This window comes from Streptomyces sp. NPDC001056 (genome assembly GCF_053598955.1).
Window position 1 is genome coordinate 56,599 of the sequence record NZ_JBSFLI010000008.1, and the last position, 56,046, is coordinate 112,644.

Below are 56,046 nucleotides of genomic sequence, written 5' to 3' on the forward strand. Positions count from 1 at the left end.
CCCCTCGGCCCCGTGCGGCGCCTGGTCGTCGGCCTGAGGGACACCGAGGCCCGCCGCCGCACCGAGCGCAGCCACGCCGAGCTGATCGCCACCGTCGCCCATGAACTGCGCTCCCCGCTGACCTCCGTCAAAGGGTTCACGGCCACCCTGCTCGCCAAATGGGAACGCTTCACCGACGACCAGAAGCGGCTGATGCTGGAGACCGTCGACGCCGACGCCGACCGGGTCACCCGGCTCATCGCCGAGCTGCTGGACATCTCCCGGATCGACTCGGGGCGCCTGGAGGTGCGCAGGCAGCCCGTCGACATAGGGGCCGCCGTCTCCCGCCACATCCAGGCGTACGTCGCCGCGGGCCAGAGCGCCGGACGCTTCCTGCTGCGCATCGAGCAGCCGCTGCCCGACCTGTGGGCCGACCCCGACAAGATCGACCAGGTGCTCAGCAACCTGCTGGAAAATGCCGTGCGGCACGGCGACGGAACCGTCACCATTGACATCACACCCACGGTGTCCCCCCGCGAGGGCGAGGAGGCCGGCACGTCGGTCACGGTGAGCGACGAGGGGCCCGGCATCCCGGAGGAGTCCATGAACCGCGTCTTCACCCGCTTCTGGCGGGGCAGCAAGCGCGGTGGCACCGGACTCGGGCTGTACATCGTCAAGGGAATCGTCGAGGCCCACGGCGGCACCATCACGGTCGGCCGCGCCCGCGGCGGCGGCGCCGAGTTCCGATTTACGTTGCCCGTGTGCGCCCCGGCGTATCTCGCCTAGCGGCCCACGGGCTCTTCGTCACGCTCCACCCCGTTAGACTCGGCCTTTGGCACCTTTGTGTCCTTGACGCGGCCCTCGCGAGTCGGTGACGGGCACCATCCGCCTGGGGGCACCTCCCAGCATGAGCTGGGGGACAATCGGAAGTACGGGAAGAGATGTCGGCACCCAATAAGTCGTACGACCCTGTCGAGGTCGAGGCGTTGAAACCGGAAGAGATCGAGCGCATGCGGGACAAGGCGCTCGCCGCCTTCGCCGCCGCGGACTCCCTCGACGCGCTCCACGAGGCCAAGGTCGCCCACACCGGCCCTGCGTCCCCGCTGTCCCTCGCCAACCGCGAGATCGGCGCCCTGCCCCCGCACGCCAAGGCCGAGGCCGGCAAGCGCGTCGGCATGGCCCGCGGCGCCGTCACCAAGGCGCTCGCCGCCCGCCAGACCGAGCTGGAGGCCGAGCGCGACGCCCGGGTGCTGGTCGAGGAGGACGTCGACGTCTCGCTGCCGTACGACCGCGTCCCCGCCGGTGCCCGCCACCCGCTGACCACGCTGTCGGAGCGCATCGAGGACATCTTCGTGGCCATGGGCTACGAGGTCGCCGAGGGCCCCCAGGCCGAGGCCGAGTGGTTCAACTTCGACGCCCTGAACATCGGCCCGGACCACCCGGCCCGCGGCGAGGCCGACACCTTCTTCGTGCAGGGCCCGGACGGCGGCGCCGAGTCGGGTGTGGTCATGCGCACCCACACCTCGCCCGTGCAGATCCGCTCGCTGCTCGGCCGTGAGCTGCCGGTCTACGTGATCTGCCCCGGCCGCGTCTACCGCACCGACGAGCTGGACGCCACGCACACGCCCGTCTTCCACCAGGTCGAACTGCTCGCCGTGGACGAGGGCCTGACCATGGCCGACCTCAAGGGCACCCTGGACCACATGGTCCAGTCGCTGTTCGGCGAGGGCATGAAGACCCGGCTGCGGCCGAACTTCTTCCCCTTCACCGAGCCGAGCGCCGAGATGGACATGCTCTGCTACGTGTGCAAGGGCGACTCCGTCGGCAACCCCGACCGCCCGTGCCGCACCTGCTCCAGCGAGGGCTGGATCGAGCTGGGCGGCTGCGGCATGGTCAACCCGCGGGTGCTCACCGCCTGCGGCGTCGACCCGGAGAAGTACAGCGGCTTCGCCTTCGGGTTCGGCATCGAGCGGATGCTGATGTTCCGCCACAACGTCGAAGACATGCGAGACATGGTCGAGGGTGACGTCCGGTTCACCCGGCCCTTCGGGATGGAGATCTGATGCGGGTCCCGCTTTCTTGGCTGCGGGAGTACGTCGACCTGCCGGCCACCGAGACCGGCCGTGACGTCCAGGCCAAGCTCATTTCGGCCGGTCTGGAGGTCGAGACCGTCGAACAGCTCGGCGCCGACCTCAAGGGCCCCCTGGTCGTCGGCCAGGTGCTGACCATCGAGGAGCTGGAGGGCTTCAAGAAGCCGATCCGCTTCTGCACGGTCGACGTCGGCCAGGCCAACGGCACCGGCGAGCCCCAGGAGATCGTCTGCGGCGCCCGCAACTTCGCGGTCGGCGACAAGGTCGTCGTGGTGCTCCCCGGCGCCACCCTGCCCGGTGGGTTCTCCATCGCCGCCCGCAAGACCTACGGCAAGGTCTCGCACGGCATGATCTGCTCCAGCGACGAGCTGGGCATGGGCGAGGACAACACCCACGGCATCATCGTGCTGCCGCCGGAGACCGAGGTCGGCAAGGACGCCATCGAGCTCCTGGAGCTGGTGGACGAGGTCCTGGACATCGCCGTCACCGCCAACCGCGGCGACTGCCTGTCCATCCGCGGCGTCGCCCGCGAGACCGCCATCGCCTACGGCCTGCCGCTGCGCGACCCCGCCCTGATCGACGTGCCGGCGCCGAACGCGTACGGCTACCCGGTCCGGGTCTCCGACCCGTTCGGCTGCGACCGCTTCACCGCGCGCACCGTCACCGGTCTGCGCCCCGAGGCCCGCTCCCCGCTCTGGCTCCAGCGGCGGATCCAGAAGGTCGGCATGCGCCCGATCTCGCTCGCCGTCGACGTCACGAACTACGTGATGATGGAGCTGGGCCAGCCGCTGCACGCCTACGACCGGGGGCTGGTCCAGGGCACGATCGGGGTGCGCCGCGCCGAGGAGGGCGAGAAGCTCGTCACCCTCGACGGCGTCGAGCGCAAGCTGCACGCCGAGGACCTGGTCATCACGGACGACCGGGGCCCGATCGGCCTGGCCGGCGTGATGGGCGGTGCCAACACCGAGATCGCCGACCACGGCGAGGACGCGGAGAACGCGACCACCGACGTGGTGATCGAGGCGGCCCACTTCGACGCGGTCTCCATCGCGCGCACGGCCCGCCGCCACAAGCTGATGTCCGAGGCCTCCCGCCGCTTCGAGCGCGGGGTGGACCCGGCGGCCGCGGCCGCCGCCGCGCAGCGCACCGTGGACCTGCTGGTGCTGCTCGCGGGCGGCACCGCCGAGGCGGGCGTCACCGAGGTCATCGCGCCCTCCGCGCCGCGCACCATCACCGTCCCGGCGGACCACCCGGACAAGGTCGCGGGCGTCGGCTACGGCCGTGAGACCGTCGTGCGCCGCCTCCAGGAGGTCGGCTGCGACGTCTACGGGCAGGACGAGCTGATCGTGACCGTGCCGTCCTGGCGGCCCGACCTCACCGACCCGAACGACCTGGCCGAAGAGGTCATCCGCCTGGAGGGCTACGAGAACCTGCCCTCCACGCTGCCCAAGCCCCCGGCGGGCCGCGGCCTGACCGGCCGCCAGCGGCTGCACCGCCGCATCGGCCGCGCGCTGGCCGGCGCCGGCTACGTCGAGGCGCTGAACTACCCGTTCGTCGGCGAGCAGGTCTTCGACCAGCTCGGCCTGGACGCCGGTGACCCGGCACGCCGGGTGGTGAAGCTGGTCAACCCGCTCAGCGACGAGGAGCCCGCGCTCCGTACCACGCTGCTGCCGGGCCTGCTGGGTGCGCTGCGCCGCAACAACGGCCGCGGCGGGCACGACCTGGCCCTGTTCGAGACCGGGCTGGTCTTCCACCCGCGCGAGCAGCGGCGTCCCGCCACGCATCTGCCGGTCGACCGCCGGCCCACCGACGAGGAGATCGCGGAGCTGAACGCCGCGCTGCCCGAGCAGCCGCGGCACGCCGCCGTCGTCCTCACGGGCGCCCGCGAGCAGGCCGGCTGGTGGGGCAAGGGCCGCCCGGCCGACTGGGCCGACGCGGTCGAGGCCGCGCGTACCGTGGCCCGCGAGGCCGGCGCCGACCTCGTCGTCCGCAAGGGCCAGTACGGCCCCTGGCACCCGGGCCGCTGCGCCGAGCTGGTCGTCGTGGCCGACGGCGGCGAGCGGGTCGTGGGCCACGCGGGCGAGCTGCACCCGCGCGTCGTGAAGGCGCTGGGCCTGCCGGAGCGCACCTGCGCGATGGAGCTGGACCTGGACGCCCTGGAGGAGGCCGGCGACGGCATCCCGATGGCGCCGAGCATCTCGTCCTTCCCGGTCGCCACGCAGGACGTCGCCCTCGTGGTCGACAAGCCGGTGCCGGCGGCCGAGGTCGAGGCCGCGCTGCGCGCCGGTGCCGGTGAACTCCTGGAGTCCATCCGGCTGTTCGACGTCTACGAGAACGCCGAGCAGCTGGGCGAGGGCCGCAAGTCGCTCGCCTACGCGCTGCGCTTCCGCGCCCCCGACCGGACGCTGACGGTGGACGAGGCGTCGGCGGCCCGGGACGCGGCCGTCGCCCTGGCGGGCGAGCGCACCGGAGCCGTACTGCGCGGCTGACCGCCGTATCACGAGGGCGCGCCCGGCCACGGACCTCCGTGGCCGGGCGCGCCTTCGCCTGGCACGCGGTGCGTCCGACCTCCCGTCACCTGCCGCATAAATGCACTCCCACCTGCGCTTTCTCACTCGTTCGAGTGGTCATCGGAGGTGATCCAGTCCTCCCGGCCCATGCCGTCGACAGAATCGGACCGGCCTTTCGGGGTCGGTCTGTCTGCTCTGTCAGGGACTCTCCATGGGGGACAGAGGCATGATCCGCATCAAGGCACGGGCACCCACCGTGCGAGCAGCGTCGCTTCCCATGCTCTGGGGAGCCCTGGCGGTCGCCTACAAGTTCGGCTGCCCGCTCTCCACGCAGGAGGGGCTCGGCGCCCGCATCGCCGGCAGTGTGGTGTTCTTCGCCGTGGGCACCGGGCTGATGGTCCATGTACGGCGCGCCCTGCTGCGGGAGCTGCGGCTCGCCCGGCGGGCGGCACGGGCCGCGCAGAGCGTCGTCCTGCGCCCGCTGCCACCGCGCCTCGACGGGCTCGGCGTCGCCGCCGCCCAGTTGTCCGCGGACCGGGGCGCGAGCGTCGGCGGCGACCTGTACGAGGCCGTGGCCACCGAGTACGGGGTGCGGGTGGTGATGGGGGACGTACGGGGGCACGGGCTGGCCGCCCTCGGGACCGTCGCCGCCCTCCTCGGCGGCTTCCGCGAGGCCGCCCATGACGAGGCCCGACTGGACGACGTGCTGCGCAGACTGGAGCGGACGCTCGCCCGGCACCTGAGGGAACGGGCCCGCGCGGAACACCCCTCGACCGGCGGCACCGCGGACCACGACAACCCCGTCGCCGAGGAGTTCGTCACCGTGCTGCTCCTGGAGATCGGCCGGGACGGCGCGCTGAGCGCCCTCAACTGCGGCCATCCCTGGCCCTACCGGCTCACCGGCACCGCCGTCGAGCCCCTCGCCCGCGTCGAACCGCTGCCCCCGCTGGGCCCGTTCCCGCTCCCGGCGGACCTCGCCCCGCGCCGCTGCGCGCCGTTGCGGCCCGCCGAGTCGCTGGTCCTGTTCACCGACGGCGCGCAGGACGCGCGGGACGCCCGGGGCCGGTTCTTCGCCCTGCCCGACGCGCTGCGCGCCGTCGTACGCGACCGACCCGCCTCGCCGCAGGGGGTGTTGCGCGACCTCTTCACCGCCCTGTTGCGGCACACGGGCGGCACCCCCGCCGACGACGTGGCCCTCCTGGTGCTGCGCGACGAGCGGGAGCCCACGCCGACGGCGCGGGAGGCCGCCGCCCGGCGGGCCACCACCACGCACGGCTGATGGTTCCCGCCGCACCACCGCCGGCAGCCCGGCGCTCGGCGGTTTACCCCATGCGGCCCGGGTCACCACGAGCGCGCCGAGCGAGGGCAGCGGCCGGCGCGCGTGTCCCAGCGAGACCAGAGGGAACCCGCCGATGGTCGCGTGGTGGGGTGTGCGATGGGCATACGCGGGCCCGGCGCGCACACGGTGTGCGAAACGGACGTGCCCGGCGCCGAGTCCGGCGCCGGGCACGTCCGTTGGTGGCCGAGGGTGATCAGCCGTGGGCGAAGAAGACGATCAGCCGTAGGTGTAGAACCCCGACCCGGTCTTGCGACCGAGCCGGCCCGCCTCGACCATGCGCTGGAGCAGCGGGGGAGCGGCGTACGGACTACGACGACGCTCCGTCGGCGAGCGCGGTTCGCGCCAGCCCGCGCAGCCAGGCGTGGGCGTGGTCGGTGTCGTAGCGCTGATGCCATGACAGGTATATCTGTGCCGACGGCAGTTCGAGCGGGAGGGGGAGCATGACCAGGCCGAGGTCGGCGACCGCTGAGCGCGTGGTGGCTTCGGGGACGCTGATCAGGAGATCGGAGCTGCGCGCGAACTCCAGCGCGGCCAGTTCCGTGGGCGCGGTCGCCACTACGCGGCGGGTGAGGCCGAGCTGCGCGAGGGCGTCGTCGAGGGCATTGCTGAGGTTCCCGCGTCGGGAGACGGTGACGTGGTCGGCGGCGGCGTACTGCTGGGCGGTGACGGTCCTGACGCGGGTGAGGGGGTGCCCCTGCCTCACGACGATGACGAGACGGGACTCGCCCATGTTCTCGGCACGGATGTCCGGTGCGCTCGGGCGGTTGGCGTTGGCCTCCAGGTCCACCTCGCCGCGCCGCAACTCGGGGGTGTCGATGTTCGATTCCGCGACGAAGCGCAATCGCACGCCCGGCGCCTCTTCACGCACGGCCGAGAGCAGTGCGGGGCCGCTCAAGGCGACCAGGGAATCATGCCAGCGGAGTGTGAAGGTGCGCTCCAGCGTTGCCAGATCGAGTTCACGGCTCGGTGCCAGCACCCCCTGGACCTGGTGCAGCAGCTCGTGTACCTGTTCCCGGACGTCGATCGCATACGGCGTCGGGGTCATCGTGCGGCCGGTGCGCACCAGGATCTGATCCCCGGTTGTGCGCCGGATTCGGGCCAGGCTCCGACTCATCGCGGGGGCGGTGACATGCATACGTGCGGCCGCCCCGGCCACACTTCCCTCCTCCAGTAGCGCGTCGAGCGCGGCCAGTAGGTTCAAATCCAATTGCATGTGAGTAATCCTAGTCGTGCTTCACGTGCATTTGAAGTTAATCAAGGGGCTCTATACCTTCGATGCCAGAGCGCTGAACAGAACGCGCAGTTCGGCCTGATGGGCCCCAACACCTACTACTCACAAGGGAGTTCCTCATGTCCGAAATACCTCGGACCACTGACGTCGCCGCCTCCGACGCCGACCTGCTCGGCCAGACCGCGATCGCCGTACGCGCGGCCGGTTCGGCACTGCGCGAGCGCTTCGGCGAAGTGGTCCGCTACCGGAGCCGCGAAGAGCTGATGAGTGCGCTCGCCGCCAACGACGACACCGTCCTCGACATCCTGCGCCCCCGCCTCACCCGCCTGCGCCCGGACGCCGGCTGGGTGGAAAACGAACTGGACGGTGGCGCGCTGCCGCCCGGCGAATGGTGGGTCGTGGACCCGGCCGAAGGCAACGTCAACCACCTGCACGCCCTGCCGGAGTGGGCGGTGACCGCCACCCTGGTGCGTGAGAACCAGCCCGTGCTCACCGCGGTTTACCTGCCGCTGACCGACGAGACCTACACCGCGCTCACCGGCGCGGGCGCCCACCTCGACGGCCGGCCGCTGCACGTTTCCCAGACCGAGGACCTCGGCCTGAGCATCGTGGCCACCAGCCAGGCGCGTCCGGACGAGGACGAAAAGGTCGTGCGGCGCGTCGGCTCCTCGATCACCGCGATGCTCTACGACGCGCTCGTCGTCCGCACCGCCGTGCCCGCGACCCTGCACCTGCTGAACGTGGCCGCCGGCCGGATCGACGCCTTCTGGCAGTTCGCCGGCGCCCGCGCGGATCTGCTGCCCGGGGCACTGCTCGTCACCGAGGCGGGCGGACGGATCTCCGACGCCGAGGGCCGCCCCTGGACCCCGCAGAGCGAGACCTTCCTGGCCGCCGCGCCAGGCGTCCACGCCGATGCCGTCGCGACCCTCTCCCGCTGACCGCGCACCACACCCGCACCCACGCAAGGAGCACATCACCATGACCACGATCGCAGTACTCGGAAACGGCCGCGTCGGCGGCAACCTGGCCACAGCCCTCACCCGGGCAGGGCATGAGGTGACCGTGGCGGACCGTGCGCCCGGCGCAGCCGCCGACGCCGCCCGGACAGCCCGGATCGTCATCAACGCCACTCCGGGAGCCGGCTCGCTGGACCGGCTCGTCGCCCTGCGCGAGGAACTGCGCGACAAGATCCTCGTTGACGTCTCCAACGCCACTGTCGACGGACCGGACGGACTGCCTGCCCACCTGGTCTACCCCGGCTCAAGCCTCGCCGAGCAACTTCAGGAAGCACTCCCCGAAACCCGCGTCGTCAAGACCCTCAACACCATGCTCTTCCCGGTGATGACCGCGCCGACCACGCTTACCCAGACACCGACCGCCTTCCTCTCCGGCGACGACCCGCAGGCCAAGCAGACCGTCCACGAACTGCTCACCGACCTCGGCTGGCAAAAGGCGTGGATCACCGATCTCGGCGGCATCCAGACCGCCCGCGCCACGGAGGCCGCAATACTGTTCGTACCGCAGGTGATCCGTTCCACCGGATTGGCGCCCTTCGCGATCTCGATCGCCCGCTGATCCGCACACAGCGCACCGCCCTCGGCGGGCGGTTTCCAGGACAACAGCGCAGCCAGGCCGGCGATTCAGCGCCGGACGGCGACCCGAGGCCCCACTCACCCGGGGCCGTCGGCCTCGCACCGAGGAATCGGCCCATCTCAAATTTCCAGATGGGGAACGCGGATGGGCGCACCGACAGCCGAACGGATCGGGACCTGACGGCATCTCGCCTTGCTGGAGGCGTCGGTACTCGGCCAGCACGAGGTCCTTGTGGATGCGCGGGCCGCCATGACGGTGTGGCTCTTTCCGACGGCAATGCCGCCGGCCGGCAACCGCGGCGGTCTCAAGGCCGATGCATCCGCACGGGTCGACATCGGTCACCCTTCCGTGCCCCTGCGATCACATGCCGACGCCAAGGGGGTGTGGGCGAGCACGCCGTCGAGACAGCCGGCGTCGTGCAGGATACGGCCGGGTCCGCCGGATGTGGGCTCGCATCGCCGACTCGGCAGCATCCGGGTCCCCGGTCCGCACGGCCTCGAGCACGTCGGTGAGCTCTTCGCAGCCGCGGCGCCGGTGTTCCGGCCCCTCGGCGACGACGCTCAGCGCGATCTGCATCTGACGGTGCGGCCCATGCGGAGGCAAGCTCGTCGGCCGACAGTGCGGGGATCTTGTCGGGCGACCCCGCTGATACGGTCAGCCGCGGCTCGAATATCCGGGGCTGGCGATCACGGCTCGCCCTCACCGATGGCATCCAGCGCGGCCCGCGTACGGCAGATATGGGTGCGCATGGCGGCCTCGGCGGCCGGTGAGCGTCGGATCCACGCCCACCGCCCACGCGACCGAAGACCTCACCAATGGCTGGACTTACCGATAGCCCGTCCGGGCGGGGCACAGGCCAAGTTCCTCGTGGAAGTCAACGCTGCGGAGGCGGAGCGGAAGTGATGCCGTAGACACCGCAACGGTAGAAGGGGCGCAGTGACTGTGACTCCCGGTCGTATGCGTGTGGTCGGCACTGCGCTCCTTCCGCAGTTGGCACAGCCCGGAACGCCGGCACGGGCACCACAAGACCCCCGGCGATCCACGATCGCCGGGGGAGTACGCCGGCAGCCGGCTGTCCACGCGCTGATTCTTTCGACCTGGTCATGGCCGGCCTCGGCGTCTGCCGGATCGACGACGCCTACTTCGCCTGCTCTGCCGAAGAGCAGCGGCTGGCGGCGAAGAACGCCGCCCGATGACAGCAGACCTCGACAGGCGCAGCCCCGTCGCGCTGCCGCCCCGGCGCGGGGTCACCCGCCAAGATCGCCGCTCGCAGTGTGCGATGGACGGCATCGGTCAATCGGTCCGGCCGGTCGGCCATCTCTGTCAGCGGCATCGCGACCTCGTCCTCCGGTGCCTCGGGACATTCAGCAGCTACCGATTACCGGTAATCAGTCACCAGTCGAGGGGTGACGATCGGCGATGGGGTATCCGGGCCCAGGCGGGGATCCGAGATCATCCAGGCGCCGAGCCTCGGGGTCGATTGGTCCTGACTATTCAGGTGTCGTTCTATGGAACACCCGCTACCTGGATGCCGCCGTCGTCCAGCTCCGCGCCGAGGGCCACGACATCAAGGACGAGGACGCGGCCTGCGTCTCCCCGCTCAAGGACCGGCACATCAACTTCCTGGGCCGGTACCTGTTCGACATCAAGGCCAGCGGGCCCGGTCAGGGCCCGCTGGCCTTCCGGGACCCGGACCCTGTCGAGGACGACGGGGATTGACGGAGGCGCACCCGGCCCGCTGGGTCACTGACGTTTTCTCAACGTTGATCATTTCCAAATTCCGTTGAGGACGAGAGCTGCGCGGGCGATGTCGCCGATCCTGCTGGGCTGATGGTGACGTACTGCAGGGAGCGCCAGCGCTGCTTGAGCTCGGCGACGGCGCGTTCTCCGAGTGCACGGATGCCTCTGATCAGGCTGTTCTTGGTTTGCGTGTCCGCGTGCAAGGCCCGCTCGGACCGGCCTTTCGGTCGTCGGACGGGAATGAGGATGCCGATTCCGGCGCCGATGTGGCCCTTGTCGGCCAGGGTGGGCAAGCCGTGGCTGCGGCTTTGTACAGGGCGGGTAGGGCGTGGATGCGGGCGGCGGTGATGTCGGGGGTGGAGCCGGGTTCGGCGTCGACCCACAGCGGAGTGCCGTCCGGGGCTGATAGGAACTGGACCTTGCCGCCGAATTTCTTGTGTTTCTGGCTGAACCACAGGTCGTTGCCGTTGTCGCGGACGCCGGCGAGGCGGTCGGATTCGATCAGGGTGCTGTCGAGGATCACGTGGGTCATGCCGTCGCGTCGGCAACGGTCCAGGACCTCGCGCAGGTCGGGGGCCTGGTCGGCAAAGACGTCGATGCCTTCGTGCAGGTTGCGGTAGCCGGTGGCCTGCGAGACGCCGGCATCGCGGGCCAGGCAGTGCACGCAGCCGCGCTCGCGGAACCAGCGAAGTACCAGGACCGCGTGCCGGAACGGCCCGAGCGCACGCAAGCGTCTCGGGGTGCCTCTCCGCCGTCGGTGGGCGGCCAGCAGACGGGCGAGGTACTCCACCACATGGCGCGGGACGTCGAGCGTGGCAACATGGGTGACCAACGTGAAGCCTCTGGTAGCTACGGACATGATCTTGTGTTGAGACCTGTCCTACCAGGGGCTTCACGGCTGCCCATGGCCGGGGCGTCGTGCGGCGAGGCCGGCTCAGAGCGCGATGAGACCTGCCATTGTCGGTTTGAACCCGCAGGCGTCGAAGTAGAACGACCGTAGGTCGTCCTCGAAGTCGACGTGAAGCCATTCGCATCCGGCTTCGCGGGCTTGCCGGGCGGCCTCGATGATGAGTTCGGCTCCGATCCCGGACCGGCGACGGCCCCCCGCGACCACAGTGTCGAGGATGAATGCGTGAACGCCGCCATCCCACACGACGTTGTCGAAGCCGCCCCGCCACTCATAGGTGATCGTCATGGCGCGAGCGTAGACCGCCACCCTTGCCCGATCCTCCTCCGCAGTCAGCATCGGAGGTGATCACCGCTGAGAAAACCTCACTGGTTACAGCGCCCTCTCATGGTCATGCCTGCGTGGGCAGGGTGAGAATTTCGGCTCCGTTGTCGGTGATGGCGATGGTGTGCTCGCTGTGCGCGGCGCGGCAGCCTGTCGCGCTGCGCAGCGTCCAACCGTCGGCGTCGGTGACGAGTGTGGCGGTGTCGGCCATGACCCAGGGCTCCAGGGCGAGCAGCAGTCCGGGGCGCAGCTTGTATCCGCGGCCGGGACGTCCGGTGTTCGCGACGTGTGGGTCCTGGTGCATGGTCGAGCCGATGCCGTGCCCTCCGAACTCGGTGTTGATCGGGTAGCCCGCCTTGCCGAGGACCGTGCCGATGGCGTGGGAGAGGTCGCCGATGCGCGCCCCAGGCTTGGCGGCGGCGATGCCGGCGGCGAGTGCACGCTCGGTCGTCTCGATCATCGCGACGCTCTCCGCTGGCCTGGCCTTGCCCACGAGAAAGCTGATCGCGGCGTCCGCTGCCACCCCGCCCCTGGCTACGGCGAGGTCGAGAGTCAGGAGATCCCCGTCTGCCAGCGTGTAGTTGTGAGGCCGCCCGTGGAGCACTCCGTCGTTGACGGCCGTGCAGATGTAGTGCCCGAACGGGCCGCGCCCGAAGGAAGGCGCGTAGTCGACGTAGCAGGACTGCGCTCCCTCCTCGGTGATCATCTCCTTGGCCCACTGGTCGATGTCCAGCAGGTTCGTTCCGACCGTGCTGCGCTGCTTCAGCGTGTGCAGGATGTTTCCGACCAGGGCGCCGGTGTCTCTCGCCCGCCCAAGCCGCGCGGAGTTCAGGATCTCAATCATGGGGGACCTCTCACGTGTGTCCAATAACTATCCCGGTCTAACTGTACCGGTATTAGAATGCGGTCATGGTCAGGTTGCCGCTCACCCCCGCCGAGGTAGAGCGCGGACAGCGCCTTGGCGCCCTGCTCCGCCGAGCCCGGGGCTGCCGCTCGATGCTGGACGTGGCGCTCGCTTCGCGCATCTCGCCGGAAACCTTGCGGAAGATCGAATCTGGCCGTGTGGCCACCCCCGCCTTCCCGACCATCGCAGCGATCGCCGACACCCTCGGCCTGTCTCTTGACGCCGTCTGGGCCGAGATTAGCCAGGCGGAGCGAACCGTCGAGGATCAGTCGGAACTGCCCGTCACACGGCATCCATCGCTGGCTTCTTGACACCCACTCCACATCAAGTACGCATGAGCCAGTGAGCTTGTCCGTGGCCTCGTCAAGATCACCGGCGCACAGCTACGGCGAACGGCGACGTGCACGAGGCTGGTCGGCGCGATCGCCGCCGTGGCCCCGGCGCCGAGGCCCTCGAAGCGACGCGTCTGGCCGAGGAGCTCATTGTCGAGAAGGTGTTTGAGGGGGGGGCTGGTCGGTACTCTCGGCACATCCGAAGTCTCGGCCGCGATCGGCGAAATCCTTCCCCGGTTGATCTTCGGCCTACCAGAGGAGGCCCGCTCGGTCCAAAGGGGCATCTTCATCGACTGAGCTTGTTCCGCTTTGACGGACACCATCGGTGTGGTGGTCAGGCGGCGAGTGCGGTCTCGATTCGGCGGGACTGCGATAGCCGAGGCTGCTGTGCAGACGGTGCAACTTGTACCAGCCCTCGATGGCGATTGCACCAGCAGCGTGTTCACCCAGTGGCTGCAGCGATTCCGCTTCCAGGCGGTCGTGCACTTCCCGGTGCCGCCGAAGAGTCGACGAGCAGACGACGGCGCGCGCCCGGTGGGGCAGTGAGATCGTCCCCGCCGCGAGAGGTCGACTTTCTGCGAGCTGGAAGCGCCGCTGGACAACACTGACCGCGAGGACGGGCGCGTCTTCCCCGAGCCGACCGGTCAGACCACGCGAGCTGCGGCGACACCGATTCCCGTACGAATATAGTTGCGGGTCATGGAGCTGCGCACGCTGCGCTATTTCGTGGCCGTCGCCGAGGAACGCCACTTCGGGCGGGCCGCTGCGCGGCTGCACATGAGCCAGCCGCCGCTGAGCCGCGCGATCAAGCGGCTGGAGGGGGATCTCGGCGTCATACTCCTGCACCGCAGCGCCACCGGCGTGGCGCTCACCCCGGTCGGCGCGACCCTGCTGGAGGAGGCCCGCACCCTGCTGCTCCAGGCCGACCAGATGCGCATGCGCGTGGCTGCCGTGGCCGGCTCCGCGGCCATCACCATCGGCATGCTGGCCGACACCGCCGACCCGGGCGCGACGCGGCTGGCCGCGGCGTATCGCCGAAAGCACCCGGACGTCGAGGTCCGCATCCGCGAGAGCGACCTGAGCGATCCGACCTGCGGGCTACGCGCCGGGCTGGTCGACGTCGCCCTGACGTGCGGGCCGTTCGACGAGACGGGACTTGCCGTACATGAATTGCGGGCGGATCCGGTAGGAGCGCTGCTGCGCGCCGACGACCCGCTGACCCACCGCGAAAGCCTGGAACTGGCCGACCTGGCCGACCGGCGCTGGTTCCGGTTCCCGGAGGGCACCGACCCGGCCTGGCAGTCGTACTGGAACGGCGGCGAGCCCCGCGAGGGTCCGGTGGTGCGGGCCGTCCAGGAATGCATACAGGCGGTGCTCTGGAACGGCACCGTCGGAATGACATTGATCGGGCACGGCCAGCCCGAGGAGTTGGCCGTGATACCGCTGATCGACATGCCGCCGAACCGCGTGGTGGCCGCATGGAACAAGGAGGACACCAACCCGCTGATCCGGTCGTTCGTCCAGATCGCAACGGCCGCGATCCGTGCCGGCGCGGCCCGGTCATCTGCGGCCCCCGGAGAACGGCAGCAGCGGGGCGAGGACGAAGACGGCCGCCATCACGCCGATGACCACGAGGTTCGCGACCGAGATCTGGATCACGCCTCAGTGCACGTAGTGCCCGGTCCCGTTCAGGTCGACCGGCGCGGCGAGCGCGTGGCCCGTCGGCATTCCCATGACCGCCGTCGTCCGACCTCCCGTTCTTCGCGGTGCCGCCGACGGCAAGCCAAGCGCCTCGTAGACCAGCGGGCACCCGGGCCGGACCGGCGGTGGGCCGAAAGGGGCAACGGGGAGCACGGTCACGGGGGCGCCGGCCGCCGTACCGGACGGTCAGCGCGTACCTCAGGTGACCAGGCCGTGGCGGTAGGCGTAGACGACGGCCTGGACGCGGTCGCGGAGGCTGAGTTTGCTGAGGATGCGTGACACGAACGTCTTGACGGTCTCCTGGCTGATCACGAGGGCCGCGGCGATCTCGCCGTTGGACAGACCGGCCGCGATCAGACGCAGGACCTCCAGCTCGCGGGGGGTCAGCGGGATGTCCTGCGGAGCCCCGCCCGCGGCGGGCCGGATCCGGGCCGCGTACCTGCCCACGAGCTGGCGCGTCACCTCGGGATCCAGCAGCGCCGCGCCCGAGGCCACCGTCCGGATGCCGTGCAGCAGCCGGTCCGGCGGCGCGTCCTTGAGCAGGAACCCGCTCGCCCCGGCGCGCAGCGCCTCGTAGACGTACTCGTCCAGGTTGAACGTGGTCACCACGAGCACCTTCACGGGATGTGTCACCCCGGCGCCGGCCAGCAGGCGGGTGGCCTCCAGGCCGTCGAGCACCGGCATGCGGATGTCCATCACCACGACGTCCGGGCGCAGTCTGCCGGCGAGGTCGACCGCGGCCCGCCCGTCCCCGCACTCGCCCACGACCTCCAGGTCGGGCTGGGCGTCGATGATCGTCACCAGCCCGGTGCGGATCAGCATCTGGTCGTCGCAGACCAGCACCCGGATCGGTACGGTCACGTCGTGCTCCTCGCCGGTATCCGCGCCTGTACGACGAAGCCGCCGCCCGGACTCCGGTCCGCGCTGAAGTCGCCGCCCAGGATGCCGACCCTCTCGCGCAGGCCCGCCAGGCCCCGCCCGCTGCCGCCCGGGGAGGCGGTCCCCGAGCCGGAGCCGTCCGTGCTGACCTCCACGGTGATCTCCCGTTCCCCGTGGCACACCTGGACCGAGGTCCGGCTGCCGTGGGCGTACTTGAGGGCGTTCGTCAGGGACTCCTGCACCACCCGGTAGGCCACCAGGTCGGCGCTGCCGGTCGACTCGGCCGGTGTGCCCTCCTCGGTGAACTCCACCGGCTGGCCGGCCCGGCGTGCCTGGTCCACGAGGGTGAGCAGCCTGCCGACCGACGGCGTCCTGGGCTCGGCCGTGTCCGCCGCCGTCCCGGTGCCGTGGTCGGGGTTGAGCAGGTCGAGCAGGTGCCGCAGGTCGGTGATGGCCCGCCGCCCGGTGTCCGTGACGGCGGTCAGTGCCTGGTCGAGCCGTTCGGGCGCGGCGGTCAGATAGCGTGCCGCCTCCGTCTGTACGACCATCGCCGTCACGTGGTGGGTGACGACGTCGTGCAGCTCGCGGGCGATCCGGGTGCGCTCGGCGGTCCGGGTGTCCTCCGCGACGCGGCGCCTGCGGTCCGCCTCGGCGGCCCGGGTGGAGCGCAGCCACGCCCCGGCGCCCCACGCCAGGACCAGCGCCAGGTAGAAGGTCACGAACTCCTCCGGCGACTCGCCCGTGCCGAGCCGGGAGAGCGCCACCGCCAGCGGCACGTACGCCACGGACAGGACGACCATGCAGGTCCGGCGGTGCCGTTCCAGGTGCGACCCGGCGGAAAGCAGCGCGATGGGCAGCGCGGTCGTGGCGAACGTGTGGTAGCCGCGCAGCTCGTCGACGGCGAACCCGCACGTCACCAGGGCGAGGGTGACGGCCGGCCAGCGCCGGCGCCCGCCCAGCGGAAGGCATTGCAGGAGGATCGCCACGACGGCCAGTGCGTCGGTGGGCCGGGTCGGCACGCCACCGATCACGGTGCCGTTGGCGTGCAGCGCCGGCACGATCGAGCCGATGAGGAACAGCAGCACCAGCGGGAGGTCCCGTACCGTGACGTCCAATCGGCGCCACACCTGGCCAGCCTGCTCAGGGGTCATCACCGGCCGATTGTAGCCAGCGCGTCGACGCGCTCGGCGCGCCGCCGGGGTACCAGGTTGCCGCGCCGGCGGGCCAGCCGCAGGAAGACGATCGTCGCCAGCACGCCGAACAGCATCGAGTACAGACTGGCCTCCGGGCCGAACTCGCCGCCCGTGATCAGGGTCGCGCCCGACGTCGAGGCGTCCAGCAGCCCGTGCGTGGCGCCGTTGCCGGAGACCTCGGTGCCGAAGATGCCGGACTCCGCGAAGTTCCAGCCGAAGTGCAGGCCGATCGGCAGCCACAGGCTGCGGCCGGCGGCGTACGCGGCGGCGAGCATGCCGCCGGCCTCGATCGCGATGGCGACGGCGCCCAGCAGGGTGGCGTGTTTGTTGAACAGATGCATCGCGCCGAACAGCACACCGGACAGTGCCAACGCCGCGTACGTGCCCAGGCGCCGCTCCACCAGCCGGAAGAGCAGGCCGCGGAACATCAGCTCCTCCGTCACGGCGGCGGCGGCCATGAAGCCGACCAGTCCGATCGGACCCGTCAGCGAGCCGAAGCCGTGGACGTCGTAGTCCCCGAGGAGGGCGATGTTCGCGATGACGCCCCCGAACAGCGCGACGCCGATGCCCGTCCCCCTGTACAGCGACCCCCGCGCGCCCTCCCGGGCCAGCTCCGTGACCGGACGCCCCTCGGTGCGGCCCACGACCCACCGGTACACGAACACCGCCAGCACCGCCGTCAGGCCGCCCAGCAGGAGCGAGAGCCACGGGTTGTCCTGCACCGCGCTGACGCTCTGACCACCGACCGCGCTGACCGCCACCACAGCCAGTATCTGCCACACCAGTTTCATGACGACTCCTCTTCCGAACCCGCGACCGGAGCGCCGCGGCTGCTCAGAACGCTATGGATCCGCGCCCCGGGAATCGTCACCTCACGGTGGACACCTGCACGTAGCTCCCACGGGGGACAACTCCAGTGCCGCACAGCTCTCTTCGCGCCTCGACGGGCATCCGGGTCTGCGACCTTCGAGACGGAGGTGACGCCGCACGTGCAACTGTTCGGGGGCCAGCGGGATGTCGATGCCCTGACCCGACCGTCGTGCCTCCCTCGCCACGCACGCCTCCCGTGCTGTCGCCGCCCTCGGCGCCGCCGGCCTGATCGCGCCGGCCGCGGCTCCCGCGAACAAGGGCACCGCCACCGCCGGGAAGGCGTAGGTCACCCACGCCGTCACCGGGGCCCTGGATGCGCACGGCTCAAGCAGGCCCTGAAGGGCCGCTGGCAGGCTGCGGTGCTGTCCGAATGCCGGTGCCGGCACCGCGCCATCGGTGGCAGTGGGTGTGGATCAGGCGGAGGTAGGCGGCGCTGTCCGGTGTGCTGCGGCCCGGGTCGGAGGTGATCGCGTTCTTGCGGACCGCTGGGTGACAACCTCCGAGAGGTAGTCGATGCCGTTCGGAACGGGCAGGAAGTCCACCCGGGCACCGTCCGCGCCTTCGCTTCCCTCGCTCGAAGACCCCCCCTCGGCTCATGCCCCACCGCTCACGGAATCGCCCCTCTGGCCGACGAAGCTGACCAGGGGGGGGACGACCATCCAGCACGGAGGCGGTTCGCGGCCGCAGAGGGGCTGCAACCCTCGGCCCAGGAGACTGCGCCGTCGCGCCCGGTCGGCGAGAACGCTCCAAACCAAAGGCTCTGGAGAACAGACCATGGCCTCCCCGCGTCAGTCGCCTGGCGACCGCCAGCGACATCGCCAGATACGGAGCAGAGGGAACGCTGCCGCGCGGCGATAAGACGAAGTACCAGATGGGGGACCGAGGTCGTCGCCCTGCACGCACGGCGTCGCAACACCGAAGCCGACACCCTCGCCCTGCTTCGCAAGGAGATGGACGAAGGCCCCCTGCGTGACCTCGGAGCTCAGTCCCACCTCTCCGGTGTGTCGGTGCCGGACAGGCGGAGCACGTCGAACGCGACGAAGTGGTCCGGCCACTCCTGTGCGGCCTGAGCCGCGGTCGCGCCGCCTCAGCCGCGCCTGCAGTCGCTCGAAGGCGAGCCGACCGAAATCCCAGACGATCAGCTCGTCGTCGAAGGCCGACGCGTCAGGCGCGTCGTCGCGTCGACGACCTCCGGGAGCGCTGGCGCCATCTGGGTGCCGCTCCTGGAGCCCGGCTCGCCGTCCCGCTCGTGATGCAGGTCTTGCAGAGCGGCTGAGCCATGAGCCCATGCCTCGGCGGCCCCGCGTGCCGTCCGGCTTCGTGTCGTCAGCGAGTCTGCCGGTCGAGGGGCGGCTTGCGCCGGCCTGTCGGTACCGGTCGAAAAGCGTCATCCGCTATCCGAGCAGCAGCTTCTCGACCGCATCGGCCGCGGCACGGGCGCCGCCGGCGGCCTGGAGTACTTCGGCCATGTCGGCCAGGCTCTTCCTGATCCCCTCGTCCCGCTCCGCATCGAGCACGGCGTGACGAAGGGCCGGGGCGGTCTGGTCCGCCAGGGTGACTCCCAGGCCCAGCTCCTCCATCCGGCGCGCGGTGCCCCGCTGTTCCGGCATCTGGGGCACGGCGACCGTCGGCACCCGGCGGAGTACGGCCTCCATGGCGGAGTTCATGCCACCGTGGGTCACGAACCCGGTGGCGTGCTCGAGGACGTCGAGCTGAGGGAAAAACGGACGGATCTCGAAGTTGTCCGGCAGGGCGCCGAGTTCGGGCAGCTCGGCGCGGTCCCCGACCGCCATGGCGACATGACGGTCGGTGTCGCCGAACGCGTCGATGCAGAGGCGGAAGAACTCCGGGGTCTCGTTCATCAGCGTCCCGAGCGAGATGAACAGCAAGGGAGTGCCCGCCGGGGGCGGAGTCCAGCTCCCCGACTCTGTACGGTGGTAGGCGGACGGTCCGATGAAGACGTAGCGGTCGTCGAAGGTGTCGCCGGCGTACTGGAACGGCCTGGGCACGCACACCAGCGCGAGATCGCCGGGCACGCGTGTGAGGATGGTGCCCAGGGTGTCCGTGACCCCGAAGGCCGAGGCGTACTCGCGCACCCGGGCGTCTGCGGCCTGGAGCGACGCGGTGAGCCGCTCCGGGTCGGGGACGAACTCCTGGAGGGGTGTGTAGTGGTCGTTCGCCGCGAATGAGGGCCGTATCTGCACGGCGGGCACGCCGAGCAGGCAGGCGAGTACCGCTCCGGCCAAGGAATTGGCGTCGTAACAGATCACGTCGGGCCGGTCCGCAGCGAACCCCTCGCGCAGGACCGGCAGTTCACGCTCGGTGTATGCGAGGAGGAGGTCGGCGACCATCGCCACCACATCCGTCTCCGACCGGCGAAGGGCCTGCTCACCCGACCGGCCCCCGTGCCGGAACCGCGCGTTGGGCAGCAGGAGAGGGCGGGCCCCGGCCTCCCGCACCGTGTCGGCGAACGACTCACTGACGGCGTAGGTGACGCGGTGTCCCCTTCGGACCAGCTCGGCCACCATCGGCAGGGTCGGGTTGACGTGCCCGGTACCGTCCCGGCCGATGAAGGCGATGTGTCGTCGCATCCGGTGAAATTCCTTTTCAGTTCGGCAGGTCGATGCCCTTCGTGGGCCGGGCCGGCCCGGCCGGCACCGACAGGTTGAGTCAACAGCAGAGCGCCGACGTCACGCATCCCCCGCCGGAGGGACCACGCCCGTACCTCGGTCGGGGGACAGGAACTGCCGCCCCGCCCGGCCAGCCGCCGGATGATGACCGCCGGCCCCGTTCCCCCTGCGGCCGGCTCTCCCGGCCTCCGAGTACTACGGAGCCTCCGTCCTGTCCGGCGGCCTTCAGCCGGCGAAGGGCCTGCCCTCGACGCTCGCGCGGGTGCTTCAGGTTCACGGCGTCGCCGCGACGATCTACGAGGGTGAGGCTTCGGCGACGACCCGTGCGCAAGGCGGCCTGCTCGACATTCAGGTAGAGACCGGACAGGTCGCGCTTCGCGCAGCCGGTCTGTACGACGAGTTCCTCACTCTGGTCCGCCTGGGCGAGGATGCCAAGCGCGTGGTCGACCGCCACGGCACGATTCTGTTCGACATGCCTGCGGACCCCGGTTCGGCCCGTCCAGAGGTGGATCGTGGCGAACTGCGGCGCCTGCTCATCGACTCGCTGGCGCCCGGGACGATCAGGTGGGGTCACAAGCTCTCCTCGGTCCGGCGCCGTGTGGAGGGCGGCTACGACCTCGCCTTCGCGGAAGGTGCCGCCGTGCGCGCCGACATCGTCATCGGTGCGGACGGTGCCTGGTCGAAGGTGCGTCCGCTACTCACCCCCGCCAAGCCCGTCTACAGCGGAACCTGCTTCATCGAGATCGCCCTCGCCTCGGGCGGCCAGGACTGTCGGGCGAGCGTGGCCGCGATCGGCAGCGGCACGCTGATGGCGGTCGCGCCGGGCAAAGGCATCATCGCGCATCGCCACGTCGACGGGCACGTGCGCGGATACGTGGCGTTGAACAAGCCCGAGGAGTGGATGAGGTCGATCGACTTCGGCGACCCGTCCGCTGGCCTCCGTCAACTTGCCGACGCGTTCGATGGCTGGGCGCCGCTGCTCACCGACTTCGTGACACAGAGCGACGTGGAACCGTGGCTCCGACCCATCTACGCCCTGCCCGTCGGGCTCAAATGGGACAGGGTGCCCGGCGTGACGCTCGTCGGCGACGCTGCGCATCTGATGTCGCCCTTCGCCGGCGAGGGTGCGAACCTCGCCATGTACGACGGCGCAGACCTGGCGAGCAAGCTGGTTGAGCAACCCGACATCGAGGTCGCGCTCACCGCCTACGAAGAGCGGCTGTTCCTGCGTAGTGGCGATGCCGCCAGCCGCTCGGCGCAAAACCTGGAGATCTTCTTCGGCCAGGAAGCACCGCAGAGCGTAGTCACCCTGTTCGATCGCTCCTGACACCTCAGTCCGGGTTCGCGCCCGCTCCTACCTGCTCGGGCTGAAAACCCCCATCAGCACCCACCACAAAGGGGCCGTCAGCAAGCTGACGGCCCCTCATGAACGATCGAGGCTAGTACGTGTAGAACCCCGACCCGGTCTTCCGCCCCAGCCGGCCCGCCTCGACCATGCGCTGGAGCAGCGGGGGAGCGGCGTACAGCGGCTCCTTGTACTCCGCGTACATCGAGTTGGCGATGGAGACGATGGTGTCCAGGCCGATCAGGTCGGACAGCTTCAGCGGGCCCATCGGGTGGGCGCAGCCCATCTCCATGCCGTTGTCGATGTCCTCGCGGCTCGCGATGCCCGACTCGAACATCCGGATCGCGGACAGCAGGTAGGGCACGAGCAGCGCGTTCACCACGAAGCCGGAGCGGTCCTGGGCGCGGATGGCGTGCTTGCCGAGCACCTTCTCGGCGAAGACCTGGGCGCGGCTGAGGGTGCCCTCGGAGGTGGTGAGCGCGGGGATCAGCTCGACCAGCTTCTGCACCGGGGCCGGGTTGAAGAAGTGGATGCCGACGACGTGGTCCGGGCGCGAGGTGGCGACCGCGAGCTTCACCAGCGGGATGGAGGAGGTGTTGGAGGCCAGGATCGCGTCCGGCCGGGTCACCACCTGGTCGAGCACCTGGAAGATCTCCGTCTTCACCGGCTCGCTCTCCACGACGGCCTCGATCACCAGGTCACGGTCGGCGAACTCGCCGAGGTCCGTGGTGAAGCTGAGCCGCGCCTGGGTGGCGTCCCGCTCCTCCTCGCTGATCTTCCCGCGCTCGGCCGCCTTGGCCAGGGAGTTGTGCAGCCGGGTACGGCCGATCTCCAGGGCCTCGCCGGTGGTCTCGGCGACCTTCACGTCCAGTCCCGCGCGGGCGCACACCTCGGCGATGCCCGCGCCCATCTGGCCGCAGCCCACGACTCCGACGCGCTCGATGTCGGTCACATCGTCCCCTTCGCTGTTCTCCGGCTTGTCTCGGCAGACCTCCGGGTTTCGGCGGCTGCTCCGATCGTGCACGTTACCGCGAAGTATCGATGATCGATCGTCTGGGTGCGGGCATTCTTGGTCACGGAGACGATCCGTAACCGAGCGGATGCGCAACGTGAGGGAAAGTGGCCGATGGGACCCATGTCACGCCGGGCCTTCGCCCTGGCGACGCTGTCGGCCCTGACCACGGCCGGATGCGGGGCGGCGACGTCCGGGACCGCGCGGACCGGACGGACCGGGAGCAGGGGTCCGGGAGGCGGGGGTGCCACCGGCGCGCCGGGGGCCCGCGCGCTCACCGAGATGCGGGGCGTGTGGATGGCCACCGTCGAGAACCGCGACTGGCCCTCGCGCCCGGGGCTGACCGCCGCCGCGCAGCACAAGGAGCTGACCGCCCACCTCGACCGGGCGGTGCGCAGCCGGCTGAACACCGTGATCCTCCAGGTGCGGCCCACCGCCGACGCCCTGTGGCCCTCGCCGTACGAGCCCTGGTCCCAGTTCCTCACCGGCACCCAGGGCCGCGACCCCGGCTGGGACCCGCTGGGCACCGCCGTGCGCGAGGCCCACGCCCGGGGCCTTCAGTTGCATGCCTGGTTCAACCCGTACCGGATCGCCAACCACACCGACCCGAGCCGCCTCGCCGCCGGCCACCCGGCGCGTACGCATCCCGACTGGGCGGTGCCGTACGGCGGCAAGCTCTACTACAACCCCGGGCTGCCCGCCGTCCGCGCCTTCGTGCAGCGCGCGATGCTCGACGCGGTCGCCCGCTACCCCGTCGACGCGGTCCACTTCGACGACTACTTCTACCCCTACCCCGAGGACGGGGAGACCTTCGCGGACGACGAGGCGTACGAGCGCCACCGGGGCGCCTTCGACGATCGTGCCGCCTGGCGGCGGGACAACATCGACCGGCTGGTCAGGGAGATGGCGGCCGGGATCGAACGGGTGCGGCCCGGCACCCGGTTCGGGATCAGCCCCTTCGGGGTGTGGCGCAACGCCACGACCGACCCGCTCGGTTCCGACACGGACGCGGGCGCGCAGACGTACGACGACCTGTACGCCGACACCCGCAGATGGGTCCGCGAGCACTGGATCGACTATGTCGTGCCCCAGTTGTACTGGGAGATCGGCGCGAGCGGCGCGGACTACGCGACGCTGCTCGACTGGTGGGCGCGCCTCGTCGACGGCACCGGTACGAAGCTGTACATCGGCGAGGCCCTGTACCGGGCGGGGGCCGCCGGGGCCGACGGCCGGCCCGCGGCCTGGCAGGACCCGGCGGAGCTGTCCCGGCACCTCACCCTCGCCGCCCGCCATCCGCAGGTGGGCGGGCACGTGTTCTTCGCCGCCCAGGAGGTGGCGACCGATCCGATCGGGGCGATGAAGCGTGTGATCGCGGACCACTACGCGCGACCGGCGAGCCCGCCCCGCTGAACCGGTGGACTACCGCTGCCTGTCTTCCTTGTGCTTGACCTGGCAGTCGGGGCCCGGGGACATGATGGCCTCGTGACCGTCCGAGAAACGGACCCGGTAGGGGGGATTGCCCTCCTGCCCCATCACTTCGACGACTTCGGATTCCTGGTCGTGTTGGCCGACCACTCTGCCGTGCTGGACAAGGTGGTCGCCCTTGGATGCGCGCATCTCCAGGCCCTCCTCACGATCACGACCGCTGGGTGACGGCGATGCACACGAGCACGGCGACGGCGGTCAGGGGAGCGGCCGCCGTGAACTGTTCGCCCAGCAGCAGCGCCGACCACACCAGTGTGAGCAGGGGCTGGGCCAACTGCAACTGGCTCGCCCGGGGTACCCCGATGGCCGCCATGCCCCGGTACCAGACGACCAGACCGACGAACTGCGAGCCCAGCGCCACCCACAGCAGACCGGCCACACCGTGCGCGGTCACCCGGAACGGTTCGTACGACAGCGCCACCGCGGCGGCGGGCAGCGTGAGCGGCAGGCACAGCACCAGTGCCCAGCCGATGACCTGCCAGCCCGGCATCATCCGGGCGAGCAGCCCGCCCTCGGTGTACCCGGCGGCGCACACCAGCAGGGCCGCGAACAGATAGCCGTCGGCCGCGGTGAGCGCGCCCCCGCTCTGGACGATCGTGAACGCCAGCACCGCCACGGCGCCCGCCACCGCCGCGACCCAGAACCGGCGCGAGGGGCGGTGCCCCGTGCGCAGGGCCGAGCAGACGGCCGTGGTCAGCGGCAGCAGGCCCACCACGACGGCGGCGTGCGCGGTGGTGGAGGTGCGCAGCGCGAGCGTGGTCAGCGTCGGGAAGCCGAGCACCACGCCGAGCGCGACGATCGCGAGCCCGCGCAGATGACGCCGCTCGGGCGGCCGCACCCGCAGGGCCAGCAGGGCACCGCCCGCGACCAGTGCGGCCAGGACGCTGCGCACGGTCACCAGCGTCCAGGGGCCGAAGCCCTCCAGTCCCCAGGCGGTGGCGGGGAAGGTCAGGGAGAAGGAGGCGACGCCGAGGGCGGCGAGCGCGGTGCCGAGGGCCCGGTGCTCCGCCCGGGGAGCGGTGACCGCTATCGGCCCGGCATCGGTAGCGCTACTCTGTGTCTTCATGCATGAGCGTAGCAGTGTGGCCGAATTGGCGGAACGGCTACGGAGGGAGCTGGACCGCTACTCACCAGGTGGAAAGCTGCCGTCGAGCCGGGCGCTGGTCGAGCGGTTCCGGGTGAGCCCGGTGACCGTCTCGCGGGCGCTCGCCCGGCTGGCCGCCGAGGGGCTGGTCGTCACCCGGCCCGGCGCGGGTGCCTTCCGGGCCCGGCCGCGCACACCCGGGGCGCCGGCCGGCGACACCTCCTGGCAGGAGGTCGCGCTGAGCGCCGACGGCGCGGCCGATCTCGTACCGCGCACCGTGGACGCCACCGGGGTCACGGTCTCGCTGGCCGCCCCGCCGCCCGGGGTCCTTGAGTTCAACGGCGGGTATCCGCATCCCTCGCTCCAGCCCGAGCGGGCCATGGCGGCGGCGCTCGCCCGCGCCGGACGACGGCCCGGTGCCTGGGAGCGGCCCCCGCTGGAGGGGCTGCCCGAACTGCGCGAGTGGTTCGCCCGCGAGATCGGCGGCGCGGTCACCGCGGCCGAGGTGCTGATCGCGGCGGGCGGCCAGTCCGCGCTGGCCACCGCCCTGCGCGCGCTCGCCCCGCCCGGGGCTCCGGTCCTGGTCGAGTCGCCCACGTACCCGGGCATGCTGGCCCTCGCCCGCGCGGGCGGACTGCGCCCGGTCCCGGTGCCGGTGGACCCCGACGGCGTACGCCCCGACCTGCTCGCCGACGCCTTCCGGGCCACCGGCGCCCGGGTGTTCGTCTGCCAGCCCCTCTTCCAGAACCCGACCGGCGCGGTCCTCGCCCCCGACCGGCGCGCCGAGGTGCTGCGCATCGCCCGCGCGGCCGGTGCCTTCGTCGTCGAGGACGATTTCGTACGACGCCTCGTGCACGCCGACGCGGGCCCGCTGCCCCGCCCCCTGGCCGCCGACGACCCCGACGGCGTGGTCGTGTACGTCGGCTCGCTCACCAAGGCGACCTCGCCCAGCTTCCGGGTGAGCGCGCTGGCCGCCCACGGGCCGGTCCTCGAACGACTGCGCGCCATCCAGGTGGTGGACTCCTTCTTCGTCCCCCGGCCGCTCCAGGAGGCCGCGCTGGAACTGGTCGGCTCCCCGGCCTGGCCCCGTCATCTCCGGTCCCTCTCTGGGGAGTTGAAGGAGCGCAGGGACGCCATGACGAGCGCGCTCGCCCTGTGCCTGCCCGAACTCGCCCTGCCGCACGTCCCGTCCGGCGGCTACCACCTCTGGGCACGCCTGCCCGACGGCACCGACGACGACGCGTTCAGCGCCGCCGCCCTGCGCGCGGGCGTGGCCCTCACCCCGGGCCGTCCGTACTTCAGCGCCGAACCCCCGGCGCCCTACGTCCGGTTGAGCTTCGCGGCGGTGGCGGGCCCCGGGGAGATCGCGGAGGGGGTGCGGCGGCTGCGGGCGGCGTGCGACGAGGCGCTGTAGCGGCGTCTTCGGGGAGTCGCGAGCACCGTCGGTGCGACGCGGGGGAGTTATCTGTTCGCCTCCCCGCCCCGCGCCTGCGACGATCACGGGATGAGCGACGCATCCCGACTCCGGCTCCCCGACGGCTACGAGTTCTCCACCGACGCCGCCCGCGTCGATGTGGACCTGGTCCACCGCTGGCTGTCCACCGACGCCTACTGGGCGACCGGCCGCACCCGCGAGAAGCACGAGGAGGCCATGGCGTCCTCGATCAACTTCGGGGTCTACGACACCGCCTCCGGCGCGCAGGTGGCCTACGCGCGCGGGGTCACCGACCGGGCGCTGTTCGCCTGGCTCGCCGATGTCTACGTCGACCGCTCGGTGCGCGGCAAGGGCGTGGGCACCGCCTTCGTCGGCGGCATCCGCGACCACCTGGCGGCCTTCGGCGTGCGCCGCATCCTGCTCGCCACCGAGGACGCGCACGGGGTCTACGAGAAGCTGGGGTTCACGCCGCTGGAGCGTCCCGAGACGTGGATGATCCGCCGCTTCGAGTAAGCGGCCGCTCACCGCCGGTACCGCACCGGCCGAAGACCTTGACCTCCGTTCCGCACGGCCCCACCATCACCGCATGCCACTGAGGGTGACGTTCGTCGCCGCCGCGCGTAGTGCGCCGCTGCTCGCGGAGCGGTTCGACGACGACCGGCCGCTGGACCCGGCCGGCTGGGACGAGGTGCGGCGCGCCGCCGGCGAGCTGGTGCCGCTGGCGGCGGCCGAGCTGCGCTATTGCTCGCCGACCCAGCGCAGCCGGGCCACCGGCGACGCCCTGGGCTACGCCCCGCTGGCCCAGCTCGCGCTGCGCGACTGCGACATGGGGCGCTGGCACGGGCTGACGCTGGGCGAGGCGATGGCCCGTGAGCCGGCGGCGGTGGACGCCTGGCTCGCCGACCCGCGCGCCACCCCGCACGGCGGCGAGTCCCTGCTGGCCTTCATCTCCCGGGTCGGCGGCTGGCTCGACACCCGCCCCGCCGACGACGGCGCCCGCGTCGTCGCCGTCGCCGAGCCCTCGGTGATCCGCGCGGCCCTGGTCTACGCCCTGAAGGCACCGCCCGCCAGCTACTGGAACCTCGACATCCGCCCCCTGTCCACCACCACCCTCACGGGCCGCGGGGGCCGCTGGAGCCTGCGCTTCGAGAACCCGGCCGTCCAGGCGACCCAGCTCTAGCGCGCGGCCGGGTCAGGTGGTCTCGGCGATCACCGCGGTGCCCAGGAAGACCAGCCTGACGACAGCATCACGAGGACCGGGCCCACCGTGTGCCGCCACACCACCACGCACTCCCGCGGCCCGACCCCGAGGAGCGGCACGCCGATCGGCCCGCACACGGCGGTCCCGGGCCGAACGCCTCGCCCGGACGGCCGGGTTCACCCGCCGAAGAACTTCTGCGCCGCCCGCACGCCCTCCACCAGCGCGTCCACCTCGGCCGGGGTGTTGTAGACGTAGAAGCTCGCGCGGGTGGTCGCGGGGATGCCGTAGCGGCGGACGATCGGGCGGGCGCAGTGGTGGCCGACACGGACGGCCACGCCCCGGTCGTCCAGGACCTGGCCGACGTCGTGCGGGTGGATGCCGTCCACGGTGAAGGAGACGGCCGAGCCGCGGTCGGTGAGGCCGGTGGGGCCGATCACGCGGACGCCCGGGACCTCGGCGAGGAGTTCCAGGGCGCGGGCGGTGAGCGCCTCCTCGTGGGCCGCGACCTCGGGCATGCCCAGCCCCTCCAGGTAGTCGACCGCCGCCGCGAGTCCCACCGCCTGCGCGGTCATCGGGACGCCGGCCTCGAAGCGCTGCGGGGGCGGCAGGAAGGTGGTGCGGTCCATCTCCACGATCTCGATCATCGAGCCGCCGGTCAGGAACGGCGGCAGCTCGCCGAGCAGATCGGCGCGGCCCCACAGCACCCCGATGCCGTTCGGGCCGAGCATCTTGTGCCCGGAGAAGGCGAGGAAGTCCGCCCCCAGCTCCCGTACGTCGACCGGCCGGTGCGGCACGGACTGGGCGCCGTCCACGACGACCAGGGCTCCGGACGCGTGGGCGCGGTCGGCGAGTTCGCGCACCGGGTTGAGAGTGCCGAGGACGTTGGACTGGTGAGTGAGGGCGAGCACCTTGGTGCGCTCGTCGAGGAGTTCGTCGGCCCGCGTGAGGTCCAGCCGTCCCTCGTCGGTCAGCCCGAACCAGTCCAGCGCCGCCCCGGTGCGCTCGGCCAGCTGCTGCCAGGGGACGAGGTTGGCGTGGTGCTCCATCTCCGTCACCACGATGCGGTCGCCGGGGCCGAGCCGGCCGGCGTGGCCGAGGGTGTAGGCGACGAGGTTGATGCCCTCGGTGGTGTTCTTGGTGAAGACCACCTCGTCGTCGGCCGCGCCGATGAACCGCGCCACCGTGTGCCGGGCGTCCTCGTACGCCTCCGTCGCCTCGCCCGCGAGCTGGTGTGCCCCGCGGTGCACGGCCGCGTTCCGCGTGACGTAATAGTCCCGCTCGGCGTCCAGGACCGCCAGCGGTTTCTGGGTGGTCGCCCCGGAGTCCAGGTAGACGAGCGGGGCCCCGCTCGCCAGCGTCCGCCCCAGGATCGGGAAGTCCTCGCGCAGCGCGTGCACATCGAAGGCCACGGTGTCTCACCTCTCACGGTTTCGTGACTGTTTCTCCGTGAGGCACACTCAACCTGTCTCACGGAGAATCGCAAAGGTTACCATGAGAACCGTGAATCAAGAGACCCCCGTCTACCTGCACCGGCTCCCCGTCCCCGGCGAGGACCGCTACGTCTGCCTGGCCCTGGTCAACAGCCGGTTCCGGGTCAGCCACGGCCAGGTCGACCTGCTCGACGGCGCCGAGGCCGCGCATCTGTGGCTGGTCCGGCACGGGCTGCTGCCCGACCGGGTACCGGTGAACGGCAGGCAGGCCGGCCGGCTGTGCGCGCTGCGGGAGGCGCTGCGGGCCCTGTTCGGGGCGCACGGCACCGGCACGCTGCCGCCCGCCGACGCCCTCGGTACCCTCAACGCCGCCCTCGCCGCCGCCCCCTCCACCCCCCGGCTCGCCTGGACCGCCGACGGACCGCGCCGCGACGACGTCCCCGACGACGGCAACCCGGCCGCCGCCGCGCTGTCCCTGCTCGCCGAGGACGCCACCGAGCTGCTCACCGGGAGCGACGCGGCCCAGCTCGCCGAGTGCGCGGCGCAGGGGTGCGAGCGGTTCTTCCTGCGCTCCCACGGTGCGCGGCGGTGGTGCACGACCCAGTGCGGCAACCGGGTGCGGGCGGCGCGGGCCTATGCCGCTCGCCGAAGCACGTCACCTTGAAAACACCTCCGAATAACGCGCCGGAAAGGTCGGGTTTCCCGGCCGGACATCAAAACTCTGACTTTCGGCCGGTGTTCGTCAAAAAATGCGTTGATTTCCGTTGAGGGCACAACCGATCGGAATGGCGCCCCGTCTAAGTCGGCGAAATCCAAGGTGAATTCACTGGGGGCCTGCCGACCGATGGACCGTTCGACCGCGCCGGGTGCCGGACGCCGGGCCGCCGCACTCCTCGCCGCCGTCCTGGCGAGCGTGGGGCTGTGCGCCGGTGATCTGCTGGCCGGCAGTTATCCCTTCGGCTCCCGCACCCGCGCCGTCAATGACCTGGGCAACCAGTACGTGCCGCTGCACGCCCACCTCTGGGACCTGCTGCACGGCAGGGCGGACGGCGGGCTGCTGGTCAACTGGCAGTCCGGGTACGGCTCCAGTTTCCTGCCCGACCTCGGCACGTACCTCGCCAGCCCGTTCGCGCCGCTCGTCGCGCTGTTCCCGCGGGACCGGATCGACCTCGCGGTGTATGTGATCACCGTCCTGAAGATCGCGTGCGCGGCGGCCGCCATGGCCTGGCTGCTGCTCGCCCTGCGGCCCGGCCGCTGGTGGGCGGCGGGACTGCTCGGGGCGTCGTACGCGCTGTGCGGCTGGACGCTCGCCGCGGACTACAACACCATGTGGCTCGACGGCCTGATCGCGCTGCCGCTGCTGTGCCTGGCCGGCGAGTGGGCCCGCGCCGGGCGGCGCCGCCTCCTCGGGGTGCTGCTCGTCGCGCTCGCCTGGAGCGCCAACTTCTACACCGCCTACATGGCCACCCTCGGCGCCGGACTCGTGCTGCTGGTCAGGCTGGTCGTCGCCGCTCCACCGCGTCGGCAGGCGCTCGCCGCCGCCGGTCGCGCCGTGCTCACCGTCGTCCTCGGCGTGGGGCTCGCCGCGCCGCTGGTGACGGTCGTCTACCTCGGCACCAAGCACGCCTACCCGGGCCGTCTCGCGCGGTTCCACCCGGTGCCGGCCGAGGACCTGCTCGCCAGGCTGCTGCCGGGGACGTACAACTACAGCTCCCCGGCGCTCTACGTCGGCACCACCGCGCTGCTCCTCGCCCTCGCCCTGCCCTTCCACCGGGCCGTACCCGTCCGCGTCCGCGCCGGCTGGACCGCGCTGGTGCTCGCGGTGGCCCTCTCCCTCCAGTGGGCGCCCACCAGCCTGGCCTGGCACGCCTTCGCCATCCCACAGGGCAGCTCCTACCGGCAGACCTTCGTCCTGTGCGGGCTGCTGGTCATCGCCGCCTGGCACGCGCTGTCGTACGGCCCGCCGGGCCTGCCCGCCCTCGGTGCCGCGACCGCCCTGCTCACCCTGGTCGCCGCCGCCGCGAGCCGCTCGAACCCGGTCGACGCGCGCACCTGGCCGCTGGTGCTGCTCGGCGCCGGCGGGGCGCTCACCGGCCTCGTCCTGCTGGCCCGCGGCGGGCAGCGGGGGAGGCTCGCCGTCTTGGCCGTGCTCGTCCTGCTCGGCACGCAGGCCGGGGAGAGCGCCGCCACCTCCGCCGTGGCGAGCGGGCTGCGGCTCAAGCACCTGGACGACTACGCGCCCTGGGGGGAGCGGCAGCGTGCGCAGTCCGCGGCGGTCGCCCGTGCCGACGGCTGGCCCCGCTACCGCACCGACCCCGGCCGCGAACAGACCGTCTCCAACGACCCGTTGGCGGTCGGCGGGCAGGGCGCCGCGTACTACAGCAGCCTGACCTCCGACGTCCTCTCCCGCACCCTCACCGCGCTCGGCGGCGGCTGGACCTCCGGCGGCCGCGCCGTGCAGAGCCTCGACAACGCCGTCACCGACGTGCTCTTCTCCGTCGGCGCCCGGGTGCACGACCCGCCCGACCCGCACCGGACCCACCTGCCCGAGGACGCCGCCGCGCCGACCGTCACCCGGCGGGACGTGCCGCCGCTGGTGACCGTGCGGGCCGACCCCGACGAGGCGGCCTTCGGCTCCTCGCCGTACCGCAACCAGGAACTGCTGCTCGGCAGCCGCGTCTACACCGTGCCCCGGACCACCGTGCGCGCCGCCGACGGGACGCCGGTGCCCGGCCGCCGGGTCGGCTCCGGGAACGCGCTGACCGGGGCGACGATCACCGCGGGTTGCCCGGCCGGCACCCAGGTGTACCTCGCGGCGCCGCACTTCTCCGGCACCGCGCGGCTCGCCGGGGGCACGGGCACCGCCCTGTTCCACTCCGACGGCGGGCGCGCCCTGGCCGCCATGGAGCCGCTGGGCCGCGCCCCGGCCTCCGGGCGGGTACGCATCGGCCTGGTGCCCGACCGGCCCGGCCGCATCCCGACCGGCGCCGTCGGCTGCCTGGACACCGCCCGGCTGCGCACCGCCGCCGCCCGGCTCAAGGCCACCGGCGCCACCTCGGTCACCGTCTCCGACGGCACCGTGCACGCCCGGCTCCCCGCCGGGAGCAGGGGACTCGCCGTCCTCGCCGCGCCCCGCATCGCCGGCTGGCGCTGCGCCGCCGGTGACGGCCCGGCCCGTCCCGCCCGCCAGTACCACGGACTGGTCGCCGTCGCCCTGGACGGCACGCAGACCAGCCTGACCTGCACTTTCCGCCCGCCCGGCCTGCGGCTGGGCACGAGCGTCGGCCTCGCCTCGCTCGCGGCCCTCCTCCTGCTCACCGCGGCGACCGCCGTGCGTCGCCGACGTGTTCGGCAGGCCGCCCCGACCACACCACCGGCATCGCGCGAGCGCGTGACAGCCGCGCCCTGACCGCGATTCGACCGCGTCCGACCGCGACCCTGGGGGACACCCGCCATGCTGATATCGATCGTCGCGCCCTGCTACAACGAGGAAGACGTCCTGGAGCGCTTCCACGAGGCCGTCCAGAAGGTCGCCGACGAACTGCTGCCGCTCGGCCACGACATGGAGTTCGTGTACGTCGACGACGGCAGCCGCGACCACACCCTCACCGTCCTCGAACGCCTCGCCACCCGCGACCAGCGGGTGCGCTACGTCTCCTTCAGCCGCAACTTCGGCAAGGAAGCGGCCCTGCTGGCCGGGCTCAGGAACGCCTCGGGCGACTCGGTCGTGGTCATGGACGCCGACCTCCAGCACCCGCCCGAGCTGATCACACGCATGGTCCAGCTGCGCGAACAGGGCCACGACCAGGTCATCGCCCGTCGCAGCCGCACCGGCGACCGGCTCACCCGCACCTTGACCGCGCGCCTCTACTACCGTCTGGTCAACCGTCTGGTCGACGTCGAACTCAGGGACGGCGTGGGGGACTTCAGGCTCCTGTCCCGCCGGGTGGTGGACGCGGTGCTCGCCCTCACCGAGTACAACCGCTTCTCCAAGGGCCTGTTCGCCTGGGTCGGCTTCCCCAGCACCACCTTCGCGTACGAGAACGCCGTGCGCGAGGCCGGCAGCAGCTCCTGGAACCTGCGCGGACTGCTCAACTACGGCCTGGACGGCGTCCTTTCCTTCAACAACCGTCCGCTGCGCGCCGCCCTCTGGCTCGGCGTCAGCCTGCTGCTGTGCGCCGGTCTCTACACCGCCTGGATCGTGGTCGCCGCGCTGCTGCACGGCGTGCAGACCCCCGGCTATGTCACCATCATCACCGCCGTCACCGCCCTCGCCGGTGTACAGATGGTCATGCTGGGAGTGATCGGGGAGTACACCGGACGCATCTACTACGAGGTGAAGGGCCGCCCGCACTTCCTGGTGAAGGCGACCAACGTGGAACGGACGAAAGACCTCATCCCTTGATAGCGCGACAGATCGTCACCTTCGCTGTGGTCGGCGTGCTCAACACGGCCGTCTACTACGGGCTTTACCTCTTGTTTCTCGACCGGCTTCCGTATCTCGCCGCGCATATTCTCGCCTTCGCGCTGAGCATGGTCGGTTCCTTTTTCCTCAACGCGCGGTTCACCTACCGCATCCGTCCCACCTGGCGGAAATTCCTGCTGTTCCCGCTGACCAACGCCGCGAATTTCTTGATCACCACGGTGGGGGTGTACGTGATCGTGGACGTCCTGCACGCCGGGAGCCGTTTCGCCCCGCTGATCGCCTCCGCGGCGGCGATCCCGATCACCTTCGTGGTGTCCCGCTGGATCATGCTGCCGGGCGCTTCGCTGCGGGTGGCGGCCGACGAGGGGCCGTAGACCGGGGCGCAGTGCCCGCGCGGCTCCGCCGCGGCCCCGCCCGGTTTCCAGCAGGTGCTGCGCCCGCCCGGCACCGAGGACGGCGTGCCCCGGTGCCCGGTGCCCGGTGCCCGGTGCCCGGTCGCGGCCGGCGGCCGGGCGGGGCTCCGCGTCAGGGCGGGGTGAGGACGCAGAACTCGTGGCCCTCCGGGTCGGTCAGACAGGTCCACGGGACGTCGCCCTGGCCGAGGTCGAGGTCGGTGGCGCCGAGGGTCCGCAGCCGGGCCACCTCCGCCGCCTCGTCGTCGCCGGGGCGGGGCAGCAGGTCGAGGTGGACGCGGTCGGGCACGGTCTTCCCGCCCGGCGTGCGCAGGAATTCGAGATACGGGCCGACCCCCTCGGCGGAGCGCAGCACCGCCTGCTCGTCGGTCACCCCGTGCACGGTCCAGTCCGTCGCCTCGCCCCAGAACCGGGCCATGGCCCCCGGGTCCTCGCAGTCGATTACGACCGCGGCGACCGGCCCGGTGTCCCGGTAGACCTCCCGGGGCTCCAGCACACAGAATTCGTTGCCCTCGGGGTCGGCGAGGACCGTCCACGGCACGTCGCCCTGGCCCACGTCGACGGGCGTCGCGCCGAGCGCCTTCACCCGCGCGACCAGCTCCGCCTGATGGGCGGCGGAGACGGTGGCGAGATCGAGGTGCACACGGTTCTTCGCCGTCCCCTTGGCTTCCGGGACGGGAACGATGTCGACGCCGAGGACGACCGGGTCCGGCCGGACGAGACCGCCGGCGGGCCCGACGTAGGTGGTCACGCCGGGCTGGTAGGCACTCCAGCCGAGGGCCTCCGCCCAGAACCGGCCGACCGTCGGGGGGTCGAGAGCCTTGATGTTCAGGTGGACGGGTCGCGACGCCGTGCCGGTGATCCTGTGCGGCCGCTCGCGCCGGGGTCCCGCCTCGCGCGAGGCGCCCTGGTGCGGCGGCGGCGGGACCCCGCCCCGCACGCCCATGCAGAGTCATTGCATAAACGTGCAGAGCTGCGTATAGTCATGCCATCCAGAGGAGGACGGACATGGCGGTACGTGCGGCGGTTGCCGGAGCGAGCGGGTACGCGGGCGGAGAGGTCCTGCGCCTGCTCCTCGCGCACCCCGAGGTCGAGATCGGGGCCCTGACCGCGAACTCCAACGCCGGGCAGCGGCTCGGGGCGCTCCAGCCGCACCTGTGGCCGCTGGCCGACCGGGTGCTGGCCGAGACGACGCCCGAGGTCCTCGCCGGGCACGACGTCGTCTTCCTCGCGCTGCCGCACGGGCAGTCCGCCGCCGTCGCCGAGCAGCTCGGCCCGGACGTGCTGGTGATCGACATGGGCGCCGACTTCCGGCTGAAGGACGCCGCCGACTGGGAGAGGTTCTACGGCTCCCCGCACGCCGGCACCTGGCCCTACGGCCTGCCCGAGCTGCCCGGCGCCCGCGCCGCGCTCACCGGCGCCAGGCGGATCGCCGTACCCGGCTGCTACCCGACGGCCGCGACCCTCGCCCTCCTCCCCGCCTACGCGGCCGGCATCGCCGAGCCCGAGGCCGTGATCGTCGCCGCCTCCGGCACCTCCGGCGCGGGCAAGGCGCCCAAGCCGCACCTGCTCGGCAGCGAGGTCATGGGCAACATGACGCCCTACGGCGTCGGCGGCGGCCACCGGCACACCCCCGAGATGATCCAGAACCTCGGCGCGGTCGCGGGGGAGCGCGTCACCGTCTCCTTCACGCCGACCCTCGCCCCGATGCCCCGCGGCATCCTCGCCACGTGCAGCGCGAAGGCCGTCGCCGGGGTGGACGCGGACGCGGTGCGCGCCGCCTACGAGAAGGCCTACGCCGACGAGCCCTTCGTGCGCCTGCTGCCGGAGGGCCAGTGGCCCGCCACGGCCGCCGTCCACGGTTCCAACGCCGTTCAGGTGCAGGTCGCGTACGACGAGGCCGCGGGCCGCATCATCGCGATCAGCGCCATCGACAACCTGACCAAGGGCACCGCGGGCGGTGCCGTCCAGAGCATGAACCTCGCCCTCGGTCTCGACGAGACCACCGGGCTTTCCACGATCGGAGTCGCACCGTGAGCGTCACGGCAGCCAAGGGATTCCGGGCGGCCGGTATCGCCGCCGGGATCAAGCAGAACGGCAACCCCGACCTGGCCCTCGTGGTCAACGACGGGCCCCGCCGTGCCGCCGCGGCCGTCTTCACCGCCAACCGCGTCAAGGCCGCGCCGGTGCTGTGGTCCGAGCAGGTCATGAAGAGCGGCCAGGTCTCCGTCGTCGTCCTCAACTCCGGTGGCGCCAACGCCTGTACGGGCCCCAAGGGCTTCCAGGACACCCACGCCACCGCCGAGAAGGCGGGCGAGGTCCTGGGGCGCGGCGCCATCGAGGTCGCCGTCTGCTCCACCGGCCTCATCGGCACCCTGCTGCCCATGGACAAGCTGCTCCCCGGCATCGAGACCGCCGCGGGCCAGCTGTCCGAGCACGGCGGCGAGAAGGCCGCCATCGCCATCAAGACCACCGACACCGTGCACAAGACCTCGGTCGTCGCCGGGGACGGCTGGACCGTCGGCGGCATGGCCAAGGGCGCCGGCATGCTCGCCCCCGGCCTCGCCACCATGCTGGTCGTGATCACCACCGACGCCGACCTCGACGGCGCCACCCTGGACCGGGCCCTGCGCGCCGCCACCAAGGTCACCTTCGACCGCGTCGACTCCGACGGCTGCATGTCCACCAACGACACCGTGCTGCTGCTGTCCTCCGGCGCCTCGGGCGTCACCCCCGGGTACGACGCCTTCGCCGAGGCCGTACGACAGGTCTGCGACGACCTCGGCCGCCAGCTCATCGGTGACGCCGAGGGTGCCAGCAAGGACATCAAGGTCGAGGTGATCAACGCGGCGAGCGAGGCGGACGCCGTCGAGGTGGGCCGCTCCATCGCCCGCAACAACCTCCTCAAGTGCGCCATCCACGGCGAGGACCCCAACTGGGGCCGCGTCCTGTCCGCGATCGGCACCACGAGCGCCGTCTTCGAGCCCGACCAGCTGAACGTCGCCATCAACGGCGTCTGGGTGTGCAAGAACGGCTCCGTCGGCGAGGACCGCGACCTGGTCGACATGCGCTACCGCGAGGTCCACGTCACGGCCGACCTCGCCGCGGGCAACGAGACCGCGACGATCTGGACCAACGACCTGACCGCCGACTACGTCCACGAGAACAGCGCCTACTCCTCATGACCCCGACCCGTAAACACACGGCCCTGCCCAAGGCGCAGATCCTCATCGAGGCGCTGCCCTGGCTGACCCGGCACCACGGAAAGATCGTCGTCATCAAGTTCGGCGGCAACGCCATGGTGGACGGGGAACTGAAGGCCGCCTTCGCCCAGGACGTCGTCTTCCTGCGGCACGCCGGACTCAAGCCGGTCGTGGTGCACGGCGGCGGCCCGCAGATCAGTGCCGCCCTCGACCGGCACGGCATCGTCAGCGAGTTCAAGGCCGGCCTGCGCGTCACCACCGAGGACGCCATGGACGTCGTACGCATGGTGCTCGCCGGACAGGTGCAGCGCGAACTGGTCGGCCTGCTCAACCAGCACGGCCCGCTCGCCGTCGGCCTCACCGGCGAGGACGCGCACACCATCACCGCGACCAAGCATCTGCCCGAGATCGACGGGGAGCTGGTCGACATCGGGCGCGTCGGCGAGATCACCGAGATCGACACCGGCGCCATCGAGGCCCTGCTCGCCGACGGCCGCATCCCGGTCGTCTCCTCCATCGCCCGAAGCCAGGACGACGGTCATGTCTACAACGTCAATGCTGATACGGCGGCTGCGGCACTCGCTGCGGCCCTTGGCGCCGAAACTCTCATGGTCCTCACCGATGTCGAGGGCCTCTACGAGGACTGGCCGCACTCCGACGAGGTGATCAGCCGCCTCACCGCGACCCAACTGGAGAAGCTGCTCCCGGAGTTGAGCTCCGGCATGGTCCCGAAGATGCAGGGCTGCCTCTACGCCGTCCGCAACGGCGTGCAGACCGCCCGTGTCATCGACGGCCGGGTGCAGCACTCCATCCTGCTGGAGATCTTCACCGACGAAGGCATCGGCACCATGGTGGTGCCCGACGAGCCCGAAAAGGACGCACAGTGACGGGGAACCAGGACCTGACCCAGCGCTGGCAGGGCGCGCTCATGAACAACTACGGCACCCCCCGCCTGCCACTGGTGCGCGGCGCGGGCGCCACCGTGTGGGACGCCGAGGGCCGCGCGTACACCGACTTCGTCGGCGGCATCGCCACCAACGCGCTCGGCCACGCCCACCCGGCGATCGTCGAGGCCGTCAGCCGGCAGATCGCCTCCCTCGGCCATGTCTCCAACCTCTTCATGGCCGAGCCGACCGTCACGCTCGCCGAACGGCTGCTCCAGCTCTTCGGCCGCGAGGGCCGGGTGTTCTTCTGCAACTCCGGAGCCGAGGCCAACGAGGCCGCCTTCAAGATCGGCCGGCTCACCGGGCGCACCCATGTCGTCGCCACCGAGGGCGGCTTCCACGGCCGTACGATGGGCGCCCTCGCGCTCACCGGACAGCCCGCCAAGCAGGACCCGTTCCGGCCGCTGCCCGGCGATGTCACCCACGTCCCCTACGGCGACGCCCAGGCCCTGGCCGCGGCCGTCACCGAGGAGACCGCCCTGGTGATCATCGAGCCGATCCAGGGCGAGAACGGCGTCGTCGTGCCCCCGCCCGGCTATCTCAAGGCCGCCCGCGCCATCACGGCCGCGACCGGCGCCCTGCTGGCCCTGGACGAGGTGCAGACCGGCGTCGGCCGCACCGGCACCTGGTTCGCCTACCAGGCCCACGAGGGCGTGCTGCCCGATGTGGTCACCCTCGCCAAGCAGCTCGGCGGCGGCCTTCCGCTCGGTGCCGCCGTCGCCTTCGGCCGCGCCGCCGATCTGTTCCGGCCCGGCCAGCACGGCACCACCTTCGGCGGCAACCCGGTCGCCTGCGCCGCGGGCCTCGCCGTCCTCGACACCATCGAGGGCGAGGGCCTGCTGGAGAACGTCAAGCGGCAGGGCGAACGGCTGCGCGCGGGCATCGAGGCCCTGGGCCACCCGCTGGTCGACCATGTCCGGGGCGCGGGCCTGCTCCTGGGTATCGTGCTCACCGGGCCCCGCGCGCACCAGGTGCAGCAGGCGGCCCAGGAGGCCGGGTTCCTGGTGAACGCCCCCGCCCCCGACGTCGTACGGCTCATGCCCCCGCTGAACCTGCGCGACGACGAGGCGGGCGCCCTGCTCCAGGCGCTGCCCGGCATCCTCGACGCAGGTGGGGACGGACGATCCGGAGAATGAGACGACGATGAGCCAGGCGCAGGAGCACGAGCAGCAGACAGGTGCCGGGCCCGCCGTGCCGCAGACGCGCACCGCGCGGCACCGCCGGATCGTGGACATCCTCAACCGGGAGCCGGTGCGCTCGCAGAGCCAGCTGGCCAAGCTGCTCGCCGACGACGGGCTCAGCGTCACCCAGGCGACGCTGAGCCGGGACCTCGACGAGCTGAACGCGGTCAAGATCCGCAACAACGACGGCGACCTCATCTACGCCGTGCCCAGCGAGGGCGGCTTCCGCACCCCGCGCGCACCGCTCGGCGAGTCCGCCAAGGAGGAGCGGATGCGGCGCCTGTCCCAGGAGCTGCTGATCTCCGCGGAGGCCTCGGCCAACCTGGTCGTGCTGCGCACCCCGCCCGGGGCCGCCCAGTTCCTCGCCTCGGCCATCGACCAGGCCGAACTCCACGACATCCTCGGCACCATCGCGGGCGACGACACCCTGCTGCTGATCAGCCGCAACCCGACCGGCGGCCAGGCCCTGGCGGCTCACCTGCTCAAGCTCGCGCAGAACGGCCACTGAGCTCCGTACGGACGCTGGACCCGTACGGGGGCCGACCGCATGCGCGCCCCGGCCCCCCGGCGGAGAATGGGCCTGTGATCCTCCGCGACGGGCGGACCCGGGGACGCAATCCCCGGGCGGCCGTCGGCCGTATACAGGGGTGTGTCGGGTTTGCGGTTCCCCGTGGGTCGCCTCCCGGACGAGGCTCTGCTGTCCGGGCTGGCCACCGGAGACCAGGAGCTGGCCGTCGTCTTCGTACGGCGGTTCCAGCACCGGGTCTTCGGCGTCGCCATGGCCGTCACCGGGGACCGCCAGCTGGCCGAGGACGTCGCCCAGCAGACGTTCGAACGCGCGTGGCGGCACGCGCAGATCTACGACTCGCGCCGCGGTTCGGTCACCACCTGGCTGACCACCATCGCGCACAACCTGGCCATCGACGCCGTACGCGCCCGGCGCACGGAGCCGGTGGCCCCCGAGGACCTCGACGCCCTCCTCGGTACCGTCACCGAGACCCCCGAGCGCTGGGCGCTGGCCGACGAGGCCTCCGCCCGGCTGCGGGCCGCGGTCTCCCGGCTGCCCCGGGAACAGGCGCGGGCCCTGATGATGGCCGGCATCTACGGAATGACCGCCCAGCAGGTCGCCGACGCGGAACGGATTCCGCTGGGCACCGCCAAGACCCGCATCAGAGCGGCGATGGGCAAACTGCGCACCACCCTGTCGGCTCCGGAGCGAGGCGGCCATGTCCAGTGACGCGAACTGCGAGAAGCTGCGCGAGATCGGCGCCGAGCTGGCGCTGGGCGTGCTGCCCGGACGTGAGCGCGCGGAGGCGGTCGCCCACCTGGACCGGTGCGCGGACTGCCGGGAACTCGTACGGCAGCTGACCCTGGTCGGCGACCGGCTGATCGGCCTGCTGCCCTGCCAGGAGCCGCCGCTGGGCTTCGAGACCCGGGTGGCGCGGAGCCTCGCCCAGCAGGCGGCCGCGGACGGCCGCGCCCCCGCGCGCGCCTCGGCGTTCCCGGTCCTGCGCAGGCGTGCGCGCCGGGCCCGGGTCCGGCGCGCGGCGGCCGCGGCCGGCCTCGCGGTGGTCGCCGGATTCGCCGGCTGGGGCATCGGCACCGCCGTGGAGACCGTCACCGCCGCGCCGCCGCACGCCGTGGAGTCCGAGCCCATGCTGGTCGGGGACATGACCTCGGGTACGGCAGGCGGACCGTCCATCGGCGAGGTCTACGCCCATCCCGGCAGCCCCGGCTGGATCTTCGTGACCGTCGACCTCGCCGGACACGGCACCGCGTACACCGGCCGGGTCAGCTGTGTGCTGGAGCGCTCCGACGGTACGACCGTGCGGGTGGGCGACTTCAGCGTGCGCGACGGGCGCGGCCACTGGGGGGCCACGGCACCCGTCGACCCGGACTCCGTCTCCGGCGCCCGGCTGACCTCCGCCGACGGTACGGTCCTCGCCCGCGCCCGCCTCCAGACCGGGCACGTGCTCACCCCCGAGACGCGTGTGCCCTCGCAGCAGACGTGAGAGCGCCCGGGGAGGTTCGGCTCAGGAGAGCACGGTGCCGGTGTTCATGCGGTGCAGCCGGGCGTACGCACCGTCGCGCACCAGCAGATCGCCGTGGGCGCCGTCCTCCACGACCCGGCCCCGGTCGAGCACCACGATCCGGGTGGCATCGCGCACGGTGAGCAGGTTGTGCGAGATGACGATGGTGGTGCGCCCGGCCATCAGGCGGCGCAGCGGCTCCATGATGCGCCGGCCGGAGCCCGCGTCGAGCCCGGTGGTCGGCTCGTCCAGCAGCAGCACCGGCGCGTTCCGGACCATCGCGCGGGCGATGGCGAGGCGCTGGCACTGGCCGCCGGACAGGGTGCGGCCGCGCTGGCCGACGAGGGTGCCGTAGCCCTCCGGGAGCCGCTCGATGAACTCGTGCGCGTCCGCCGCGCGCGCCGCCGCGACGATCTCCGCCTCGGTGGCCTCCGGGCGGCCGTAGGCGATGTTCTCCCGCACGGTGCCGTGGAAGACCAGGGTCTCCTGCATCACCACCGCGACACTTTCGCGCACGTCGGCGAGGCGCAGGTCGCGCAGATCGGTGCCGTCGAGCCGGACCGCGCCCCGGTCGGGATCGTAGAACCGCAACTGGAGCCTGGCGGCCGTGGACTTGCCCGCGCCGCTCGCCCCGACCAGCGCCAGCGTCTCCCCGGGCGCCACGTGGAAGGACACGTCGGCGAGGGCCCAGGGGGCGGTGCCGGGGTAGCGGAACCAGACGCCGTCGAACTCCACCGCGCCGCGTGCCCGGACGACGGGGCGGGCGTTCGCGCGCTCGGTGACCTGGGGCCGCTGGTCCAGCAGTTCGATGATCCGCTCGGCCGAGGCGGCGGCGGAGTAGAAGGTGGTGCCGAGGCCGGACAGGCCGTGCACCGGGCCGTACATCTTCCCGATCAGGGCCAGGAACACCAGCAGCCCGCCCAGGGTGAGCTGGCCCTGGGACAGCTTCCAGGTGCCGAGGCCCAGTACCGCGAGGCCGCCGGCCACCTCGATGATCTCCACGAGGGGGGCGTACAGGGAGCGGATCCGCGTCGAGGCCATCACCGCGCGGAACCTGCCGACGCTCTCGCGCTCGAACCGGCGCGCCTCCCAGCCCTGCCGGTTGTACGCCTGCACCAGCGCGACATTGCCGAGCACCTCCTCGGCGACCGCGCTGAGCGAGCCGCTGCGCCGTCTGCGCTCGCGGGACGCCTCCTTGATCAGCCGGGAGAAGTGCCGGGCGGCGCCCCAGAACAGCGGCACGATGACCAGCGCGAGCAGGGTCAGATCCCAGCTCAGATAGAACAACAGGCCGACGAACACGGCCAGTTGGAGCACGTAGTACAGGGCGTCCGCGACGCCCGACAGCAGAAAGGTCTCGACCGCGTCCACGTCACCCGTGACGCGGGAGAGCACGTCGCCGAGCCGGCGGCGCTCGAAGAAGCCGAGGGACAGGCCCTGCACATGCCGGAAGACGTCGCAGCGCAGGGCGAGCAGGAAGCGTTCGCCGACCCAGGTGGAGGTCATCTCGTCGGCGAACCCGAAGACGCCCGAGCACAGGATCAGCCCCAGGTAGGCCGGGGCGATCCAGAGAAAGGGGTGCAGGTCCCGGGGGACCAGCACCTCGTCCACGACGCTCTTGAACAGCCACAGCTCCCCGGCGTCGACGGCCGGTCCGGTCAGGCTGAGCAGGAGCAGCGGGACCAGCCAGCGGCGGTTGCCGCGGGTGTAGGGCCAGAACCGCCGGAACACCTCGCGCGGGGAGACGACGGGTGCCGCCGCGACGACGGCACCGGAGGATCCGGAGGTGCCGAAGGACGTCTCGCCGGGCTCTTCCGGCGAGAGCAGACGCCGCAGGACGTGCGCCATGGGATGCGTTCCTCGGGGATCGGCCGGGCGGACCGGGTCCTCCGGTCTCCGGTCCGCCCGGTCTGCGGGGGTGGTCAGTAGCCGCCGTGGCCGTGGCCGTGGCCGCCGTGGTCGTGGCCGTGACCGTGCCGGTCGCCGTGGCGGTGGCCGTGGTGGTCGTGGTCGTGGTCGAAGTGGTCGTGGTCGAAGCGGTCGTGGTCGTGGCCGTGGTCGTGGTCCCGACCGTGACCGCCGTGGTCACCCTTGGGCAGCAGACTGCTGAAGATAGCCATCGTGTTCCTCCCGGAAATTTTGCTGCACCTGGGGTACGTCCGGGGACGGCACTTGGATGGCTCCTCCGAGGAAAAATTTCCTTTTCAACCCGTTTTTCACCCCAGGTGCGCGGCCAGCCCTCCGGTGTAGCGCGCCTGGCCGTCCGCCGTGAGCAGCAGTGCCTCGGTGTCGGGCAGCGCCTCCAGCCATGCGAGGCCCGCCTCCGAGCCCCGCGCGAACGCGGCCGTGGCCCAGCAGTCCGCCCAGGTCAGCCGGGGTGCCAGCACGGTCACCGACACCAGGTCCGTGACCGCGGGCCGGCCGGTGCGCGGGTCCACGATGTGCGCGCCGCGTTCGGCGGTCCCGGACGTGGCGACGGACAGCTCGGCCGCCCCCGCCGCCGAGATCACCGCGGCGAGTCCGCCGGGCCGCAGGGGGTCCGCGACGCCGACCCGCCAGTCCCGCCCCGGCTCGGGCACACCCAGCAACTGCACGTCCCCGCCGCCGTTGACGCTGACCCCGGTGACCCCGTCGACCCGGGCCAGCCGCCGCGCCGCCCGCTCGGCCGACCAGCCCTTGACGATCCCGGTGGGGTCCAGCACCCCCCGGTAGCGCGTGCTGAACCAGCCCTCGCTCACCCGCTCGGCCTCCGCCGCCAGCCCCAGCACCTCCGCGACCTCGGGCGCACACTGCGCCACGGCCAGCTCCCCCCGGGCCAGCCGGGACACCTCGCTGTCCTCGCGGTACGTACTGAACACCGCGTCGACCCGGTGCAGCCGATCCACGACCTCCCCGAGCGCGGTCCGCACCGCACCGGCTTCCCCACCGCGCACGTCGAAGGAGAACACGGTCCCCATGACCTCCTCCGCGTGCCGCACCGCCTCACCCATGGACCTGGTCCAGTGCCGACTGCAACGACTTCAGATAGCCGTCGCTGGTGTAGGTGGCCCCGGACACGGTGTCGATGTGGGCGCTTCCCGCGGCCACGGCTTCCTGGTCGAGTCTGGGTACGGCCATGGCGGTCTTCTCGCTGTTGAGTCCGCCTTGGGGTGCCTGGATGGCGTCGGCCTTGGTGATCCTGCCGTCGGCGACGGTGATGCGGACCTGGACGGGGCCGTAGCGGGTCTGTGTCACGGCTCCGGTGACGGTGCGGGTGCGGGTGCGGGTGCGGGTGCGGGTGGGGGTAGGGGTCGGGGTGCTGGTGGTCGCTTGTCTTTCCTGGTCCAGTGCGGACTGGAGGGATTTCTTGTAGCCGTTGCTGGTGTAGGTGGCGCCGGTGACGGTGTCGATGTGGGCGTTGCCGGCGGCCACGGCTTCCCGGTCGAGTCTGGGTACGGCCATGGCGGTCTTCTTGCTGTTGAGTCCGCCTTGGGGTGCCTGGATGGCGTCGGCCTTGGTGATCCTGCCGTCGGCGACGGTGATGCGGACCTGGACCGGGCCGTAGCGGGTCTGGACCGTGGTGCCGGTCAGGGTGCCGGGGGCCTGGGACGTGTCCGGCGACGGGGCCGCCGCCGAGGCCGAGGCCGGGCCGGTCGTCGGTTTCAGCGTCACCAGCAGGACGACGCCGGAGACGGTCGCGGCGCCGGCCAGGACGACCCGTCGTAGGGGATGGCTCTTCTTCATCGGCTTCTCGCTCCCGGTCCTCACATCTCGAAGGACTCGTGGTGGATGCGCCGGGCGGGGACCCCCGCGCCGCGCAGTGCCTCGTACACCGCGTGCGTGAACCCTGCCGGGCCGCACATGAAGACGTCGTGGTGGTGGATGTCCGGGATCTTCTGGCGCAGGTTCTCCGAAGAGATGTCGGGGCGCACGCCGTCCGGGCCGTTCACCGCGTAGATCAGCCGGGCGTCCCGCTCCTCGGCGATCGCCGCCAGCTCGTCCCACAGCGCCAGGTCCTGCGTGCTGCTCGCGCGGTACAGCAGCGTGATGTCACCGGCCCCGCCGGGCAGCGTCTCGAACAGCGCCCGCATCGGCGTGATGCCCACGCCGCCCGCGACCAGCAGCACCTTGCCCCGGCTGCGCCGCTGCGCGGTGAGCGCGCCGTACGGGCCCTCGGCCCACACCCGGGTGCCGGGCCGCAGCTCGCGCAGCCGTTCGCTGTGGTCGCCGATCGCCTTGACCGTGATCCGCAGCAGCTCGGGGCGGGGCGCCGCCGAAAGGGAGTACGGGTGCGAGCTGAACCGCATCCCGGGGGCCAGGAAGCGCCAGCGGAAGAAGTGGCCCGCCTCCGCGCCCATCCGGTGCAGCCGCCGCCCGCTGATCAGCACCGACACGATGCCCGGGGTCTCCTCCACGACCGCCTCCACCCGCAACCGGTGCCTGCGGTTCAGCCGGATCGGGGTGATGATCCGGTACCAGACCAACAGCGCGGTGACCACGCCGTACAGGCCGTACCAGAACGTCTTGGCGAGCGGCGTCACCGCGAAGTCGTTACCGGTGGTGAGCTGGTGCCAGAAGGTCAGGAACACCGCCGCGTAGGTCAGCAGGTGGATGTGGTACCAGGTGTCGTACGGCATCCGGCGCCGGACCCAGCCGATCGACGTCAGCCCGACGAGCACCAGCAGACCGGTGCCGATCGCCGCCTTGCCCATGTCGGGCATCTGCTCGACCGACTCGACGGTCTCCCGCACGATGCCGCCGAGCGGCCGGCCCGCCTGGAGCGTGTACGCCCACATCGTGAGCACCACGTGCGCCACGACCAGGCTCAGCGTGTACCGGCCGGTCATCGCGTGCCAGCGGGTCACCCGGTCCGAGCCGACCCGCCGCTCCAGCGCCGGGACACGGGCCATCTGGAGCACCACCAGCGCCATCAGGTAGCCGGCCAGCAGTCCGGTGATCCGTCCCGCGTTGAGGATCCGGCCGGTGTTGCCCTCGACGGTCGGTGTGTCGTGCCACCAGAGCCAGAGCACGGCGGCCGCACCCGCCCAGACCATGAGCAGCAGTGGCACGGCGGGTGAGCGGCGCGGTCGTATCCGGCGCATCGTCTGCCGTCGGGCGGCGCGTCCGCCTGCGAGTGTGGTGGTCATCGTTCCTCCGTCCGGCCCCGGGCGCGGGCCCTCAGCGGCGTCTCGCATCGGCCGGGTGCTCAGCGGCCCGCCGCGTCCAGCGCGGACTGCAGGGACTGCCGGTAGCCGGTGCTGGTGTACGTGGCGCCCGAGACCATGTCGATCCCCGCGCTCTGCGCGGCCAGCGCCTCACGCCGCAACTGGGGGAGTGCATAGCTGTTGATCTCCTGGTCGCGCGGGTTGTCCTGGGGGTACTGGACGGCCGTCACGTCGGTGAGCCTGCCGTCCTTGATGGTCACCCGCACCTGGACCGGACCCCAGCGGGTCTGCTCGGTCTGGCCGGTGACGGTCTTGGCGGCACCTCCGGGGGAGGCGGGCGCGCTCGCACTGTCCTGGGGGGTCGGAGTCGACGCGCCCGCGACAAGACCCGAACTGGTGTGCGGCTTCAGGGACAGCAGCAGCACCATAGCGGAGGCCGTCGCGGCGCTCGCCAGGACGATGCGGCGCAGGGGCCGGTTCTTCCTCAATGCGTGCATTACTTCCGCCTCACAGTTCGAACGACTCGTGATGGATGCGCCGATCCGGCAAACCGGCTGCACGCAGGGCCCGGTAGACGTCCTGGGCGAACGCGTGCGGCCCGCAGATGTAGACGTCGTGGCCGGGCAAATCGGGAACGTTCGAGCGCAGTGACTCGGCCGTGATGTGAGGTCGCTCACCTTGCGGACCGTTCAGCGCGTAGAGCAGCCTGGCGCCGCGCCACCGGGCGATCGCCTCCAGCTCGCCGCCCAGCGCCAGGTCCGCCGCCGAGCGAGCCCGGTACAGCAGGGTGACCTCCCCGGGCAGCGTCTCGAACAGGGCGCGCAGCGGGGTGATGCCGACGCCGGCCGCGATCAGCAGGGACCGGTGACCGGTGGCCCGGTCGGCGGTCAGCGCGCCGTAGGGGCCCTCCACCCACACCCGGGTGCCGGGCCTGAGCAGGGACACCGCCGCGCTGTGGTCGCCCAGCGCCTTCACCGTGATCCGGAGCAGATCCGGACGCGGCGGCGCCGACAGGGAGTACGGCGTGGACGTCCAGGCCATGCCCTCGGCGAGGAACCGCCACCGGAAGAACTGCCCCGGCCGCGCGCCCAGTCGATCGAGATCCCGCCCGCGCACCACGACCGAGTACACGCCCGGCGCCTCCTGCTGCACCGACTCCACCCGCAGCCGGTGGCGCCGGTTGAGCCGGACCGGCGCGAGGACCCGGAACCAGATCACGAGCGCCGCGACCCCGAGGTACAGCGCGTACCAGGCGGCGGTGGCGACCGGCTCGCCGTTGAACTGGTCGCCCAGCGACACCTGGTGGAAGAAGGCCAGGAACACGGCCGCGTACGTGAGCAGGTGGACGTAGTACCAGAACTCGTGACGGATACGGCGCCGGGCGGCCCGCGCCGAGGTGATGCCGACCGCGAACAGGATCACCGTGCCCGCGGTGGCCTTCAGCATGTCCGGGTAGTCCAGCACCACGGTGACCGTCTCGTGCCACAGCGACGCACGGTCCTGCGCGGCGTACCCGGCGAGGATCAGCACGATGTGCGCGACGAGCAGGCACACCGTGTACCGCCCGGCCATCGCGTGCCAGCGGGACACCCGGTCCGAGCCCACCCGGTTCTCCAGCAGCGGCACCCGCGCCATCAGACCGACCAGCACCGCGCAGGCGTACCCGCACAGCAGCCCGGTGAGCCGCCCCGCCCCGGTCAGCCAGCCCGCCGCGCCGACCACGGAGGCGGTGTCCACCCACCAGAGCGCGAACACGGCCGCGGCCCCCGCCCACAGCACGGCCAGCAGGGGCCCCGCCGGAGAGCGCCGCGCGGTTCCCGGCAGGGGTGGCGCCGCCCGCCTCATGTCCACGGTTGTCATCCGTGCCGCTCCCTTCGTCCGCCGCCGGCCCACCGGCCGGCGACGCCACTGTGCTGGCCGAAGTTCTGAGGCACCTCTGAAAGGGGGCCCGCGGGCCGGGTCTCTGAGGGCTTTCTCACAGAGGTCTCAGAGACCTCTCACAAACCGCCCTGACCAGGAGGTACGACACCTCGCCGCGCCCACTCAGAGGAAACTCAGAGCCATCGCGGCGACCGGTACGCGCGCGCACCCGCGATGCTGGGAGGCGCGATGAACACGACCCGTTCCGGCCGCCCGGCCCTCACCCGCCCCGACGGCACGCCGCTGCGCGTCCTCGTCGTGGACGACGACCCCGACCTCTCCGAGGTGCTCACCGGCGCCCTGCGCTACGAGGGCTGGCAGGTGCGCGCCGCCGCCGACGGCGCCGCCGCCCTCGCCGCGGCGCGCGAGCTGGCCCCGGACGCCGTCGTCCTGGACGTGATGCTCCCCGACATGGACGGCTTCACGGTGCTGCGCCGGCTGCACGAGACCCAGCCCGAGGTGTGCGTGCTCTTCCTCACCGCGCGGGACGCGGTCGAGGACCGGATAGCGGGGATCACCGCGGGCGGCGACGACTACGTCACCAAGCCCTTCAGTCTGGAGGAGGTCGTGGCCCGGCTGCGCGGACTGCTGCGTCGCGCCGGGATGGCCCGCCGCCCGGAGGAGGAGGACCCCGGCCTGGTCGTCGGCGACCTGGTGATGGACGAGGACGCCCGCGAGGTGACCCGGGCCGGCGAACTGATCGAACTCTCGCCGACCGAGTTCGAACTCCTGCGCTTCCTGATGCGCAACCCCCGCCGCGTGCTCAGCAAGGCGCAGATCCTCGACCGGGTCTGGTCCTACGACTTCGGCGGCCGCGCCCATGTGGTCGAGCTGTACATCTCCTATCTGCGCAAGAAGATCGACGCGGGCCGCGAGCCGATGATCCACACGGTGCGCGGGGCGGGGTACGTGCTGAAGCCGGTGACCACGTGAACCTCCTCGCCCGCCTGCCCCGCTTCCGCACCCTGCGCGCGAGGCTCACCTTCGGCCTGGTGGTGCTGCTGGCGGTGAGCTGTGCCGCGGTCGGCCTGGCTGCCGTGGTCGAGCTGAACGGCTTCCTCACCCAGCGCCTGGACGAGCAGCTCGCCCAGGTCGGCACCCGGTTCCCGGAAAGCCTGGAGCACCACAACAAGCCGCCCGACGACCACGACGGCGACGAGCGGGCCGACACCCGCCGGATGGCCACCGGCACGTTCGGCGCCCGCCTCGTGCACGGCACCGTCACCCACAAGGGCCTCATCCGCTCCGGTGACCTCTCCGTCGACCTGAACGTCGCCCTGACCGCGCGCGACACCGGCCGGCTCGTCCGCGTTCCGGCCGACGGCCGCCCGCACACCGTCGAACTCTCCGCGCTCGGCGACTACCGGGTCGTCGCCACCCCCGGCCACGACGGCGACGTGCTGATGGTGGGGCTCTCCCTGGAGCCGGTCGAGGCCACCGTGCACCGCCTGGAACTGGTCGCCGGGGTCGTCTTCGGCCTCGCCCTGGTCACGGCCGGGGTGACCGGTGCCCTCTGGGTCCGCTGGTCCCTGCGCCCCCTCGGCCGGGTCACCGCCACCGCCACCCGGGTCAGCGAACTCCCGCTCGCCAGCGGCGAGGTCGCGCTGCCCCCGCGCGCCCCGGACGCCGATCCGCACAGCGAGGTCGGCCAGGTCGCCGCGGCCCTCAACGGCATGCTCGGCCATGTCGAGGACGCGCTCACCAAGCGGCACGCCAGCGAGGAGCGGCTGCGCCGGTTCGCCGCCGACGCCAGCCATGAGCTGCGCACCCCGGTCGCCTCGGTCCGCGGTCACGCGGAACTGGCCCTGCTGCACCCGGGCCCCGTGCCGCCGGAGGTCACGCGGGCCCTGGAGCGGATCGCCGCCGAGTCCTCGCGGATGGGGCTGATGGTGGACGACCTGCTGCTGCTCGCCCGCCTCGACGCGGGCCGCCCGCTGGAGCGCGGCCCGGTCGACCTGACCCGGCTGGTCCTGGACGCGGTCACCGACGCGCGCGCCGCCGGCCCCGGACATCGCTGGACGCTGGACCTCCCGGAGGACCCGGTCACGGTCACCGGCGACGCCCACCGCCTCCAGCAGGTGCTGGCCAACCTGTTGGCCAACGCGCGTTTGCACACACCCGTCGGCACCACGGTCACCGTCACCCTGGAGCCCCGCCCCGACGCCGCCCTCCTCTCCGTCCACGACGACGGCCCCGGTATCCCCGAGGACCTCCGTTCCGCGATCTTCGAGCGCTTCACCCGGGCCGACCACCGCCGCCGCGGTGACGCGTCCGCCACCGGCGCGGGGCTCGGCCTGTCGATCGTGGCGGCGGTGGTGGAGGCGCACCGGGGGACGGTGGAGGTGGAGAGCGTGCCGGGTTCCACGACGTTCCGGGTCACCTTGCCCGCCTGAAGGAGCGCGGGGAACCGCGCACGGTGGATCAGTACCGGCTGATGCCTGTCACGCCGCTGGACGTCCCGAGGGCGATGTGCGGCCCCTTCCCGGGCGCCACCCAGCGCAAGATCCGCCGCATGGAATCCTCCGGCACCGACACACAACCGGCCGTCGCCCCCTTGCCGTTGACGTGCAGAAAGATCCCGGCCCCCCTGTCCCGCACCGGCCGGTGGTAGTTGAACCCCACGACGAGCCCGTACGCGTACTGCCCGCCGTACGCGCTCAGGTGCTCCGCCTCGGTCGCCCGGCAGTCCTCCGGCAGCGGGTCCGTCCACCGGTTGTACGACGACGACGCGTTGTCCTGGCACCACCAGGAACTCTCCTTCACCGCCCGGTAGGAGATCCCCGTGCCGGCGGGCGCCGCCCTGGTCCCGAACCCGAACGGGAGGTCGTACAGCCCGGTCGGCGTCGTACGCGTGCCCTGCTTGCGCGAATCCCCCTCGACCAGCCCGTTCGCCCCGAACCGCGCCGGCGCGGAACCGGCCTGGGTCCACGCCCCGTTCCGCAGGTCCCACCAGGTGACCGTGCCGGTGGTGGACCTGGTGTCCGGCGCCTGCGCGATGATCAGCTGGGTGCCGCCGCCGGTGTCCGCCATCCGTGCCGGCAGCGGGACCGGCGCCGGCCCGCGCGGGGCGGGCGCGGCCCCGAGCAGGCCGAGCGCGCAGAGGGGCACGAGGCTGGCGACGACACCGGGGCGCATGCTCAGACGCTAGACGGGGGCAGCGGCAACGGCAGCCCGGGCAGTCCGTCCAGGCTCGTGGCGATGTGCTCCTTCCCGGTGAAGTACTCGTTCAGCGAGGCGTCGTCCTCCCGCGCGAAGCGCCGCTCGTGCAGATCGCGTTCCTCCTCGTAGGCCATGAAGGGGACGGCGTACCCGCAGGTGTCCCGGATCAGCTCGGCGTGCACCACGACGACCGCGCGCAGCCCGTGCGAGCGCGTGTCGACGTCCGGGAAGCGGGCGAGCAGCCGGGGGAAGCGCGGGTCGTCGCGGAAGACCGGCTCGCCCCTGCCGTGCACCCGCACGATGTTCGGCGGGCCCTGGAAGGCGCACCACATCAGGGTGATCCGCCCGTTCTCGCGCAGATGGGCGATGGTCTCCGCGTTGGATCCGGCGAAGTCCAGGTAGGCCACGGTGAGTTCGTCCAGCACGGCGAACGAGCCCTTGAGGCCCTTGGGGGAGAGGTTGACCCGGCCGTCGCCGGACAGCGGCGCCGTGGCGGTGAAGAAGAGGGGCTGCTCCTCGATGAACGTACGGAGCCTGCCGTCGATGCGCTCGTAGGTCTTTCCCATGTGCGCGGATTATCCCCGGAAGCCTTTCGACTGTCTAAGGATTCGGGGTTCACCCGGAGGGGCGATTGACGAATCATGCGGAGTTCTGCATACTCATGCATATCAGCGAATGCACTGTGAGGAGAAAACCCGTGACCGAGCGCGTCGTACTCGCCTACTCAGGCGGTCTGGACACCTCCGTCGCCATCGGCTGGATCGCCGAGGAGACGGGCGCCGAGGTCATCGCCGTCGCGGTCGACGTCGGCCAGGGCGGCGAGGACCTGGACGTCATCCGCAAGCGCGCCCTCGCGTGCGGTGCGGTCGAGGCCGAGGTCGCCGACGCCAAGGACGAGTTCGCCGACGAGTACTGCCTCCCGGCGATCAAGGCCAACGCCCTGTACATGGACCGCTACCCGCTGGTCTCCGCCCTCTCCCGGCCGACGATCGTCAAGCACCTCGTCGCCGCCGCCCAGAAGCACGGCGCCACCACGGTCGCCCACGGCTGCACCGGCAAGGGCAACGACCAGGTCCGCTTCGAGGCCGGCATCGTCGCCCTCGCCCCGGACCTGAAGTGCATCGCCCCGGTCCGCGACTACGCGATGACCCGCGACAAGGCGATCGCCTTCTGCGAGGCCAAGCAGCTCCCGATCGCCACCACCAAGAAGTCCCCGTACTCCATCGACCAGAACGTCTTCGGACGCGCGGTCGAGACGGGCTTCCTGGAGGACATCTGGAACGCCCCGATCGAGGACATCTACGAGTACACCTCCAACCCCGCCACCCCGCGTGAGGCCGACGAGGTCGTCATCACCTTCAAGGAGGGCGTCCCGGTCGCGATCGACGGCAAGCCCGTCACCGTCCTGCAGGCCATCCAGCAGCTCAACGAGCGGGCGGGCGCCCAGGGCATCGGCCGGATCGACATGGTCGAGGACCGCCTCGTCGGCATCAAGTCCCGCGAGGTCTACGAGGCCCCCGGCGCCATCGCCCTGATCACCGCCCACCAGGAGCTGGAGAACGTCACGGTCGAGCGCGAGCTGGCCCGCTACAAGCGCCAGGTCGAGCAGCGCTGGGGCGAGCTGGTCTACGACGGCCAGTGGTTCTCCCCGCTCAAGCGCGCCCTGGACGGCTTCGTCAACGAGGCCAACCAGCACGTGACCGGCGACATCCGGATGACCCTGCACGGCGGCCGCGCCGTCGTCACCGGCCGGCGCTCCGAGTCGTCCCTGTACGACTTCAACCTCGCCACCTACGACACGGGCGACACCTTCGACCAGGCGGCGGCCAAGGGCTTCATCGACATCTACAGCCTGTCGTCGAAGATCGCCGCTCGGCGTGATCTCGCGGGCCGAGCCTGACGTAGACCTGGTCTGACCCCTTACGGGTTCACCTCGCACGCATCAGCCTGACAGCCGCCTCCTCACCTGCAAGGGTGGGGAGGCGGTCGCACAGAGACATCTCCCGAGGAGCAACGCAGTGAGCAGCAACAGCGGTGACGTACGGCTCTGGGGCGGCCGTTTCGCCGACGGTCCCGCCGAGGCCCTGGCGAAGCTGTCCGCGTCCGTCCACTTCGACTGGCGGCTCGCGCCCTACGACATCGCCGGCTCGCGTGCCCACGCACGCGTGCTGCACCAGGCCGGGCTCCTCACCGAGGACGAGCTGACCCGCATGATCGCCGGGCTCGACCAGCTGGAGACGGACGTCGCCGACGGCTCCTTCACCGGCACCATCGCCGACGAGGACGTGCACACCGCCCTGGAGCGCGGCCTGCTGGAGCGCCTCGGCCCCGACCTGGGCGGCAAGCTCCGCGCGGGCCGCTCCCGCAACGACCAGGTGGCCACCCTCTTCCGGATGTACCTCAGGGACCACGCCCGGATCATCGGCGGCCTGATCGCCGACCTCCAGGACGCCCTGATCGGCCTGGCGCAGGCCCACCCGGACGTGGCGATGCCCGGCCGCACCCACCTCCAGCACGCCCAGCCCGTGCTCTTCGCCCACCACGTCCTCGCCCACGTCCAGTCCCTGTCCCGGGACGCGGAGCGGCTGCGCCAGTGGGACGAGCGCACGGCGGTCTCGCCGTACGGCTCGGGCGCCCTCGCGGGCTCCTCCCTGGGCCTGGACCCGGAGGCGGTCGCGAGGGACCTCGGCTTCGAGCACGGCAGCGTCGCCAACTCCATCGACGGCACCGCCTCCCGGGACTTCGTCGCCGAGTTCGCCTTCATCACCGCGATGATCGGCGTCAACCTCTCCCGGATCGCCGAGGAGATCATCATCTGGAACACGAAGGAGTTCTCCTTCGTCACCCTCCACGACGCGTTCTCCACCGGCTCCTCGATCATGCCGCAGAAGAAGAACCCGGACATCGCGGAGCTGGCCCGGGGCAAGTCCGGCCGCCTGATCGGCAACCTCACCGGTCTCCTCGCCACGTTGAAGGCGCTTCCCCTCGCCTACAACCGCGACCTCCAGGAGGACAAGGAGCCGGTCTTCGACTCCTGCGACCAGCTGGAGATCCTGCTGCCCGCCTTCACCGGCATGATGGCCACCCTCACCGTGCACCGGGAGCGCATGGAGGAACTGGCCCCGGCCGGCTTCTCCCTCGCCACCGACATCGCCGAGTGGCTGGTCCGCCAGGGCGTCCCCTTCCGCGTGGCCCACGAGGTCGCCGGCGAGTGCGTCAAGGTAGCCGAGTCCGAGGGCAAGGAACTGGACGAACTGACGGACGACCAGTTCGCCAAGATCTCCGCCCACCTCACCCCCGAGGTCCGCACGGTCCTCAACGTCCCGGGCGCCCTGGCCTCCCGCAGCGGACGCGGCGGTACGGCCCCGAGCGCGGTCGCCGTCCAACTGGCCGAGGTGAAGGCGAACGTGGCCCGGCAGCACGAATGGGCCAAGGCCAAGGCGCCCCGCTAGGGGCGCCGGGAGCCGCGCGACACGCCGCTCACCACCCGCCCACGCGCGGCCACCGCACGAGCCGGGCCCCTGGACGAAGCACATCGCGGGTTACGTTGGTCGCATACCGTACCGGAGCCGACCGAACGGAGTCCGCGATGCCCTTCGCCCGCCTCGCGACCGCGACGACCCCCACCTGTCACATCGGCCTCGGCCTCGCCGCCGTCGGTCGCCCCGGCTACATCAACCTCGGCCGCGACCGCGACCTCGGAGAGGCCCGCGACGTCGACGCCCTGCGCACCCGCACCCACCAGCTCCTCGACGCCGCCTACGCCCAGGGGGTCCGCTACTTCGACGTCGCCCGCTCCTACGGCCGTTCCGAGGAGTTCCTCGCGGCGTGGCTGGAGGCGAACCCCGGCATCGACGACGTGGTCGTGGGCAGCAAGTGGGGCTACACCTACACCGCCGACTGGTCCACCGAGGCCGAGCGGCACGAGGTCAAGGACCACAGCCTGGCGACGTACGAGCGGCAGCGCGCCGAGACCGACGCCCTGCTCGGCGAGAGGCTCGACCTCTACCAGATCCACTCGCTCACCCCGGACAGCCCGGCCCTCACCGACAAGGAACTCCACGCGAGGCTCGCGGAGGCCGCCGCCGGGGGCCTGACCATCGGCTTCTCCACCAGCGGCCCGCGGCAGGCGGAGACCGTCCGTGCCGCCCTCGCCGTGACGGTCGACGGCGAGCCCCTCTTCCGTACCGTCCAGTCGACGTACAACGTCCTGGAGCACTCGGCCGCCCCCGCCCTCGCCGAGGCCCACGACGCCGGGCTGACCGTGATCGTCAAGGAGGGCATGGCGAACGGCCGGCTCGCCGAGCCCCACGCCCCCGAGGTCGTGAAGTCGGTCGCCGCCGAGGCGGAACTCGGCTGCGACGCCGTCGCCCTCGCCTGGATCCTGCGCCAGCCCTGGGTGGGCGTCGTCC

General features: G+C 71.9%; 51 protein-coding genes and 3 pseudogenes (2 of these 54 cut by a window edge). 30 read left to right on the forward strand and 24 right to left on the reverse strand.

Annotation, left to right across the window (positions count from 1 at the left end; genetic code table 11):
- The 4 genes from ACWDD7_RS12200 to ACWDD7_RS12215 all read left to right on the forward strand — a co-directional run.
- Positions 1-765, forward strand: partial view of a sensor histidine kinase gene (locus tag ACWDD7_RS12200; protein ID WP_450457290.1) — the 3' portion only. Its footprint begins 375 nt before the window's first position; only the last 765 of its 1,140 coding nucleotides appear in the window; the start codon falls outside the window, past its left edge; it ends in the stop codon at positions 763-765.
- A gap of 155 nt (positions 766-920) precedes the next feature.
- Positions 921-2,042, forward strand: coding sequence for a phenylalanine--tRNA ligase subunit alpha (gene pheS, locus ACWDD7_RS12205; RefSeq protein WP_351877484.1), 1,122 nt, complete (start codon positions 921-923; stop codon positions 2,040-2,042).
- A complete protein-coding gene (gene pheT / locus ACWDD7_RS12210; protein ID WP_450457291.1) occupies positions 2,042-4,558 on the forward strand; it encodes a phenylalanine--tRNA ligase subunit beta in 2,517 nt (838 codons plus the stop codon). The genes pheS and pheT overlap by 1 nt, the downstream gene beginning before the upstream one ends.
- A 247-nt stretch (positions 4,559-4,805) precedes the next feature.
- Entirely contained in the window at positions 4,806-5,858 is a 1,053-nt protein-coding gene (locus ACWDD7_RS12215) for a PP2C family protein-serine/threonine phosphatase (protein WP_450457391.1), read from the forward strand.
- Between the two features lie 276 nt (positions 5,859-6,134).
- Here the strand turns inward: ACWDD7_RS12215 and ACWDD7_RS12220 are convergent.
- Positions 6,135-6,224, reverse strand: a pseudogene (locus ACWDD7_RS12220) (3-hydroxyacyl-CoA dehydrogenase family protein); the annotation flags it as partial.
- A 1-nt stretch (position 6,225) separates the two neighbouring features.
- Positions 6,226-7,131: a LysR family transcriptional regulator gene (locus ACWDD7_RS12225; RefSeq protein ID WP_450457292.1), complete on the reverse strand. Its 906-nt coding sequence runs from the start codon at positions 7,129-7,131 to the stop codon at positions 6,226-6,228.
- A gap of 137 nt (positions 7,132-7,268) precedes the next feature.
- Between ACWDD7_RS12225 and ACWDD7_RS12230 the strand changes: the two genes are divergently transcribed.
- Entirely contained in the window at positions 7,269-8,087 is an 819-nt protein-coding gene (locus ACWDD7_RS12230) for a 3'(2'),5'-bisphosphate nucleotidase CysQ (RefSeq protein ID WP_450457293.1), read from the forward strand.
- Between the two features lie 40 nt (positions 8,088-8,127).
- Positions 8,128-8,724, forward strand: coding sequence for an NADPH-dependent F420 reductase (locus ACWDD7_RS12235; RefSeq protein WP_450457294.1), 597 nt, complete (start codon positions 8,128-8,130; stop codon positions 8,722-8,724).
- 378 nt (positions 8,725-9,102) lie between these two features.
- On the opposite strand, the gene ACWDD7_RS12240 is transcribed toward ACWDD7_RS12235, so the two are convergent.
- Positions 9,103-9,318, reverse strand: coding sequence for an FCD domain-containing protein (locus ACWDD7_RS12240; RefSeq protein ID WP_450457295.1), 216 nt, complete (start codon positions 9,316-9,318; stop codon positions 9,103-9,105).
- Positions 9,319-10,161: 843 nt separating this feature from the next.
- Between ACWDD7_RS12240 and ACWDD7_RS12245 the strand changes: the two genes are divergently transcribed.
- A complete protein-coding gene (locus ACWDD7_RS12245) occupies positions 10,162-10,461 on the forward strand; it encodes a Tn3 family transposase (RefSeq protein WP_450457296.1) in 300 nt (99 codons plus the stop codon).
- A 48-nt stretch (positions 10,462-10,509) separates the two neighbouring features.
- On the opposite strand, the pseudogene ACWDD7_RS12250 reads toward ACWDD7_RS12245, so the two are convergent.
- The 3 genes and pseudogenes from ACWDD7_RS12250 to map all read right to left on the reverse strand — a co-directional run bounded on the left by ACWDD7_RS12250 (position 10,510) and on the right by map (position 12,557).
- A pseudogene (locus ACWDD7_RS12250) lies at positions 10,510-11,314 on the reverse strand (transposase family protein).
- A gap of 102 nt (positions 11,315-11,416) precedes the next feature.
- Positions 11,417-11,728 carry a GNAT family N-acetyltransferase gene (locus ACWDD7_RS12255; protein WP_450457297.1) on the reverse strand — a complete coding sequence of 104 codons (312 nt, stop codon included), beginning with the start codon at positions 11,726-11,728 and terminating at the stop codon, positions 11,417-11,419.
- Between the two features lie 52 nt (positions 11,729-11,780).
- Complete coding sequence (map, locus tag ACWDD7_RS12260; RefSeq protein ID WP_450457298.1) at positions 11,781-12,557, reverse strand: type I methionyl aminopeptidase; 777 nt, start codon at positions 12,555-12,557, stop codon at positions 11,781-11,783.
- A gap of 65 nt (positions 12,558-12,622) precedes the next feature.
- On the opposite strand from map, the gene ACWDD7_RS12265 reads away from it, so the two are divergent.
- Together ACWDD7_RS12265 and ACWDD7_RS12270 are read left to right on the forward strand one after the other, a co-directional pair.
- Positions 12,623-12,928, forward strand: a complete 306-nt coding sequence (locus tag ACWDD7_RS12265) for a helix-turn-helix domain-containing protein (protein WP_450457299.1) — start codon at positions 12,623-12,625, stop codon at positions 12,926-12,928.
- A gap of 720 nt (positions 12,929-13,648) precedes the next feature.
- Positions 13,649-14,494 (forward strand): annotated as a pseudogene (locus tag ACWDD7_RS12270) (LysR substrate-binding domain-containing protein); the annotation flags it as partial.
- A gap of 354 nt (positions 14,495-14,848) precedes the next feature.
- On the opposite strand, the gene ACWDD7_RS12275 reads toward ACWDD7_RS12270, so the two are convergent.
- The 4 genes from ACWDD7_RS12275 to ACWDD7_RS12290 all read right to left on the reverse strand — a co-directional run bounded on the left by ACWDD7_RS12275 (position 14,849) and on the right by ACWDD7_RS12290 (position 20,183).
- Positions 14,849-15,511 (reverse strand): response regulator, encoded by a 663-nt coding sequence (locus ACWDD7_RS12275; protein ID WP_450457300.1) that lies wholly within the window; start codon positions 15,509-15,511, stop codon positions 14,849-14,851.
- On the reverse strand, positions 15,508-16,680 hold the full coding sequence (locus ACWDD7_RS12280) for a sensor histidine kinase (protein WP_450457301.1): 1,173 nt from the start codon (positions 16,678-16,680) through the stop codon (positions 15,508-15,510). The genes ACWDD7_RS12275 and ACWDD7_RS12280 overlap by 4 nt, the downstream gene beginning before the upstream one ends.
- Complete coding sequence (locus ACWDD7_RS12285) at positions 16,680-17,513, reverse strand: CPBP family intramembrane glutamic endopeptidase (RefSeq protein ID WP_450457303.1); 834 nt, start codon at positions 17,511-17,513, stop codon at positions 16,680-16,682. Before ACWDD7_RS12285 ends, ACWDD7_RS12280 begins: the two co-directional genes overlap by 1 nt.
- A 1,473-nt stretch (positions 17,514-18,986) precedes the next feature.
- Positions 18,987-20,183, reverse strand: coding sequence for a macrolide family glycosyltransferase (locus tag ACWDD7_RS12290; protein WP_450457304.1), 1,197 nt, complete (start codon positions 20,181-20,183; stop codon positions 18,987-18,989).
- A 301-nt stretch (positions 20,184-20,484) separates the two neighbouring features.
- Between ACWDD7_RS12290 and ACWDD7_RS12295 the strand changes: the two genes are divergently transcribed.
- Positions 20,485-21,549, forward strand: a complete 1,065-nt coding sequence (locus tag ACWDD7_RS12295) for an FAD-dependent oxidoreductase (protein WP_450457305.1) — start codon at positions 20,485-20,487, stop codon at positions 21,547-21,549.
- Between the two features lie 112 nt (positions 21,550-21,661).
- Here the strand turns inward: ACWDD7_RS12295 and ACWDD7_RS12300 are convergent, their stop codons facing one another.
- On the reverse strand, positions 21,662-22,519 hold the full coding sequence (locus ACWDD7_RS12300; protein WP_392214752.1) for a 3-hydroxybutyryl-CoA dehydrogenase: 858 nt from the start codon (positions 22,517-22,519) through the stop codon (positions 21,662-21,664).
- 183 nt (positions 22,520-22,702) lie between these two features.
- Here ACWDD7_RS12300 and ACWDD7_RS12305 point away from each other — a divergent pair, with 183 nt between their 5' ends.
- On the forward strand, positions 22,703-23,989 hold the full coding sequence (locus ACWDD7_RS12305) for a glycoside hydrolase family 10 protein (RefSeq protein WP_450457392.1): 1,287 nt from the start codon (positions 22,703-22,705) through the stop codon (positions 23,987-23,989).
- 9 nt (positions 23,990-23,998) lie between these two features.
- On the opposite strand, the gene ACWDD7_RS12310 is transcribed toward ACWDD7_RS12305, so the two are convergent.
- Together ACWDD7_RS12310 and ACWDD7_RS12315 are read right to left on the reverse strand one after the other, a co-directional pair.
- A complete protein-coding gene (locus tag ACWDD7_RS12310) occupies positions 23,999-24,196 on the reverse strand; it encodes a DUF1918 domain-containing protein (protein WP_285560653.1) in 198 nt (65 codons plus the stop codon).
- Between the two features lie 19 nt (positions 24,197-24,215).
- Entirely contained in the window at positions 24,216-25,130 is a 915-nt protein-coding gene (locus ACWDD7_RS12315; RefSeq protein WP_450457307.1) for a DMT family transporter, read from the reverse strand.
- Here ACWDD7_RS12315 and ACWDD7_RS12320 point away from each other — a divergent pair.
- The 3 genes from ACWDD7_RS12320 to ACWDD7_RS12330 all read left to right on the forward strand — a co-directional run bounded on the left by ACWDD7_RS12320 (position 25,129) and on the right by ACWDD7_RS12330 (position 27,763).
- Positions 25,129-26,562, forward strand: a complete 1,434-nt coding sequence (locus ACWDD7_RS12320) for an aminotransferase-like domain-containing protein (protein ID WP_450457308.1) — start codon at positions 25,129-25,131, stop codon at positions 26,560-26,562. The two genes, ACWDD7_RS12315 and ACWDD7_RS12320, sit on opposite strands and share 2 nt — an antisense overlap.
- A gap of 90 nt (positions 26,563-26,652) precedes the next feature.
- Entirely contained in the window at positions 26,653-27,096 is a 444-nt protein-coding gene (locus ACWDD7_RS12325; RefSeq protein ID WP_351877199.1) for a GNAT family N-acetyltransferase, read from the forward strand.
- A gap of 73 nt (positions 27,097-27,169) precedes the next feature.
- Positions 27,170-27,763: a histidine phosphatase family protein gene (locus tag ACWDD7_RS12330; protein ID WP_351877200.1), complete on the forward strand. Its 594-nt coding sequence runs from the start codon at positions 27,170-27,172 to the stop codon at positions 27,761-27,763.
- Positions 27,764-27,960: 197 nt separating this feature from the next.
- On the opposite strand, the gene ACWDD7_RS12335 is transcribed toward ACWDD7_RS12330, so the two are convergent.
- Positions 27,961-29,193: a cysteine desulfurase gene (locus tag ACWDD7_RS12335; RefSeq protein ID WP_450457309.1), complete on the reverse strand. Its 1,233-nt coding sequence runs from the start codon at positions 29,191-29,193 to the stop codon at positions 27,961-27,963.
- Positions 29,194-29,275: 82 nt separating this feature from the next.
- Between ACWDD7_RS12335 and ACWDD7_RS12340 the strand changes: the two genes are divergently transcribed.
- The 4 genes from ACWDD7_RS12340 (at position 29,276) to ACWDD7_RS12355 (ending at position 34,014) form a co-directional block, all read left to right on the forward strand.
- Positions 29,276-29,878 (forward strand): ABATE domain-containing protein, encoded by a 603-nt coding sequence (locus tag ACWDD7_RS12340; RefSeq protein WP_450457310.1) that lies wholly within the window; start codon positions 29,276-29,278, stop codon positions 29,876-29,878.
- Between the two features lie 180 nt (positions 29,879-30,058).
- A complete protein-coding gene (locus tag ACWDD7_RS12345) occupies positions 30,059-32,623 on the forward strand; it encodes a YfhO family protein (protein ID WP_450457311.1) in 2,565 nt (854 codons plus the stop codon).
- 45 nt (positions 32,624-32,668) lie between these two features.
- Positions 32,669-33,619: a glycosyltransferase family 2 protein gene (locus tag ACWDD7_RS12350; protein ID WP_351877202.1), complete on the forward strand. Its 951-nt coding sequence runs from the start codon at positions 32,669-32,671 to the stop codon at positions 33,617-33,619.
- 26 nt (positions 33,620-33,645) lie between these two features.
- Positions 33,646-34,014, forward strand: a complete 369-nt coding sequence (locus ACWDD7_RS12355) for a GtrA family protein (RefSeq protein ID WP_450457312.1) — start codon at positions 33,646-33,648, stop codon at positions 34,012-34,014.
- Positions 34,015-34,165: 151 nt separating this feature from the next.
- Here ACWDD7_RS12355 and ACWDD7_RS12360 read toward each other — a convergent pair whose 3' ends face one another.
- Positions 34,166-34,885 carry a VOC family protein gene (locus ACWDD7_RS12360; protein ID WP_450457393.1) on the reverse strand — a complete coding sequence of 240 codons (720 nt, stop codon included), beginning with the start codon at positions 34,883-34,885 and terminating at the stop codon, positions 34,166-34,168.
- Between the two features lie 176 nt (positions 34,886-35,061).
- Between ACWDD7_RS12360 and argC the strand changes: the two genes are divergently transcribed.
- The 7 genes from argC (at position 35,062) to ACWDD7_RS12395 (ending at position 41,393) form a co-directional block, all read left to right on the forward strand.
- A complete protein-coding gene (gene argC, locus ACWDD7_RS12365; protein ID WP_450457313.1) occupies positions 35,062-36,090 on the forward strand; it encodes an N-acetyl-gamma-glutamyl-phosphate reductase in 1,029 nt (342 codons plus the stop codon).
- The gene (argJ, locus tag ACWDD7_RS12370) at positions 36,087-37,238 is read left to right on the forward strand and encodes a bifunctional glutamate N-acetyltransferase/amino-acid acetyltransferase ArgJ (protein WP_450457314.1); all 1,152 of its coding nucleotides are present in this window, start codon (positions 36,087-36,089) and stop codon (positions 37,236-37,238) included. Before argC ends, argJ begins: the two co-directional genes overlap by 4 nt.
- Positions 37,235-38,143, forward strand: coding sequence for an acetylglutamate kinase (gene argB, locus ACWDD7_RS12375; RefSeq protein ID WP_351877205.1), 909 nt, complete (start codon positions 37,235-37,237; stop codon positions 38,141-38,143). Before argJ ends, argB begins: the two co-directional genes overlap by 4 nt.
- Complete coding sequence (locus ACWDD7_RS12380) at positions 38,140-39,336, forward strand: acetylornithine transaminase (RefSeq protein ID WP_351877206.1); 1,197 nt, start codon at positions 38,140-38,142, stop codon at positions 39,334-39,336. Before argB ends, ACWDD7_RS12380 begins: the two co-directional genes overlap by 4 nt.
- A 7-nt stretch (positions 39,337-39,343) precedes the next feature.
- Positions 39,344-39,889, forward strand: coding sequence for an arginine repressor (locus tag ACWDD7_RS12385; RefSeq protein ID WP_450457315.1), 546 nt, complete (start codon positions 39,344-39,346; stop codon positions 39,887-39,889).
- Between the two features lie 141 nt (positions 39,890-40,030).
- Positions 40,031-40,618: an RNA polymerase sigma factor gene (locus ACWDD7_RS12390; protein ID WP_351877208.1), complete on the forward strand. Its 588-nt coding sequence runs from the start codon at positions 40,031-40,033 to the stop codon at positions 40,616-40,618.
- Positions 40,608-41,393, forward strand: coding sequence for a hypothetical protein (locus ACWDD7_RS12395; protein ID WP_450457316.1), 786 nt, complete (start codon positions 40,608-40,610; stop codon positions 41,391-41,393). The genes ACWDD7_RS12390 and ACWDD7_RS12395 overlap by 11 nt, the downstream gene beginning before the upstream one ends.
- Positions 41,394-41,414: 21 nt before the next feature.
- Here the strand turns inward: ACWDD7_RS12395 and ACWDD7_RS12400 are convergent, their stop codons facing one another.
- The 7 genes from ACWDD7_RS12400 to ACWDD7_RS12430 form a co-directional block, all read right to left on the reverse strand.
- Entirely contained in the window at positions 41,415-43,259 is a 1,845-nt protein-coding gene (locus tag ACWDD7_RS12400; protein ID WP_392214764.1) for an ABC transporter ATP-binding protein, read from the reverse strand.
- Positions 43,260-43,333: 74 nt separating this feature from the next.
- Positions 43,334-43,531 (reverse strand): hypothetical protein, encoded by a 198-nt coding sequence (locus tag ACWDD7_RS12405; protein ID WP_450457317.1) that lies wholly within the window; start codon positions 43,529-43,531, stop codon positions 43,334-43,336.
- A 96-nt stretch (positions 43,532-43,627) separates the two neighbouring features.
- Positions 43,628-44,368, reverse strand: a complete 741-nt coding sequence (locus ACWDD7_RS12410; RefSeq protein WP_450457394.1) for an FAD:protein FMN transferase — start codon at positions 44,366-44,368, stop codon at positions 43,628-43,630.
- A 25-nt stretch (positions 44,369-44,393) separates the two neighbouring features.
- Positions 44,394-45,134 (reverse strand): FMN-binding protein, encoded by a 741-nt coding sequence (locus ACWDD7_RS12415; protein ID WP_450457318.1) that lies wholly within the window; start codon positions 45,132-45,134, stop codon positions 44,394-44,396.
- A 20-nt stretch (positions 45,135-45,154) separates the two neighbouring features.
- Positions 45,155-46,537 (reverse strand): ferredoxin reductase family protein, encoded by a 1,383-nt coding sequence (locus tag ACWDD7_RS12420; protein WP_450457319.1) that lies wholly within the window; start codon positions 46,535-46,537, stop codon positions 45,155-45,157.
- A gap of 59 nt (positions 46,538-46,596) precedes the next feature.
- Positions 46,597-47,052 carry an FMN-binding protein gene (locus ACWDD7_RS12425; RefSeq protein WP_450457320.1) on the reverse strand — a complete coding sequence of 152 codons (456 nt, stop codon included), beginning with the start codon at positions 47,050-47,052 and terminating at the stop codon, positions 46,597-46,599.
- Between the two features lie 10 nt (positions 47,053-47,062).
- Positions 47,063-48,415: a ferredoxin reductase family protein gene (locus ACWDD7_RS12430; RefSeq protein WP_450457321.1), complete on the reverse strand. Its 1,353-nt coding sequence runs from the start codon at positions 48,413-48,415 to the stop codon at positions 47,063-47,065.
- Between the two features lie 249 nt (positions 48,416-48,664).
- On the opposite strand from ACWDD7_RS12430, the gene ACWDD7_RS12435 reads away from it, so the two are divergent.
- Together ACWDD7_RS12435 and ACWDD7_RS12440 are read left to right on the forward strand one after the other, a co-directional pair.
- Entirely contained in the window at positions 48,665-49,408 is a 744-nt protein-coding gene (locus ACWDD7_RS12435; RefSeq protein WP_351870476.1) for a response regulator transcription factor, read from the forward strand.
- Positions 49,405-50,868: a sensor histidine kinase gene (locus ACWDD7_RS12440; protein WP_351870479.1), complete on the forward strand. Its 1,464-nt coding sequence runs from the start codon at positions 49,405-49,407 to the stop codon at positions 50,866-50,868. Before ACWDD7_RS12435 ends, ACWDD7_RS12440 begins: the two co-directional genes overlap by 4 nt.
- 28 nt (positions 50,869-50,896) lie before the next feature.
- Here ACWDD7_RS12440 and ACWDD7_RS12445 read toward each other — a convergent pair whose 3' ends face one another.
- Together ACWDD7_RS12445 and ACWDD7_RS12450 are read right to left on the reverse strand one after the other, a co-directional pair.
- Positions 50,897-51,610 (reverse strand): L,D-transpeptidase family protein, encoded by a 714-nt coding sequence (locus ACWDD7_RS12445; protein ID WP_450457322.1) that lies wholly within the window; start codon positions 51,608-51,610, stop codon positions 50,897-50,899.
- 2 nt (positions 51,611-51,612) lie between these two features.
- Complete coding sequence (locus ACWDD7_RS12450; RefSeq protein ID WP_351870485.1) at positions 51,613-52,200, reverse strand: pyridoxamine 5'-phosphate oxidase family protein; 588 nt, start codon at positions 52,198-52,200, stop codon at positions 51,613-51,615.
- A 131-nt stretch (positions 52,201-52,331) separates the two neighbouring features.
- Between ACWDD7_RS12450 and ACWDD7_RS12455 the strand changes: the two genes are divergently transcribed.
- From ACWDD7_RS12455 to ACWDD7_RS12465, 3 genes are all read left to right on the forward strand, one after another.
- A complete protein-coding gene (locus ACWDD7_RS12455; RefSeq protein ID WP_450457323.1) occupies positions 52,332-53,534 on the forward strand; it encodes an argininosuccinate synthase in 1,203 nt (400 codons plus the stop codon).
- Positions 53,535-53,652: 118 nt separating this feature from the next.
- A complete protein-coding gene (gene argH, locus ACWDD7_RS12460; RefSeq protein ID WP_450457324.1) occupies positions 53,653-55,086 on the forward strand; it encodes an argininosuccinate lyase in 1,434 nt (477 codons plus the stop codon).
- 137 nt (positions 55,087-55,223) lie between these two features.
- Positions 55,224-56,046: the 5' portion of an aldo/keto reductase gene (locus ACWDD7_RS12465; protein WP_450457325.1), read on the forward strand. Its footprint extends 149 nt past the window's final position; the window shows 823 of its 972 coding nt (coding positions 1-823); its start codon is at positions 55,224-55,226; the stop codon falls past the right edge of the window.

Excerpts from the sequence above, each read along its gene's own strand:
- ACWDD7_RS12395 (WP_450457316.1), top strand. The coding sequence starts at position 40,608 with ATGTCCAGTGACGCGAACTGCGAGAAGCTGCGCGAGATCGGCGCCGAG.
- ACWDD7_RS12255 (WP_450457297.1), bottom strand. The coding sequence starts at position 11,728 with ATGCTGACTGCGGAGGAGGATCGGGCAAGGGTGGCGGTCTACGCTCGC.
- ACWDD7_RS12285 (WP_450457303.1), bottom strand. The coding sequence starts at position 17,513 with ATGAAACTGGTGTGGCAGATACTGGCTGTGGTGGCGGTCAGCGCGGTC.
- ACWDD7_RS12265 (WP_450457299.1), top strand. The coding sequence starts at position 12,623 with ATGGTCAGGTTGCCGCTCACCCCCGCCGAGGTAGAGCGCGGACAGCGC.
- ACWDD7_RS12400 (WP_392214764.1), bottom strand. The coding sequence starts at position 43,259 with ATGGCGCACGTCCTGCGGCGTCTGCTCTCGCCGGAAGAGCCCGGCGAG.
- ACWDD7_RS12330 (WP_351877200.1), top strand. The coding sequence starts at position 27,170 with ATGCCACTGAGGGTGACGTTCGTCGCCGCCGCGCGTAGTGCGCCGCTG.
- pheS (WP_351877484.1), top strand. The coding sequence starts at position 921 with ATGTCGGCACCCAATAAGTCGTACGACCCTGTCGAGGTCGAGGCGTTG.
- pheT (WP_450457291.1), top strand. The coding sequence starts at position 2,042 with ATGCGGGTCCCGCTTTCTTGGCTGCGGGAGTACGTCGACCTGCCGGCC.
- ACWDD7_RS12325 (WP_351877199.1), top strand. The coding sequence starts at position 26,653 with ATGAGCGACGCATCCCGACTCCGGCTCCCCGACGGCTACGAGTTCTCC.
- argC (WP_450457313.1), top strand. The coding sequence starts at position 35,062 with ATGGCGGTACGTGCGGCGGTTGCCGGAGCGAGCGGGTACGCGGGCGGA.
- ACWDD7_RS12230 (WP_450457293.1), top strand. The coding sequence starts at position 7,269 with ATGTCCGAAATACCTCGGACCACTGACGTCGCCGCCTCCGACGCCGAC.
- ACWDD7_RS12450 (WP_351870485.1), bottom strand. The coding sequence starts at position 52,200 with ATGGGAAAGACCTACGAGCGCATCGACGGCAGGCTCCGTACGTTCATC.
- ACWDD7_RS12310 (WP_285560653.1), bottom strand. The coding sequence starts at position 24,196 with ATGCGCGCATCCAAGGGCGACCACCTTGTCCAGCACGGCAGAGTGGTC.
- ACWDD7_RS12410 (WP_450457394.1), bottom strand. The coding sequence starts at position 44,368 with ATGGGGACCGTGTTCTCCTTCGACGTGCGCGGTGGGGAAGCCGGTGCG.
- ACWDD7_RS12305 (WP_450457392.1), top strand. The coding sequence starts at position 22,703 with ATGTCACGCCGGGCCTTCGCCCTGGCGACGCTGTCGGCCCTGACCACG.
- ACWDD7_RS12350 (WP_351877202.1), top strand. The coding sequence starts at position 32,669 with ATGCTGATATCGATCGTCGCGCCCTGCTACAACGAGGAAGACGTCCTG.
- ACWDD7_RS12430 (WP_450457321.1), bottom strand. The coding sequence starts at position 48,415 with ATGACAACCGTGGACATGAGGCGGGCGGCGCCACCCCTGCCGGGAACC.
- ACWDD7_RS12320 (WP_450457308.1), top strand. The coding sequence starts at position 25,129 with ATGCATGAGCGTAGCAGTGTGGCCGAATTGGCGGAACGGCTACGGAGG.
- ACWDD7_RS12290 (WP_450457304.1), bottom strand. The coding sequence starts at position 20,183 with ATGCGACGACACATCGCCTTCATCGGCCGGGACGGTACCGGGCACGTC.
- ACWDD7_RS12385 (WP_450457315.1), top strand. The coding sequence starts at position 39,344 with ATGAGCCAGGCGCAGGAGCACGAGCAGCAGACAGGTGCCGGGCCCGCC.
- ACWDD7_RS12225 (WP_450457292.1), bottom strand. The coding sequence starts at position 7,131 with ATGCAATTGGATTTGAACCTACTGGCCGCGCTCGACGCGCTACTGGAG.
- ACWDD7_RS12445 (WP_450457322.1), bottom strand. The coding sequence starts at position 51,610 with ATGCGCCCCGGTGTCGTCGCCAGCCTCGTGCCCCTCTGCGCGCTCGGC.
- ACWDD7_RS12240 (WP_450457295.1), bottom strand. The coding sequence starts at position 9,318 with ATGCAGATCGCGCTGAGCGTCGTCGCCGAGGGGCCGGAACACCGGCGC.
- ACWDD7_RS12345 (WP_450457311.1), top strand. The coding sequence starts at position 30,059 with ATGGACCGTTCGACCGCGCCGGGTGCCGGACGCCGGGCCGCCGCACTC.
- ACWDD7_RS12415 (WP_450457318.1), bottom strand. The coding sequence starts at position 45,134 with ATGAAGAAGAGCCATCCCCTACGACGGGTCGTCCTGGCCGGCGCCGCG.
- ACWDD7_RS12425 (WP_450457320.1), bottom strand. The coding sequence starts at position 47,052 with ATGCACGCATTGAGGAAGAACCGGCCCCTGCGCCGCATCGTCCTGGCG.
- ACWDD7_RS12245 (WP_450457296.1), top strand. The coding sequence starts at position 10,162 with ATGGGGTATCCGGGCCCAGGCGGGGATCCGAGATCATCCAGGCGCCGA.
- ACWDD7_RS12435 (WP_351870476.1), top strand. The coding sequence starts at position 48,665 with ATGAACACGACCCGTTCCGGCCGCCCGGCCCTCACCCGCCCCGACGGC.
- ACWDD7_RS12340 (WP_450457310.1), top strand. The coding sequence starts at position 29,276 with ATGAGAACCGTGAATCAAGAGACCCCCGTCTACCTGCACCGGCTCCCC.
- map (WP_450457298.1), bottom strand. The coding sequence starts at position 12,557 with ATGATTGAGATCCTGAACTCCGCGCGGCTTGGGCGGGCGAGAGACACC.
- ACWDD7_RS12215 (WP_450457391.1), top strand. The coding sequence starts at position 4,806 with ATGATCCGCATCAAGGCACGGGCACCCACCGTGCGAGCAGCGTCGCTT.
- ACWDD7_RS12405 (WP_450457317.1), bottom strand. The coding sequence starts at position 43,531 with ATGGCTATCTTCAGCAGTCTGCTGCCCAAGGGTGACCACGGCGGTCAC.
- ACWDD7_RS12315 (WP_450457307.1), bottom strand. The coding sequence starts at position 25,130 with ATGAAGACACAGAGTAGCGCTACCGATGCCGGGCCGATAGCGGTCACC.
- ACWDD7_RS12235 (WP_450457294.1), top strand. The coding sequence starts at position 8,128 with ATGACCACGATCGCAGTACTCGGAAACGGCCGCGTCGGCGGCAACCTG.
- ACWDD7_RS12280 (WP_450457301.1), bottom strand. The coding sequence starts at position 16,680 with ATGACCCCTGAGCAGGCTGGCCAGGTGTGGCGCCGATTGGACGTCACG.
- argB (WP_351877205.1), top strand. The coding sequence starts at position 37,235 with ATGACCCCGACCCGTAAACACACGGCCCTGCCCAAGGCGCAGATCCTC.
- ACWDD7_RS12420 (WP_450457319.1), bottom strand. The coding sequence starts at position 46,537 with ATGACCACCACACTCGCAGGCGGACGCGCCGCCCGACGGCAGACGATG.